Consider the following 43,756-nt stretch of genomic DNA (forward strand, 5'->3'; position numbering starts at 1 on the left):
GATGCTGTGTCAAACCAAAGAAGAACATCAGAGCCGGGATCAGAATCAGACCGCCGCCAAGCCCCACCAAGCCGCTGAACGTCCCCGCCGCCAGTCCCAGAATCAGGCACAAGAGCACTTGGTTCATTGGCACTCCTCGGATTGACCAAGACCGTCTGATAGCATGCGTGAGCGAAAGAGCTCCCTCACCCGATCCGTCCTACGGACGGATCGACCTCTCCCCGCCAGAGGCGGACAAGCCGGAGGGAGAGGTTATCTCTCCCCCTCTCCCTCCGGGAGAGGGTCGGAGTGAGGGATTCTACAAGTGAGAGACCGCATCATCATTCCCTTCAGCCGTTCTAAGCGCGATCAGTGAGTGATTTCGCACCACGAGATGGGTGGTATGGATTGGAGATGGGCTACTTGGACGCGGGCCGCCACAGCACATAGCCGAGGCCGACGAACAGCGCCAGCGCCACCCAGCCGGAAAGAGCTCCGAGCCACGCATCGCCGATTCCCCCCGGCTTGCCAACCAGATAGACGTACCCCGCCAGCGAGACGCCGATGAGGCCCTCGCCGGCAATCAGACCCGATGAGGTCAGAATGCCGCGTTCGCGGTCGGGATTGCTCTCCGTACTCTGGTGCCGACGGTCGATCATCCATCGGATCAGTCCACCGGCGAAGATGGGAGTCATCGTCGTCAATGGCAGGTAGAGCCCCACGGCCAGGGGCAGCGAACGGATCCGCAGCAGTTCCGCGGCCACTGTGAATCCGACGCCGATCAGCACGAATGTCCACGGCAGTTGCGCGGCCAGGACACTCTCGATCACCGTCTTCATGAGAGTTGCCTGCGGCGCCGGCAGCGTCTCCGTGCCGAACCCATACGCGTGATGCAGCACCGAGACCGCATAGGCGACCACCCACGCCGAAGTCGCCACGCCGATAAGTTGTCCGATTTGCTGCTTATAGGGCGTGGCACCGATCAGATAGGCAGTCTTCAGATCCTGCGACATCTCTCCGGCCGAGGAAGCGGCCACGCAGATGACCGTGCCCACCGACAGCGCCGTGATCCGTCCCACTGTATCGGTCCAGCCGAGAAGGTAGAATACCAGCGAAGTCCCGAGCAGAGTGACAATCGTCATCCCCGAGGTCGGATTTGAAGACACGCCGATCAAGCCGACAATCCGCGACGACACCGTGACGAAGAAGAAGGCAAAGACCGTGATCGCCAGCGCGACCACGATGCGACCCGGCAGCGAATTGAGTCCCCCCACGAGGCCGGGGACGAACAGAACTGCGGCCACAACGGCCAACACGATCAGGCCGACGGTGCGGAAGGAGAGGTCCCGGTCCGTCCGTAGGAGCGCGGCCGTGGCATTCTGACCAGCCCGCGAGATGCCGCGAATGCCCAGCCGGAATGACTCGACCATGGTGGGGATCGACCGGATGATCGTGAATATCCCCGCCGCCGCCACCGCCCCGGCGCCAAGATATCGGATGTAGCGCGACCAGATCTCTACGGCGCTCATGTCGACAATCAGCTTGGTCGTCTCCGGGAAGAGCGGCGTCGTCCGCCCCATCCCGATCCAGTTGATGATCGGAATCAGGATCACCCAGGAGATGGCGCCGCCGGCGACCATCACCGCGGCGATCCGCGGACCGAGAATGAAACCGACACCGAGCAGCGCCGGCGTGGCCTCCAGCCCGATCTGGGCTTTGGGCAGACCGATGATTCCGGTACGCGGCGCCTCTTTCCACAGATGCAGGAAGCCGACGCAGAACTTGTAGACCGCTCCCAGAGCCATCCCAAGGAAGAGCGGCTTGGCCTGCGATCCTGTTCCCTCCGCCGTCACCAACACGCGCGCGCAGGCCGTTCCCTCTGGGTAAGGCAGACTCCCGTGCTCGCGCACGATCAGGAATCGCCGCAGCGGGATCATCATGACCGTCCCGAGTACGCCGCCGGTCAGCGCCAGGAGCGCAATCGACAGCAGCTTGGGATCGGCCCCCCAGAGGAAGAGCGCCGGGATGGTGAAGATCACGCCCGAGGCCACACACGACGAGGCCGAGCCGATCGACTGTGAGATGTTGTGCTCGAGGATGGTGGAACGCACGCCGAAGACCCGCAGCGCGCGGAAGGTGGCGATCGTCATGACCGAGATCGGAATCGACGTGGCCACGGTGAGTCCGGCCTTCAATCCGAGGTAGGTGTTGGCCACACCCAGGAGTAGACCGAAGATGACACCGGCGACCGCTGCCCGGAGCGTGAACTCCGGCATCGAAGTCTGCGCGGGGACAAATGGCCGAAAATCGGCCGGAGACGGGGACTGGGAAGGCTTAGGCATCGCTGTGATGGAATCCCGGTTCATGCCGGACGGCGATGGACCCACGCCGCCCAACCGCAGCCGGCGATCAAGATCGCCAGGCAGGCGAGTGATAACCAAACGGAATTGGCAAAGACAGAGGAATGGAAATCGAACTTGATCCTGTGTGTTCCGGCCGTCACCGGCACGGCGCGGAAGGTGTAGTCGGCGCGATAGATCGGCAATGATCGCCCCGTCTCATCGGTGGCGGTCCATGCCGGGTAGTAGTTCTCCGACAGCCAGAGAATGCCGTCGCGTTCCGCGCTGCACTCGACCTCGAAGTTGTCGGTGTCCCAGGCGACCATGCGTGCCGGCGTGAAGAGAACCGGGGGGGCCAATGTATCGGTGGGCGGCAAACCGGGCAGTGCCTGGTCGAGAATCAGTCGGCTCCGATACGGGAAGTCGTCGCTGCGGATACGCGCCAGCGTCGCATTGGAGTCTGTGTTCACTTCATACTGATAGAAGACGGCCGCGCGCGGCAGCGCATCCTGATTACGATGCAGATAGAGGCCCTGACTCTGCGCCACGAACGTGAACCCGCTCCGGCTCACCGGCTGGGGCGCCACAATGAAGACGGCGTTGAGCAGATTGAGCGTGGCCGCGTTCGTCACCAGCGCGGGCGTCGGGTCGTGACGGCCGACGAAGTTGTCATGCGTCAACAGGTGGTTCCCGTGCATCGCGCTCGGTGACAGTTCTTCAATACCATGCAGAGCCAGGTAGTTGTCATCCAGTGTCCGGGGCAGATTGAGCACGCGGTAGCGCTCGGGCGGTGCCGGGGCATTCTGTCGGATCAGGTTCAGGATCGGACGGTCGCCATAGGAACGCTTCGGATCGATCGTCGTCACGAAACGGGCATCAAACTGCCACAATGGGAGCACCGCCAGAGCCATCAGTCCACCCAGAGCACCCGTCTGTGAAAGACCACCCCGCTTGTGAAGACGAAACAGTCCGACCAGGGCCCAGAGCAGGATCGCACCGATGAGAAATCCGATCCGCATGCTGTTGGCATTGGCCGCCGCCGCCTGGGCCTTCTCGCCGGTGAGCGGTTCGCCGAATGCGGAAGCCCAACCGGTCAGCAGCGACGGCCCGGTGACCAAGCCGATTAGGGCAATGCCGGAGTAGACCATGGCAATGACCAAGAGAACGCGATGGGGGTCCCGGCTGCGACGGACCGATACACCGCCGCTTCGGCGTGGCTCCAGCAACAGATCGAGCGACCGCGAGGCCATGACCACCCACGAGAATGCGAACAGAAAGCTGCTCATCGATGGTGCCCGGAACTTCTTCACCATCGGCACGAACTCGAAGAACAGGCGAAAGACCGGCGTCGAATCGCCGAGGGCATGAAGCAGAGCCAGAAGCGACAGCCCGGCGAAGAACCAGATGGACGGTGCCCGAGCCGCGACAAACGCCACGACGGCCAAAGCCACGGCCATCACGCCGACTGCCTCGGAATTGAGCTTGAAGAAGTTCTGGCCCCAATAGGTCGACGGCCCCGATGAGAGGTTGGCTCCGGGGAATTCCGGGTTCACTTCGGAAAGCAGTTCCTCAGAATGCATGGCCCAGGAGCTCGACCATTCATACCCCCGTCCCTCGGTGTGCTGGATGCGTTGCGAGTATTTGGCGAGGTACTGATACGGCGCCATCCACTGCACCGCCGAGGCCCCGCCGGCGAGGAGAACCGCGAGGACGAAGAACACAATCGGCAGCGCGATCTTGCGCAGTTGGAAGCGGTATTGATCCCACAGCAGGAAGAGGAAATAGAGTCCCAGCCCCCAGGAAGCGTAATACGCCATCTGCACGTGCGCCGTCAGGATCATCAGGGCATACACCAGTCCGAAACCGAAGAACCACGGCAAGCGTCGGGTGACCACGGCCCGATGGACCATGAGAAACGCCAGCGGGAGAAGCGCGGTGACATACATCTTGCCGTCGTGCCCCGGGTAGACGAGCGAGACCAGGCACGGTGTCCACATGTAGAGCAGGCCGCCTACGAACGCGCCGACATCGCTGCGACCGAGCACGCGCAGGAACAGGAACATGAAGACGCCGGCCAGAAAGACGTGCAGAATCAGTTTCAGTCCCAACGCGTAGGTGACCGGCAGGATGATCTGCAGGATTGAGGCCGGATAGAAGATGTCGCCGTGCATGGCATCGACAAACGGCAGCCCGGCGTGGATATACGGATCCCACATCGGCAGACGGAAGTGGCTGCGCCAGAACTCCGCCGAGAGCGACCGGAAGAAGACCCCCGCCGACATCGTGTCAGAGCCAAAGACCATCTTCCCCGGCGAGAAGATCGGCCCGGCGAAGAAGATCACGGTCAGAAGCGCATAGGCAAGAATGGCCCAGCGCACCGGCCGGGCGGCGATCCGTTCACGGAACGAGGGGCCGACGGAACGCGGGCGTTCTGGTTTGTGGGTCTTCGGTTTGGGGGATTGCCCCTTCCTGGTCGGTGGATGGTCCTTGGGCATGGGGAGAAGTTAGGCAATTGGCGCCCACGGGAAAACGTGAATTCGTAGTGCGGGTCAGCCCTTGGGCTGACCGTGGACCCGAAGGGTCCGTAGGAGTGGGATTGTCGCGAGTCGGGTCGCGGCGGCGCCGCGAACGTCAGCCCAAGGGCTGACCGGCACCCATGCCAGAGTCTACGACTATGGTCGCATAAGACGCTTCGGGCCTGAGGGCATAGAACAAAGATCCCCGCACCCGTCCGCCTGCGGCGGACGACCTCTCCCTCGACTCCGCTCGGGGTAGACAAAAGGAGAAGTCATCTGCCGTGTCGTGCCGGTCAGCCCTTGGGCTGACGTTCGACCGCGGCAGCGGTCGATGTCACTCTGTGTTGTCGTGTTTGAACGGACCCTTCGGGTCCGAGGTCAGCCCGAGGGCTGACCCGCACAGACCATGACATTGGGAGGAATTGTGCTACCGTTTCCCGTTGCCGCTGCGGCCGTTCCCGTTGTGCCCATTGCGGCGCTTGGGGGGACGTAGGAGTGTGCCGCGACAGATGCGTGAACCGCAGAGGCAGGCGTAGCGCTTGCGCCAGGCACGCCCATAGGGGCCCTCGCAGTCGAGATGATAGTCGTATGTCAGCTCGACGCCGGGCTGAATATTCTTGATCGCCTCAATGACGATGTGGCCGTCGTCGTTCAGTGATTCGCAGTTCGGGTCGCAGGAGTGGTTGATGAAGCGCGCCGCATTCCCCCGCCGCGCCCCGTCGATCACGGTCTTCTCATCCACGGTAAAGAGGAATGTGTGCGCGAAATCGTGGGTGTATTCGTCGTACCGTTCCTCCGCCTCATCATGGGAAATCCGTTCCCCCAGATACTCGATGACCCGTTGCCCCTTGCGGATGCGCCGCAGGGCGAAGACGCCGCGTCCCTGGATGCGGGAGTTGCGAACGGACAAAAGCGGACGGTAACGTCTGGACATGGAAACAGACACAGATGATGCGTCGCGATTGATCCCGCCCCCCTGCCGATGCCCTTAATATAACAAAATCTGTCGGAAATGCAAGCGATTCCCCGGTTGCCAACGTGGCGCAAGCGGGATCATCAACTCTCCGCCATCGCAGCGATCACCGCATCGGCGAACTCCTCGGTCGTCGCCTTGCCGCCCAAGTCGGGGGTGCGGATGCGTCCCTGTTCGAGCACGGCATACGCCGCGGCCATGATGCGGTCGGCGATGTCATCGCGTTCGAGACGACGCAGCATGAGTACGCCGGAGAACAGCAGCGCCAGCGGATTGGCGATCCCCTTCCCGGCGATGTCCGGGGCCGAGCCATGAACGGCCTCGAAGACCGCGCAGTCGAAGCCGAAGTTGCCACCGGGTACGACGCCCAGTCCGCCCACCAGACCGGCGGCGAGGTCGGAAACGATGTCACCGTAGAGATTCGACAGCAGGAGAACATCGAACCGCGACGGATCCATCACCAGCTTCATGCAGAGCGCGTCGACGATCTGATCCTCGAAGGCGATCTCCGGGTACTCGCGCGCCACTTTGCGAGCGGAGTCGAGAAAGAGGCCGTCGGAGACCTTCATGATGTTGGCCTTGTGGACCACCGTGACCTTCTTGCGGCCGCGGTGTCGGGCATACTGAAAGGCGAAGTGGGCGATTCGCTCGGAGGCCACCTGGGTGATGACCTTGATCGATTGGGTGACGCCGGGGGTCACGACATGCTCGATCCCGGAATAGAGGTCCTCGGTATTCTCACGGACAATGATGAGGTCAACGCCTTCATAGCGTGAGGCAATCCCCCGAAGACTGCGGACGGGACGGAGGTTGGCATACAGGTCCAGTTCTTTGCGCAAGGTGATGTTCGCGGAGGCGAAGCCCTTGCCGACGAATGTCGTCAGAGGGCCCTTGAGCGCGATCTTGTTCTGGCGGATCGATTCCAAGAGGGTGTCGGGAACCGGCTTGCCATGATCGGGGAATGCCTTCAGTCCTGCTTCGTGGACCTCCCAGGTAATATCGGCCCCGGCGGCGTCAATGATCCGTGTCACGGCCTGCGTGATTTCGGGTCCGATGCCATCGCCGGGAATCAATGTGACCTTGGTGGGCATTCGTGCTCCTTCTGACTTTGACAAACCGTGGCGACCGGGCTACCTTCCCGCCTCCGCCACGACCGCGTGGCGGTCCGGCGGTCCGAACATATGGAATTTCTGTCCTCGATTCTCGACCTTTTTCTTCACCTCGACCGGCACCTGGACGAGATCATCCGCGCCTACGGAACCTGGAGCTACGCCATTCTGTTCCTGGTGATTTTCGCCGAGACGGGTCTGGTTGTCACGCCGTTCCTGCCCGGAGATTCATTGTTGTTCGCCGCCGGGACCCTGGCCGCCTTGGGATCGCTTGATCCGTTACGGCTGACCATCCTGCTGTGCGTCGCGGCCAATCTCGGCGACACGGTCAACTATTGGATCGGGCACTTCGTGGGACCAAAGGTATTCCACCGCGAGAACGTTCGGTTTCTGAAGAAGGAGTACCTCGAACGAACGCACCGGTTCTACGACCGGTACGGCGGCCGGACGATCATCATCGCCCGGTTTGTCCCGATCGTACGGACCTTTGCCCCGTTCGTCGCCGGGATCGGCCGCATGGGGTACGGCCGCTTCATCAGCTACAGTGTCTTCGCCGGGATCATCTGGGTGACCTTTTTCGTTTATGCGGGATATCTGTTTGGCAACATCCCTGCCGTGCGTCGACATTTCTCTCTGGCCGTCCTGGCGATCATCTTGATCTCGGTCATTCCGATGATGATCGAGTTCATTCGGCATCGACGGCAGGGACGTTGACAAGGGCGGGGAAATCCCGCCCCTTGCAACACGGATTTCTGCAGAGGTGAGGTCTCCTCGCCCTCTTCCTGGACACGACGCGTTACCTGAGTAAGGTATTACCGCACGTACAATCGTTCGAGAATATCCTTGATGTCGTTCATGCGGAACGGTTTCATGAGGAAACCGTCGGCGCGACCTGCCGTCTCGCGATCGTCAGATTCCCCCAATGAGTAGCCGCTGATCAGGACGACCGGGAGTCGCGGGTCCTTGTCCTTGATGGCTGCCAGCAACTCGGTCCCGGACATCTTGGGCATGCGCATGTCGCTGATGACCAGTCCGATGTTCTCGTCCGACAGCTTTCGCAGGGCATCCTCTCCGTCGGAGGCGCGGACGCTCTCGACGGCGAACACTTCGAGCATGTCGGCCAAGAGGCTCGACATATTGGGATTGTCTTCGACCACGAGGATCTTACGTTGTTCGATGGCCATACGTCTCCGGTTCCGCAGGGCCAAAGCGGCATCGTTGATGTCGCTGATCCCGGGCCGAATTGCCCGCGGCATGCCGCCCTACTAAGATTGTCGTCCGCCGCGTACGGAATCTGAATGGCGATCGCCGGCACGCTGTCTGGCCTGCCGGAGTGTGGGAGCGTGCCCATACTCCACGCTCACCTGTCGCCGCCCGCCTCCCAGCGGGTTCGGGATCGGGCGGTCCGGGCGCGACGGCGCGGGGCCGTGGTCGGGGCCACTGCGGCCATCCCAACGATGGCGGCGACAAGTCGATCGATTCCGGTCCCGGTCTGGGCTGAAACGGCAGCCACGTCTGGAGCCGGCTGCTGGGGAGCGAATGGCGTGGTCACAACGCCATTGAGCAAATCGATCTTATTGAGAGCATATAGTCGAGGGACTCGTTCAGCGTCGATTTCCACCAGGGAACGCTCCACTTCCTTGAGCGCCTCGACGTGGCCGGGATCGGCATAATCGATGACGACGACGATCAGATCGGCGGCGGAGACCTCGCTGAGCGTGGCACGGAAGGCCGCGAACAACGGCGCCGGCAGCTTGCGGATGAAGCCAATCGTATCGGTCAGCAGGATTCGACGCTCCCCGCCATGGGCCAGAATCCGCGTCGTGGCATCCAGCGTACAGAAGAGACGATCCGCGGCCCAGACCCGGGACCGGGTCAGTCGGTTGAAGAGCGTGGATTTGCCAGCGTTCGTGTAACCGACCAGAACGACCTTGAAGAGACCCCGCCGACCGCGCCGCTGCACGTGGCGTTCCGCATCAATGGCTGTCAACTCACGCTTCAACTTCTGAATGCGCCGGGCCACCAGCCGCCTGTCCGTCTCCAACTGAGTTTCGCCGGGTCCCCGTGTGCCAATCCCACCCCATTGCTTGGACAGGTGTGTCCATTGCCCGGTCAATCGTGGGTAGAGATACTGATACTGGGCCAGTTCGACCTGAGTCCGGGATTCCTTGGTCTGCGCGTGGCGCGCGAAGATGGCGAGAATCAGCATGGACCGGTCGATCACGCGGCATGCCAGACGTTGCTCCAGGTTGCGAATCTGCGCCGGTGACAGCTCATCATCGAAGACGACCAGATCGGCGCGGCTGGTCTCTTGCAGTGACTCGATCTCAGTGAGTTTCCCGCTGCCGACGAGGTACGCGGGATTGGCCCGGCCCTGTTGCGCGATGCGTGCTGCGACCACTCCTCCCGCCGATGAGACAAGCTGGGCGAGTTCATCCAATGACCTCTCCTGCGCTTCGCGGGACACGCGGCGCGGCGAAAAACCGACCAGGATGGCGCGCTCAACAATCACGGATGTCGCGGCACTGGGTCATGCGCGGAAGACGCGCGCAGATGTCGCGGCCGTTGTCTGGCGGCCGGGACTGGGCGCGTCGCCGGGCGCAAGGGCAAGCTCGGCGCCTCAGCGTGTCTCGGGACCCATGGAGACGGTGCCGGTGATCGGTCGGATGTCCACGTACGTCTGTTGCCTGATCTCGGCGATCCAATCGGAGACGACGCGGTTGGTCTTGTCCTGACGCGCCATCTGCTTGATCGCGTCCCAGTCCTGTGCCATGTCGAAACGGTGCTCGGCCCGGCGATCGAGGACGCGGAGAACGTGCCAACCGTACGGCGTGCTGACGGGACCGACAATGTCGCCGGATTTCGCGTCCCGCAGTGCGGCGCGAAACTCGGGAAACATCTCTCCGACCGGGTACCATCCCAACTCGCCGCAGTTCTTCCGCGATTCCTCATCGCGCGAGTACTCCTGCGCCAGCGCGCAGAAGTCCGCGCCCCCGCGCACCGCGTTGGCCACCGAATCGGCGCGGTCTTTGACGGCGGAGGAATCCGCCAGAGTGGGCACCAGCGAGAGAATGATGTGCCGCGCGTGCACGCGATTTCCATCGCGATCAAGGCACTGAATCAGATGCCACCCCATCGGGCTGCGGACGATCCCGGAGATCTGTCCGGGAGCCAGCGCGAAGGCGGCCTCCTCGAAAGCACCAACCATATCGCCACGCCCGAACCAACCGATGTCGCCGCCCGCGGACGCGGAAGGATCGGTCGAATAACGGCGCGCGGCCTCGGCGAAATCCAGTCCTTCACGAACCTGTTGGAGAATAACCGTCAACCGGGTCCGCGCGGAATCCACCGTCGACGAGCTCACCTCCACGGGCATGAGAATGTGAGCCAGCTTGATCGCCTCCGGCTGTACCGGCAGCGAGTCCTGATAGCGGTTGTAGAACTCGCGAACCTCGCCATTCGTGACGGCGACCTCCGCCAGCTTGCGCTGGATCAACTCCTGCTTCAGCAGTTGGTTCTGTACATCCTGGCGGTACCGCACGCGCAAGTCTCGCTCCGAAAGACCTTCTTTGACGAGCTGGGCGCGATATTCATCATCGGACCCGAACCGACGACGCAACTCCTGCAATCTGTCCTCCAGGGCCGCATCGATCTCCTGGTCTTTGAGCCGCAGCGTGGTATCGCGTTCCGCCTGAATCAGAATCAACTGGTCGTTGACCATCTGTTCCAAGAGGGCTCGTCCGACCGTATCTCGAACAGCGGGGCTGTCGGCGTCCAGCTTGTTCTGCATGGCATAGAGCGCCAGTTGTGTCTCCCACTCCGAGCGCAGAATGACCCGGTCGCCGACGACGGCGATCGGTTCCTCCAACACCTCGGCGGCGAGCGGCGGGGCGATCACGACCACCGCTGATACGAGAGCAACGCCCGCGAAGCGCCTGATGCCATAGCCCCTCATGACTTGAGCCTCCCGGGAATACAAATGAGCTTCAACGTTCCCTGCCGGACGTCGGCGACCCTTGGCGCGAACATGGGAATGTCATCGGGCGCCGACACTGTCGACCTGTCCGTGGATGTCGGCCAACCCTGTCAGCAGCGCATCTTCATATACGATCACCGGGTGGGCGGTGCGCATCGAGTCGATAAACGCAGCAAGAACGGAATCACGACGTGCCGACTGGAGACGCTCGAAGAGCTTGTTGCCGACTTCCTCGAAAGTCTGTTGGCTCGATGGGCGAGTCTCGATCAATTGGATGATCGAATACTGATCCACACCCGCCAAAGGTCCGGCGACTTGACCGGGCTGCAGTTTCGAGGCGGCTCCATAGAAGTCGGGGTAGGTGTCGGGCGTGACCCAGCCCAAATCGCCGCCCTTGCTCTTCATGCCAGAGCGCTGCGTGTACTGGCGCGCCAGCGTCTCGACCGAAGTCCCCGCCTCCGCTCGTTGGAGCAGCTGCAACGCCTGGTTCCGGTCGAACACCATGACTTCCCGTATGTGGTACGCCGTCGGCGCGATGAAGGAGTCCGGGTGGGCGTCGTAGAACGCCCGAACCTCGTCGTCCGATACGCTGATGCCGCGCGCCAGCCAGGTGTTGCGCATCCGATCGGCCATCATGTTCTCGAGGTAGGACTGCACGCGCTCTTTATAGATCGGCGATTCCTCCAGGTCCAGTCGCAACGCTTCCTCCCGGAGGATACCATAGAGCGACACCAGGAAAGCGAACTGTTGAAGCTGAACGGTGTCAGCGGGATCGGGGCGCTCATACGCCGATCGTGCCGCCAGCGCCTCACAGTATCTCCCCAGTGTGACGCTCTCGTCGTTTCCGAAACGGTACATTACGCGATCCTTCTCGGCGTCCGTGAGCTGTTCGGGCAGCACAGCGGGGAACTGGCCCTGTGGAAGCCCCGCCGTGTCGGCAATCGCCTGGAGCTTGACGCGCCAGAGCGCCAGCGTCTCCGTGTCATACCGCAGATTCGCCCGCTTCTGCATGTCTTCCAAGTGGGCCAAACGGCGTTCCTGTTGCTTCCTCCGGCTGAGTATCGATTCGATAGTCGGCCGAACCGTTTCATAGTCGCGCACATCCAGCTTGCGCTTGGAGTCCAATTGCAGAACATGCCAGCCGAGTTGCGTCTTGATCGGCCCGCCGAGTTCACCGGCGTTCAGGGAAAACACGGCCCCGCGGAGCGGCTCCGTCAATTCCGTCCAACTGACCTCACGTCCGAAGTCGCCATTGCGAAAGCGGGTGCCGGCATCCAGAGAGTGTTTCTCCGCCATATCGCCAAAATCCGCGCCCGCCTTGATGGCCGTCAGCAAAGAGTCCGCTTTGACGCTGTCGGCCACCAGGATGTGTCGAAAACGGGCCCGGTCAAACCAGTGCGCGTAGGAGTCCCTGATCTCCTCCTCCGAGACCGTCACCTTGTTGAGGACTTCTGCGCGGTACAGCTCGTCCATCAGGAATTTGTCCTTCTCGGCATCGACCGCCTCGACGATGCCGATGTCGGCATCGATCCCGCGGGCATACCCGGCGATGACCAGGAGTTCGTCTTCGATCAGGCGGTTCAAGTACTGGCGCCGGGCCTTCAACTCGGCGGCCGGCGTCGGGTAGTTGACATGCAGGGCGGTGAGATAGTCGGTGATCCGCCGCAACTTGATCGGTCGCCCGCCGACTTCGGCAGCGACCGCCTCCTCGGAATCCTGACTCTTGCCGCACCCTACGGCTCCCGTACCCAGGAGACCGGCAACCAGCAGCACGGCCGACCATTGTGTCACAGAAACGCCCGTATCCCATTTCTTCATGAGAACTCCTGTCAGTTTCCCCCGTTAGAAGTCGGCATACCCATCACAAACGTCAAATCTACTCATCATGAGCACAAAGTCAAAGTCCGAGCGCGACGCCGGGAGGATTGTCCGGAACCGGCCGCCCCGTCGCCAGCGCTTCCAGAATATGCAGAAGGCCAGTCAGGTCGGCCGATTGGCCGACGGCTGTGCGCACCGTGACCGCGACCGGCGGCCCCGAAGTGAAGGACACCCGCTCCCCCAGCAGACGGCGCCACGTCTCAATGCGACGGCGATCGATGGCTGCCTCCGGAGACATATAGACTGTCCAGATTCCCTTGCGGGCCAAGGCACGGGCGACCTGCGCCTGCCGGGCCCAGATGCGCGCTCGGGCCAGATCGAGGAGCCGTCGAACCTCCACCGGCGGAGAGCCGAAGCGATCGGTCAATTCCAACGCCAAATCGTCGACTCCGTCCACGCCCGCCAACTCGGCCAACCGCTTGTACATCTCAAAGCGCTGCTGGTTGTCCGTAATGTAGTCATCGGGGATGAATCGATCCCCGTCCACTTCGATCTGTACCGGCGCGACTGTTGTCGGCGGTACGCCGCGGGCCTCGGCCACGGCCTCATTCAACAGGCGGCAATAGAGATCGAAGCCGACCTCCTCGATGAAACCGTGCTGCTGCGGACCCAACAGGTTGCCGGCGCCGCGAATCTCCAGATCGCGCATGGCCAGGTGGAACCCCGAGCCCAGCGCGGTATGTTCCTCGATGGCACGGAGACGCGCCTTGGCCGTCGAGTTCAGGGCATTCAGCGGGGGCACCAGCAGATAGGCGTACGCCTGGCGTGCCGAGCGCCCGACGCGTCCGCGCAGTTGATACAACTGCGCCAGGCCGAACCGATCGGCGCGGTGGATGATGATCGTATTGACCGAGGGGAGATCGAGTCCCGACTCGATGATCGCCGTGCAGAGCAAAACGTGAAACTCGTTGTGGTAGAATCGCACCATCACCGCTTCCAAGTCGCGTTCGGGCATCTGACCGTGCGCCACGGCGATTTTGACCGTGGGCAAAAGACGTGAGAGCCACGCCGCCATGGAGTCGATCGTCTGCACGCGGTTGTGCACGAAGTAGACTTGGCCACCGCGGTCGAGCTCGCGCAGAATCGCCTCGGAGACGACCTCGGGGCCAAAGGCCCGGATCTCCGTCTGCACCGGGAGCCGGTCGCGCGGGGAGGTGTTGATCATCGAGAGGTCGCGCGCGCCCAGAAGCGACATCGACAGCGTGCGCGGAATCGGCGTCGCCGACAGCGCCAGCGTGTCGACCGATTGCCGGAGCTTCCGCAGTTTCTCCTTGTCCGCCACGCCGAAGCGCTGTTCCTCATCGACAATGAGAAGTCCCAGATCGGTGAAGGCGATGTCCTTCTGCAGGAGACGATGCGTCCCGATGACAATGTCGAGCTTCCCGGTCGTCAGCTCGCCGACAATGCGTTTCTGCTCTTTGACGGTCCGGAAGCGCGACAGCGTCTCGATCCGTACCGGGAACTCGGACAGCCGCTCGCGGAATGTCGCCAGGTGCTGCTGCGCCAGAATCGTCGTCGGCACCAGCACGGCGACCTGCCTGTGATCGCACACGGCCCGGAAGGCGGCGCGGATCGCCACTTCGGTCTTGCCATAGCCGACGTCGCCGCAAATCAACCGGTCCATCGGCGCCGCATCGCACATGTCCTTCTTCACCGCCGCGATCGCGTTGGTCTGGTCGGGAGTTTCCTCATAGATGAACGCGCCCTCCATTTGGACCATCCACTCGTTGTCCTCGGAGAAGGCGTGCCCCGGTTGCGACTTGCGGGCCGCGTACAAGGTGATCAATTCCCCGGCCATCGACAACAGCGCCTGCTTGGTGCGCGCCTTGGTCCGTTCCCAGGCGGTTCCGCCGAGCTTCGCCAGGGTCGGTCTTCCCTCCTGACCGGAGTACTTCTGGACGCGGTCGAATTCCTCGATGGGAACAAAGAGCTTGTCGTCGTCCTGATACAGCAGCATCAGGCAGTCGCGTCGCTGCCCCTCGACCGTGATCGACTCCAGGCCACGGAAACGGCCGATCCCATGATCGATATGGACGACAAAGTCGCCCCGCTTGAGCTGCGTGTAACTGGAGAGAGCCAGTCCCTCCTGGAACCGGCGGCGACGGAACCTGGCGCGATGACGGTGGAAGATCTCATGCTCGGTGAGAAGGGCGAATTGGGCATCGGGTAGGACAAAGCCGCTGTGCAGGGCGGGACAAACGAACTCGGCATTGGTGTGCAGCTCCGCCAGGAGATCGGCCAGACGCTGCCTTTGCCCCTCGTTGTCGCAGGCGATGACTACTTCAATGTCTCGCGCCGCGAATGCGGTCAACTCCTCGGTCAGTCGTTTGACACTCGCCGCCATCGGCGGCGGCGCGGTACTGTTGAAGGAGATGGGCGGCTCCGTGCCGACTCCGCCGACGTACAGATCGTGAACCTGGATCTGGGTGCGATATCGCGCTTTCGCTGTCTGCATTGTGTCAACACCATAGATGACCTCGGGCAACGGCGGATCGGCCAGATGGTGCGACAGTCGTTCATGGAAGCGCGCCGCTTCCTCTTGCAAGCGGTCATTGGCGGCCCGCAGACGTTCCGGATCATCCAGCCAAAGAACCGCGTCTGCGGGCAGGTAGTCGAAGACGCGGGCGCGCCCTTGACCGATGATCCCGGCCAGCCACTCCAGCCCGGGACGTTCGGGATCGGATTCCAGTCGTTCCCGCCAGGCATCTTCCAGACCGGACGATGACCAGCCCGACTCATAGACAGGTCCAGTTGCACGTGCCTCACGGCTCGGCAGGATCACGCACTGCTCGCGACGGGCGGTCGTGCGTTGGGTCGCAACAGAGAACGTGCGGATCGATTCGACGGCGTCGCCGAGAAATTCGACGCGGAGCGGTTCCGACTCGGTGAAAGTGAAAGAATCAACGATGCCACCACGGCAAGAAAAAGTCCCGACTTCCTCGACTAGTGGCGCGCGCCGGTAGCCGAGATCGACAAGCTGGGCCAAGAGATCTTCGAGGACATACTCCCGGTTCACCTCCAGTGTCACGAGACGCGACTTCAACTCATCGGGCGGGATGGTCGGCTCCAGCGCGGCACGCAGATGGGTGACGACGATTGGGGGGTCGGGTCCGAGACAACGCCAGAGAGTTTCCAGCCGACGTCCTGTCGCCTCCGGCCCAGGGGAACGGAATTCATAGGGGAGGATTTCCCAGGCATGAAAGCGGGTCACCGCCGATTCGCCGAGCAAGTGGATGAGATCATCGTGCCAGTGGGATGCGCCTTCCGGCTCGGCGGTGATGATCAGAGTCGGGCGAGGCGACTGCCGATTCAGCTTCGCCACCACACAGGCCGCCAGCGACCCGGCCATCCCGCCGAGATCGAGCGCGCCCGGCGTGGGCGATTCCCATTGCTCGCGCACACGCGCAAACGCCGGCAGACGCCCCACCGCCGCGAAGAGATCGTCAAAGGGGTTGCGCTTGCCGGATCGGCGCGGTGTGTCTCTGGTTTCGCGTTGCGCCATAATGTGTCATTCGAGGACAAGGGGCTTCAGCCCCTTGCACCAAACGCCGAAATCCCACGCCCCCGATTCGGGGGGTGGGTCGACGTTCCCATTATACAATCGGCGGGAAACGGGAACAACCCCCCACATCTTCCCCACACGGCGAGAATGTGATTGACCCAACCCGCGCATCCGCGTAATGAGCTGCCATGAAAACTGAAGATTCCGGCAAGAAGCTCGTCTGCCTGTTCGGTTCGGGAATCTCTCGAAAGGCGGGGATGCCAGGCACTCACGAGATGTCCCAAGAGCTTCTCTCTCTCAGAGAATTCCATCGGACCGGCGTCAGCGTCTATAGAGCCGGATTGCTGCCGAAACTCGGCTACTTCGAGTCCCCGAAGGAGAAGGCGAATCGATTAGCGATAACAGCGATCGTCGCGGCCGTGCTGGAGCTCGTCAGGAAGGAACTGAGCGAGCGATGGGCAACACCACCTGCGCCCACATATGAAGACGCCTACTTCCTTCTCGATCGTCTCGCCACGGCTGAGCTTGGAGGCCTCGACGACCCGCTGACGGTCCTGGGGCGACGGTGGCTTTCCAGGAAAGTCCGCACCGAAGTGCGAAGCGCGGGAGTCGATTTTTCGCAGCTGCTCCACGAGGCAACGAACTGTCTATCCGACCTTGCTTGGGAGATGCTCGACAAACCAGTCGGATGCACAGGATACCTGGAAGAGTTGGTGAGAGCCCTGTGCAATCAAGTCGACCGAACGGAGCTGTGCATAGTCACGACGAACCATGATCTTGTACTGGAACGAGTTTTCGAGTTGCTGCAGATTCCCTACTGCGACGGTTTCTGTCAACCCGATGGCAGCGATGTGCCGCTCTGGCGCTCGGGAGTCTTCGATACACAAGCTGATTCCGTGAAGCTACTGAAGATTCATGGGTCCGTGGACTGGTTCAGTTTGATGCCCGGGGAAGACTGGAACTTCAAGAGAGAGACCGCCCGATGCCTTTGCGGGGGGCTGCATCGCCTACCTGACGGGAAATACTGGCGCATGCGGGACTTCCGGCCGCTCATCCTGCTTGGCACCTACAACAAACCTGACAGGTACACGGCGGGCATGTTCGCGGAATTGTTCTGCCGGTGGAGGGCCGCGCTGATGAATTCAAGGAGGCTCCTGATATCCGGGTTTGGGTTCGGGGACCATGCGATAACTCGCTTGATCATGAACTGGGCATACACGGATCGGGACCGGCGGATGCTCGTAGTTTCCCCTTCGGAGCCAGTCGCTTTCCCGGACTCGTGGAATGGTGAACTGGTCGAGAATGGAATTCTGAGGATGGTTAAGGAGAAGATCGAGGACGTCGACTGGGTTGAGATAGCGTCCGAACTCGATTTGTGATCCGCATGCCGCCTGGGCCGCCCGCGACGAAATCCTTCGCGGACAGGGGGCTTTCAGCCCCCTGATGGTGGGCGGAGCCCACCCTACGAAAACGCAGCGGCCTTTCCCTCACCTGCTCGGGCCTGAAGGCCCGAGCGACCTCTCCCCCTCGACTTCCTTTGACTCCGCTCAGGACAAGTCGCTCGGGGCAGGCCGAAGGGAGAGGTCAGAAGAATCAGAAGCGGATCATCCGCAGCATCTCGGCGACGAGACGGGCGGCGAGGAAGTCGGGGGCGTGCAGACCGGGAATCGGTGAAAGCTCGACGACGTCGAAGCCGACGACCGTTTTCTGCGCGAAGACCAACCGCAGGAAATCGAGTGTTTCCTGCCAGAGGAGGCCGCCCGGTTCGGGGGTGCCGACGGCGGGCATGATCGAAGGATCGAGGCCATCAAGATCGATAGTGATATAGACGTGCTTGGAAAGAGGCTTGAGCGCGGCCTGATACCAGTCTGTCTTGCCGACACAATCTCTTGACCAGAAGATGGGCAGGTGATCGCGCTCGATGGTCGCATGGCAGTCGGCGGAAACATTGCGGATGCCGACCGAAACCGCCGGACAGAGTTCGCGCACACGGCGCATGGCGCAGGCATGCGACCACTTTGAACCCTGATAGGTGTCGCGCATGTCGGCATGGGCATCGATCTGCAGCACGGTCAAATCGGGGTACTTCGCTGTGTGTGCACGCACCGCCCCGGTGGTGATCGAGTGCTCACCGCCGAGCATCACGCAGTATTTCCCGACGGCGAGGTGTCCGGCGATCACGCGCTCGACGGTGTCGACCATCGCACCGGGGCCCTCGGCCTCGGCTTCGATTTCATCGACCGTGGCGATGCCGATCTCGGCGATGTCGCGCTTCGTCACCGGATCGTATGTCTCCACCTCACGGGAGGCGGCAATGATCGCGGCAGGGCCGTATTTCGTCCCCGCGCGGTACGAGGTTGTGCCATCGTAGGCGACCGGGATGACGACCACGCGCGCGGTGTCATACGCCGCATCTTCCGGGGGCAGACCGAGGAAGTTGTATCCGCGGGGCGACGCTTGATGATCAACGCTCATCATCGCTCTCATCCATGTTGTCATCCCGAATCCGCCGTGGCGGATGAGGGATCTGCTGTTGTTCCTGTGTAGACCGAGGAAAGCAGATTCCTCGCTGCGCTCGGAATGACATAGGTGAGCGTCTTGACACAGGGTGATCCTACGGTTCAGCGGCGACCGGCTTCGGCGCGGCGGCGCGGACATCCTCAAGTGTGAAGCCATCGACGCGTAACTCGCGTTCATTGACAAAGGCCGGCTTGCGACGGCGCGCGGCCAGATCGGCACACGATTGGGCCAGCGCGGTGGCGATCAGGGGCAGAGCAATCGTCGCATCAACATGCACCGAGGCCATCTTCGCCTTGGCGTGAATCTTGCCCCACGACTGCGCCTCCTGGAAGGTGCACCCGGAGAGGCCGCCCCAGTGCGGCGCATCGGCGGTGAACTGGATCGCGTATTTGTGCCCGCGCTCGAAATGCTCATAGATGATCGACGACTGCTGGATGAAGTTCTTCGGCGTGCCGCCGCCGACATAGACCACGCCGGTCTCGCGCGAGCGGTCAAAGATCAGCGCCGTCTCTTCAACGTCGCGCACCAGATCGAAGACAAAGAGGTTCTTGCCGGTCTCGCGCCCGGAGGCCAGCGCGATTCCAAACGATGAATCGGCGATGGCGGGACAGAAGATCGGGATGCCGGCGCGATAGGCGGCGCTGACAATTCCCTCGTCCTTCTCCTGCGCCGCTACGATCCCTCCGAGAGTGTGAAGAAACTCGCGTGTCGTGTACTTCTCGCGCGGATCGAAATGCTCCCTGGACCAATGCAGGACCGTCTGATCGAGCCAGCGGAACTCCATTTCATCGGCGTAGGTGTCATAGACCCGATCCATCCGTTCTTCGCGCAGCCTGACATCGTCCTCGGCCGGAGAACCGATGTAATGCACGCGCCCGAGCGATTCATAGATGTCATGGAACAGATTGGCGCCGGTGGAGACGAGGACATCGATGAAGCGGTTGCGGATCAGATAGGTGACGATGCGCCGCATGCCGCCCGCCGACATCGCTCCGGACAGACCGAGCCAGATCGTGCAGTCGTCCTCGAGCATCTGCCGCCAGACAGCCAGCGCCACGCCGAGACTGCGTCCCTGGAAGGAGATCAGCTCCATCTTCTCCAGCACGGCAGCGACATTGTCGCCGGGGTCCACGGCGAACGGTACGGTCGGTTGGTAGGGCATGTGGCGCATGATCTCACCGTCCTCCTGGCTGCTGCCTCTCTATACGGCAGAAAAACGCCCCGGATAGCCGGGGCGTCAAGTCCTCTTCCATGCGAATCGGCTACTCCGTGACCAGCACCGCGGCGGCGACGACCGTGGTCCACAGTCCCTTCTTGTCGCCGGTCGCCGACTGGGTGACGTTGCGCGTCTTGTAGATCTTGCCGGAGATCTTCCACTGCTCCTTGTTCTCATCCCAGCTCTTGTCGAGATCGAAATCGAATCCCAAGGATGTCGCCAGCATGGTCACGGCCAGGTCCTCGGAGTAGTCCCCGGCGCGCTTCTCGGTCATTCCGAAATCGTGGTGTTCGGTCAAGTATCCGATCTGGGAGCGGTCCTGCGGCACGGCCAGCCCGACGGTCGCCGAGATCAGCCGCGACGGCTCATTGCTGTCATTGCGGCTCATAACGACAAAGAGGATCTGTCCGGGCGAGAGCTTCTTCAGTCCCTGGGAGCGGGAAATCAGTTTGCAGTGCGGCGGGAAGATCGAGGAAACCTGGACCAGGTTGTAGTGGGCGATCCCGGCGTCGCGCAACGCCAGCTCGAAGCTCGACAACCGCTCCGAATGACGTCCGACACCGTTGGTGAGGAACATCTCCTTGGCAATGATCATCGCACCCGACTCCGCTGTGTGGACGTGTGGTGAGACATGGTCAAGAACCCCACCGATCCCGAGGTGGGCGGTCAATATACGGCGGCTTCACCGGAAATCAACATGTGCACGAAAAAAGTCCGCGGCCGTAATCAGGGGACGGTCGCGTCAATCCACCGGGGGCGAAGCAGATCCCGAATCTGACCGTCCTCCAGATCCAGTGCCGAACGGCCACCACCGGCGACGTGGATGCCCACCGGCGCGGCGTTCCCGTCGGGCAGCCTCTTCCGCCGCCAAGGCGACGGCATCGAGTTCTTCGATCTTCTGCAGGAGCCGCTCGACGTTCTCCCTCTTCTCCATCATCTCCCGGAAGGTGTCGTAGTCCTTGAAGTTGAACAGGGTCTGCACGAACGGCTCGAAGAAGACCATCGCCTGCGCGCCGATGTAGTTGAGCGGTTTGACCGATTCCAAGAACAGGATCGCCGGGACCGTCATCTTCCATTCGACGACTTTGGACGCCAGCCTGGCCAGAATCGCCGCTTCCTGCTCGGTGAGGGGCGTCATGGCGGCAACATCCGACGTCCGCAGAAGATGAGTGTCAAGCCACTGACGCAGACTCATGGAAGTACCACCGGCGATGTCGGGTCGCTTCGCTCGGGCGCCTTCTCGCCGCCGGGCACAGTGATGTGCGCGGCGACCAGCGCCATCACGTCCTCCCGTCGCCCATCGAAGCGCAGGTACAATCCGCGGAAGTTCTCCAGACGGGAGGGCCGGGGAAACGGCGACAGCAGGACACCATTGCGGTCTCGATAGAAGCTGCGGAATTGCGTCCAAGGAATACTCCGGCTCACACGCAGAAATCGTGACTGAATGCCCCGCTCGAAGATCACAAAGTCGGTCGGCAGGAAGTACGATCCGAGCGAGCCGCCCAGAATGACCAGACCGAGAAGCCCAAAGAACAGACCATAGAGCATGGCCAGAAGCGCTGGAATTCCGCACACGACCACAATCACCCAGACCAGGCGAATCCCACCGGATCGCACCGGGTGAGACCGCCAACGCAACAACTCCGCTCCCAAGTCGACGACATGACCCCGGTTTGCCTGGGAATCGCCGGCGGCCTGAACATCAGGTATCGGAGTGCCCTTGGCCATGTCACGCATCGGTGGTGAGAGGATCGACGCGATAGCGCTCCGATTTCACCTTGCCGATCTCGTCCATGAGCTCGTCGGGTTTGATGAGCTTCTTCTTGATCAGCAATCGCACGAGGGCCTCCTGCGCCAGGTTGTTCGACAGGGCCAGCTCTTCATAGGACACCAATCGCTCTTTGCCGTCTACGACCAATCTGAGGGCAAAGCGTTTGTCCTCTCTCTCTTCGGGCACGGGCTCCTCCGCAAGTGCAGGCCGGACGGCCGCTCAATCCAGTTTCGGAGTTGTCGAGTTAGTGGGAGCGACACGCTCGAGTCCTCCGGCCGTGTAGCGATAGACTTGGGCGCACGAGGCGATCCGATGGACATTGAAGGCGCAGACACCGGCGACCCCGTGCAACCCGTGGGCGATCAGCCGATCAATCAGTGCGTCGGCATCATCATCGCCGGCTGCTGCAATCCAAGCGACCGCATCGTAGACGCGGGCGGCGAACCAATCCGGGGAGTCCGGAGAGAACCGTCGGTATGTTCGGGCGAAATCCGCCCACTGGGAGCCGGAGGCATCGATGGCCTGGTCCGAGACAAATAGAACTGAATCGGGAGGCGCCCCGGCGGAGGCGAGCATCTCTCGGTCCTCCCAGTTTCGATCACCCAGCAGGAAGCAACGAAAACCTGCCGCCCGCACCAAAGGAACAAGTCGGCTGAGATCCTCCGGATCAGCGCCCCAGATGACCAGACCATCGACCGGTAGAGACTGATCTTTGCTCGCGGTTGAGGAGGACGGGAACTCCCCCCCCGCAGCCGCAGTCGTCGCGAGAACGGACCGCGCCAAGCGCGACACCGAAGAGTGGATATCGCCGGCGCCGATTGAGAAGTACTCGGTCGCGCAGATCGTCGCGCCGTGATCGCGGCCCGCCTCGACACAGGCCGCGACCGCCTCCCGTCCTTCCTTGGAGTCCGCGGCCAAGAGGGCCAAGCGGCGCAATCCCAGGCCGTCCACCGCCGCCCCGACAAGCCGTGTCGCCTTCTCGTCCACGGCGACAGAGAACTGAATGATCCATGGGGATAGCTCAGACAACTCGGCCTGTCCGGTGCGCACGACCGGCAGTATCTGCAGCATCGGGTGGGTACGGAGTACTCCGACGCTCGCGGCGATGTCCTCGGGAACCAGGGGCCCAATGACCGCCGTGCACCCCGCTCGGATCAACGAATCAGCGCCCCCGGCTGTGCAGAGAGGGTCATCGCCGGTGTCGATGATCACCAAGCGCGGCGGACTGGCCGCCATCTCGATGGCCGCCCAGGCGGCCGCGCGAGCGCGTTGCCCATAGTCGGCGTATCCGCCCGTCAGAGGCACCAGCAAGCCAATCAGCGTGGGACCCGACGTCGCCTCTGCAAGCGCACGGATTCGTGCCTCGGCAGTCTTCTTCAGGTCCGTGGAGGCGTCACCCAGCGTTACGCGTTTGTACTCTCGCAGCGCCTCGATCCGGCGGTGAGACTGCGCCCATCGTTCAGCGATTTCATATCGCGCCTGCGACGACCATCGGTCATCCCCCAACGCGTCGGCCAGCGCCGCGAGGGAAGAAAGCGGCAGTCCCTGCTGTATCAGCGGTACCAGATTATCCAGAGCGATGCGGCGGTGGGCTTCAGGCCCACCCGCCAGTGCGCGAGCATAGGCGCGGGCGGCGCGAAGAGGGTCGCCTGAGAGGAACCAGCAGTGGCCGATAAACACCTGTGCCGCCGAAGCATACTCAGAGGCCGGAAACGCCTCCATGTAAGCGATGAAGGATCTCGCACAGGCAGAGTAATCGCCGCGCACAAACAAGCAGCGTCCTTGCATGAATCGGAACACCTGATGGTCCGAAACCGGAGCATCGGGACGTCGGTCCATCTGTACGAAGAGCGACTCCGCAACCACGTAGTCGCTGTCCGCAAAGGCGGCCACCGCCCGGTCGAACTGCGCCCGCAGCCCGGCATCGCGTGATTGCAGGGCTCTCCCTGTCGGCCACTCGACGCACGTCCCCGTGGCAGTGAGGGCCAGAAGGAGGAACAGGGTCGTTGTCAGGTACCGCCGCACCGACCAACAGATGAGTGCCACTCGCATGCTGAACAGAATTGGGAGGGCGAAGCTCCTGTTCATCCTGAGCGAAGCGTGAGGGCTGAGCCGCTGTTCACCTGGATCAGCAAGACGGCTCGGCCCGTTCGCTCCACTCAGGATGAACAGGAGCTTCGCCCTCCCGAGAAACACGGCTCGTTCATCACATTCGATGGTCTAAAGGGAGTACTTCCCAAAATCCTCGGGGTTGATGTTGCGCAGCCTCTCCTTGAGGGCCTCGGGATCGTACTTCTCAACGGTACCGGAATCGGCGGGGCGCGTCTGAAAGAGATCGCGTCGCACCAGGATTGGCGCTCCTGCCTTGAGCGCGAGGGCGATGGAGTCGGACGGCCGGGCATCGACCTCAATTTTGGCACCGTCTCTGGCCAACACGATCTTGGCAAAGAAGGTTTGATCCTTCAGGTCAACGACTTGGACACTCTCCACTCTCGCTCCCAGTTGGGCAATCATGCCGTTGAGCAAATCGTGTGTGAGCGGCCGTTTCGAGGTCACGCCGGAAAGCTCCATGGCGATGGCCCAAGCCTCGAAGTGACCGATCCAGATCGGCAGTATCAGGTCCTCATCCTCCGGGGAGAGCACGACGACCGGCGAATTGGAGGCAACATCGAGGGCCAAGCCGTTGATCTTGGCTTTGACCATCACCACTGCATCGGATTCCATGGATCAGGTGCCCGTCTTCTTGACCACCCAGACTTTCAACTTGGCCGTCACGTCGCGATCGATCTTCACATCCACTGTGTACACACCCAGCGCCTTGAGCGGTTCCTCAAGAAGAATATCCCGACGATCGACCTCAAAGCCCTTCTCCTCCAGAAGTTCAGCGATGTTGGCGGCGGTCACGGAACCGAAGACCTTGTCCTCTTCGCCCACCAGCACCTCGGCGGTGCACGAGGTTTTCTCGATCGCCAGCCGGATCCGCTCCGCCTCACGGAGACGCTTGCGGTCCCGTTGCTCCTTCTGCTTGCCCACCTGGTCGATCGAGCGCAACATCCCCGGCGTGGCGGGGATCGCCAGGTTACGGGGAATCAGGTAGTTGCGCGCAAAACCGTCCTTGACGGTCACGACCTCGCCGCAACGGCCGACGTTGTCGATATCATCACGCAATATGATCTTCATTCGCTCTTTCTCCCCTTTGGCGAGGGTGCCTCCCCGGGTCGGCGTGCAGTCCCGGCACGGTCACCTGTGATGATCACTTGTATGTCTCCGCCACGTAGGGGAGCAATGCCAGATGGCGGGCCCGTTTGATCGCCCGCGTCAGCCGACGCTGAAACAACGCCGATATCCCGGTCGTCCGCCGGGGCAGTATCTTCCCGCGCTCGGTGATGAACTTCCGCAGCAAGCGCTCGTTCCGGTAATCGATCTCGTACAGTTTCAGATCGGCAAAACGCCGTCCGCGCCGGTAGCGCGGCCCGCCGCGCTCTCCCCGTTCACCGCGCTCACCCCGGTCACCCCGTTCACCCCGGGATCCACCGTGCTCGTCTCGTCTCTCTCGCGCCATGTCCGAATTCCCTCTTGAAATGCCTGTTTCGCAGCCCCACGCACGCCGGCCATATAGTCAGCCGGAGCTACTGCTCCGCTTCTACGTCCTCGGCGCCGGCCTCAGCGAAATCGCTGACCTCCGCCGGTGCGCCTGTGCCGTGGAACGAGTCCGAGTCCGTCCGCGGCTCGCTGCCCTCGACCAGTCCGGCTTCCTCACGTGCCGCGCGCTTCTTGTCCATCTCCTCCAGATAGCGAGGATTGTCGGCGATGACCGTCAGATAGCGCAGACAAGTCTCGTCGAGAAGGAACTGGCGCTCCAACTCACGGGGGACCCCGGGAGCAGACTCATGGATGACATGCACGTAGTATCCCTGGGTCCGCTTCTCGATGGTGTAGGCCAGGCGACGGAGCCCCCAGCGCTCCAGCTGCCGGATCGAGCCATTGCGAGTAATGATCTCGGAGTAGCGACTGATGGCCTTTTCCCAGCCCTCTTCCAAGAGCTGTGGGTCCATGATGAACGTTGTTTCGTAGACTTGCACGTCCCCTCCCTCGGTCATTGGGCGCCCGACGATCCCTCGGCGGATGTCTCAGGCGCGGGGGGTTTGCGGTTGTACGCGTCGGCAGCGGCCACGAGGCCGCGAGCCAACACCATGGCCACAGCCTCGGCGGCGCGTGCCGCCATTTCCCGGGCCGCAATCAACTCCCCCGGACCAAATGGGTCAAGCACAAACTCTGCGGCATCCACTCCGGCCGGGAGTGGCCCGATCCCGCACCGAACCCGGGCAAACTGTTCTGTCCCCAGACAGGCGATGATCGACGCCAGTCCGTTATGCCCTCCTGAAGAGCCGTGGCCGCGTAAGCGAAGCTGGCCCAAGGGCAGGGCCAGGTCATCGGCAACCACCAGAAGCGACTCCGGGCTCAGATCGTACTTCCGTGACAGGTGATCGAATGCCTCCCCCGAGGCGTTCATGAACGTCGTCGGCTTGACCAGCAACGCCTTCTGCCCGGCGACACGCCCGGAGGCTTCGAGGTACGGACCCTGCCCCGGCTTGAATGCCAGGCGTGTCTCCCCGGCCACGAGATCCGCCACCCACCAACCCAAGTTATGCCGTGTCATGGCGTAGCGAGCACCGGGATTGCCCAGAAAGACGATGATCGGGATGGCCATACTATCGATGCTCCCCGCCGAAGAAGTCTCCCGGCATGACGACTGTCAATCTCGCAGAGCCGGCGAGCCGATAACATTGGAAAGGCGAAAACGGTTGCGCGCAACGCCGTTCTTGGGGCATAAATGACCATCCTGAAGCGGGGATGGGTGCGCTACGCTCCCCATCAGCCTTGCCCACCCCTGACGCCTCCACAGGACACGCCATCAATGAACATCTCGCGACTCCTGGATGCCTCCCTGATTGAACTGGCGATGTCCACGCGCATCGTCGAGGACCCGGACAATCCGGTGAAGTCGGCCCGCCGTCGCCGCCTGGATCAGGAGACGATCCTCGATGAGTTGGTTTCCATTCTCGAGCGCTCGGGCAAGGTGGGGAATCGCAGCAAGCTACTCGTCGAATTCATCAACCGTGAACGGAAAGCTCCGACCGCCATCGGGTATGGGATCGCCATCCCACACGTTCGCACATACCAAGTGAGAGAACTCGTCATCGGTGTGGGGCGGTCGGCTGAGGGGTACGACTTCGGCGCCCCCGACGATGAACCGGTTCGCCTGTTCTTCGTCATGGCCGCACCCTCGTACGATGACAACCTCTATTTGCGCGTGTTCAAGTCGCTGGCCGAGGTGTTGCAGTTCGACTATTTCCGCCAACGGCTGATGGAGACAAACTCTGTGTTCGAGATCATCCGCACTTTTGAAGAAATGGAATGAGTCGGAGAGGGCGGCGTCGGGCATAGGGACCTGTTGAAGACCCCATCGAAGCGGGATCTCTCTCGCAAGGGGATTGCTTCGTCGCTCAGCCCGCTCACAGAGCCGGCTTCCTGCAACGACACAAAGATCTGTCCAAGACTTACTCTGTCGTTGCGAGGAGCTCGTTCGCCGGAGGCGGACGACCGACGAAGAAATTGCCCGACTTGGGTCGACTCGTTCAGCAGGCCCATAAGCCCGATCTGTCGACGTCTCACGCGGAACCTCGGGCTGATCTTCGTGGTAGAATGCCCCAAATGAGGCAAACGTACGATATAACACATGCGTTGAAGCAAATGATTCGCGAACTGTTGAGGATCTGGTTTCCGATGAACAGGACAGGCTCACAACGAGATCTCATCGCTTTGTGAGACAACATGATGGTCACGAATTCCGCCATCCAGAGCGAGCTTCGCCGGATACTCCTGATCTCGGCTCTTCTCATCGGCCTGTCGATCGCTCATTTCGTCAGTCCCGCGGAGGCGATCTGGCTCCACGACTTCTGGTTCAAGGTGACATACATACCCATTGTACTGTCCGGCTTATGGTTTGGGGTGCGTGGCGGACTGACGGTCGGAGTCATCACGGGGTTGACCTACACGGTCCATATCAGGCTGCAGTTGGCGGGGCACCATCAGCATGCGCAGACCGGATTCTGGCTGGAGCTGGTGCTCTATCTCCTCATCGGCATCGTGGTTGGGTGGCTGGCAGACGAACAACGCCGGATCCAAGAGAGATTGCATCAGACGAACCTGCAACTCCAAGATTCGCTGGCGTCACTGAAGGAAAAAGCCGAGGCGCTCTTGGTGGCCGAAGAGTCGCTACGGCGCGCCGACCGACTCCGCGCGGTTGGAGAGCTTGCGGCCGGCATCGCCCACGAAGTCAGGAATCCCTTGAGCGGGATACTGGGCGCAGCCAAGATCCTAGCGGACCCTGCCACGAATGACCAGAATCGTGCGGAGTTTGCCGATCTCCTCGCACAGGAGACACAGCGTCTGGACCGTGTGATTGGCCGACTGCTCGATCTGGCCCGGCCGGGACCGGGAAGCGCGGGCACGTCACTGTTGGCCAACGAAATCGCTTTCGTGGGTCAGTTGACGGAAGGGACGAGACGGAAGTCGCACGCCGATTACGACCTGTCCCAAGTGCCCCATGACATTGTGGTCGCGGTTCCGGTGGATGTGGCAAGACAGATCATACTGAACCTCACATTGAATGCGCTGGCCGCCCTGTCCGAGCGCGGCGGTCAGATCATATGGTCGGCTGAGATAGAGGGGGACCGCACCACGGTTCGAGTTCGCGACACCGGGGGTGGGGTGGACTCCCAGATCCGTGACCATCTGTTTGAGCCGTTTGTGACGACCCGTCAGACGGGAGGCACCGGCTTGGGGCTGGCGATTGTGGCGCGGCTGGTACGGGAATCGGGGGGAGAGATCGATCTGGAATCGACCGGTCCGTCAGGGACCACATTTGCCCTGACGTTGCCGATCGCCTCTGACCGCGCCTGGCAGGGCCAGGGGGAGGGATCGTGAGCGCCATGCCCCGCATCCTGTTCGCCGAGGATGATGCCAGTTTGCGGCGCATCGCCGAGCACGAGTTGACGCGCGCCGGGTACACGGTCGCGCTCGCAACCGACGGCCAGGATGCCTGGAGGCAGTTCACATCGGACGGGGCCGATTGCGTGGTCACCGACTTGGCCATGCCGAAGCTCGACGGGGCGACTCTACTGGAGAAGATCAAGCGCGCATCGCCCGAGACGGAGGTGATCATCATCACAGCGTACGGCACCGTGGATCGCGCCGTTCAGGCGATGAAGAGCGGTGCCTTCGATTTCATCGCCAAACCCTTTGAGTTCGATGTCCTCCTGTTGACAGTTGAGCGCGCCCTTGAGCGACAACGGCTGCGGGGGGAGAATCTGCGACTGCGGAGTGAATTGAACGAGCGGTTCCGCCCGGACAACATGCTCGGCGTGTCGGCAGCGATGCAGCGCGTCTTTGACCTGATCCAGCGCCTGGCACCAACAGATACCAATGTGCTGATTGTCGGCGAGAGTGGAACGGGCAAGGAGTTGATCGCGCGGGCGATCCATCACCATGGGCCTCGTCGTGATGCCCCTTTCGTAGCGGTCAATTGCGGCGCGCTCCCACGCGATCTGATTGAGAGCGAGCTGTTTGGCGTGGAGCGCGGCGCCTTCACGGGGGCGGACCGGGATCGGCCGGGACGTTTCGAACGCGCCGGTGAGGGGACGCTCTTTCTGGATGAAATCACCGAGCTACCGACCGAACTGCAGGTGAAGCTGTTGCGTGCCCTCCAAGAACGGGAAGTCGAGCGTCTCGGCAGCACCACCCCCGTGCCGGTTCGCGCTCGATTCCTGTGCGCCAGCAATGCCGACATTGCCGACCGCGTCGCCCGAGGGTCATTCCGACAGGATCTGTACTTCCGCATCAATGTCGTCACCATCGTGGTCCCGCCTCTGCGAGAACGATCGGACGACATCGAACCGCTGCTGCGCGGCGTACTGAAACGCCTCAACGCGGGGGACCTGGAAATCCCCCCAGAAGTACTGGCGGTCCTCCGGAACTACTCCTGGCCGGGCAATGTGCGGGAACTGGAGAACGCCGTTGAGCGGGCGGTCGTGCTGCGCCGGCACTCGAATCGCCTCACCCCGGAAGACCTCCCGGCGGAGATTCTGGAAGGCGCCAGTGCCCGCAGTGGAACCGATTCGGGGGCCGGCCCATCGCTCCCCGAGGCAGGGATCGACTTCTTCACTTGGGAGAAGTCCCTCCTGCGGGAGGCCCTGAAGAAAGCGGGCGGCAACCGTTCCCGTGCCGCGCGCCTCCTGGGCCTATCGCGGCAGACTTTGTTATACCGCCTGCGAAAGTTCGGTCTGACCCCGCCCCGAACCGGCGGGCATCCCACAAACACTGAGGATTAGACAGTGCCTGCGGTGGCAAGCTGCCCATTGACTCGGAAGCGATGGGGCTGCTTCTTGCGGAGGCCAATGGGTTGGAGAGGGAACCTTGTCGGGAGGATCGGAAGATGAGAGCAGCAATCGTGGCATTGTTGGCGGCGGCGGCATTCTCGGGATGCCAGCAGAAGACCGAGCAAAGACCGGCGACTACGACGCCTCCGTCGCAGGCGCAGCCGCCAGCCCAAGCAGCAGACAAACGCACGCCCCGTCCCTCAATGAAGCAATCCGATGCCCGGATCTGGATCGACTCGCTGACGGTCGCCAAGGGAGCGTCCGGTGCCTTTAAGATCAACTACTACGGCGTGGAGCCATTGCGCGCCATCGTCCTCCCTCTGACTTTCCCGGTCGGCATGCATGTCGATTCGGTCTCGTTTGCGGGCGGGATCCTCGAATACCTGTCCAGCCGTCCTACGCGCATCGAAAACGACCAGCGCTTCCTCTTGATGACCGGCATTCCGATGACCGAGCCGGACATCCCCGCCAAGGAGGGCATACTGGCCAGGGTACACTTCACCTTGGGCCAGGACGCCGTGTCCGGCAAGATCGATGAAACGTTTGTGCCGCCGGGGAACTACCTGACATATGTGGATACCGCCGGTGCGCTGGTCGAGCCGATCTTTGAGCCGGGTACGCTGACGGTTCAGTAGGCGATGGCCCCTCGAAAGGAGCAGCCATGACCGGCGGGCCCCAAGCGGCGGTCGATGCCTTGGAACGTCTGCGCGCAGGGCTCAACCGCTATGCGCTCAAGCGGGGGCGCTTCGTCCTCGCTTCCGGCGCGATATCGGACTACTACGTCAACGTCAAGGAGATCTGTCTCCGAGGGGAGTACCTTCGTCTCGTCGGGGAACTCCTTTGGGCGAAGATCAAACGGACCGGTGCCGATGCCGTGGGTGGGTTGACACTGGGAGCCGACCCGATCGTGGCGGCGGTCACGATCGCCGCGGCCGATGACGGGGTCGATTGCTCGGCCCTGATCATCCGCAAGGAACTCAAGGACCATGGCACGGGGCAGCGCATCGAGGGACCCTTTCAACCGGGGATGCGGGTCGCCGTGGTGGAAGACGTCACGACGACCGGCGCATCGGCCAAGTCCGCTGCGGACGCGATCATAGCCGCTGGGGGCATTGTGGTCGGCGTCTTTTCGGTCCTCAATCGGGCCGCCGGCGCGGATGGGCTCTTTGCCGCGCAGGGCTGGCCGTTTGATGCGCTGTTCGGGACAAAGGACCTCGACTTGTAACGTGTGACTCCTGCTACGAACTGACTGCCGGTCCTTGTCAACGTGTGCCAGTGACCTCGGGGAATGTTGGAAAAGCCCGGCCGATGTGAATTCCGCTTGGCGGGCTCAGTGGCATATGTCATTTAGCGCGAGATGATGGCCAGGAACGTCAGCAGCCACAGCAGTGTGTTCACCAGCATCGGTCCGTCACGCAATAGGGCCGAGGTCGGGTTGCCGCCCTTCTGCTCGCCGTGGATGAGATAGAGATAGCGGAAGACACCGAAAAGCACGAACGGTAGGGTCCAGATCAACTGGCCGGTGCCGAATTTCGCCTGGGTGTCGGCGGACAGCGTATAGAGCGCATAGGCGACAACGGTCGACGCGGTCGTGACGGCGATCAGTTGATCCAGCAGGTGCGGCGAGTATCCCGCCAAGGCGGCGCGGTGGCTGAGCGCATCATCACCGAGCGCAACCAGTTCCCAGCGCCGTTTGCCGAATCCCAGGAACAGCGCCAGAAGGAGCGTGCACACGATCAGCCACGGGGAGATCGCCACACCGATCGCCTCGGCACCGGCGACCGCGCGCACGACAAAGCCAAGGGCGACGATCATCACGTCAATGATCGGCACCCGCTTGAGCGCCACCGAGTAGGCCGTATTCAGGAGGAGGTAGATGACGACGGCGACAAGGAACGGTATCCCCAGACGCCAGGCGCCGATGAGTCCGACAACGGCCAAGCAGCAGGCCACAATGAGCGCCATCGAAACAGGGAGCGTACCCGCGGCGATCGGCCGCAGTCGCTTCTGGGGATGCAGACGGTCGTTGTCGCGGTCGCGGACATCATTGAAGAGGTAGACCGCGCTGGCCAGAGCGCAGAAGACGGCAAAGGCCGCCAATGACCGCAGCACATCATCGCCCCGGTCAAAATGCCGTGAGAAGATCAAACCGGCAAAGACGATCAGGTTCTTGACCCATTGCGTGGGCCGGAACGATTTCCAGAGCGCGGTGATCATTATCTGTCAGCTGGGCGTTTAGGAACGCATGCAGTGATCGTTTGCGTCATCTGCCATCCCGAGTGAACCCCGCCCGCCACGGCGGATGGGATGAAACGAGGGATCTGCTGTTCCTTCTAAAAGAGAAAAGCAGATTCTCGCCCGCCTTTGGCGGGCAAGCCCCGCCAAAGAGCGGCGGGAGCCGGAATGACAATGGCTGCCCGTTTTCCTCAACGTGTATGGACCTTCCATCAGGAGTGAATGCTCCCCTCACCCGATCCGCCTGACGGCGCCGTGCCTGCCGGCAGGCAGGGATCGACCTCTCCCGGAGGGAGAGGTTATCGACCGACCGCCCCGGCCGGCGGCAAGTTGCAACGCGTCGGCTTGTCGTGCCGCAGGCCGAGGACATAGTCGGCCTGAATCAACTTGTGCATCTCGCGCGTTCCCTCATAGATCGAAGCCCCCTTGGCATTGCGATAGAACCGCTCCACCGGATACTCATCGGAAAAACCATAGGCCCCGTGCACCTGGACTGCATCGGCCGCGGCGGCTTCGGCCTGCTCGCAGGCGATCCATTTGGCCAATGACGTCTCGCGCGTATTGGGCACGCCGGTGTTCTTCATCCAAGCGGCGCGTAGCCAGAGCAGGCGCGATGATTCATACCCTGCCACCATGCGGGCGATCATCTCCTTGACCAATTGATGCTCGCGCAGCGGACTGCCGAACGTCAGGCGGGTTTGCGAATAGGTCACGCACGAATCCAGACAGGCACGGATCAATCCGGTCGCTCCAGCGGCCACGGTGAATCGCCCCTGATCGAGACAGAACATCGCGATGGTGAAACCTTCGCCGATCTGACCGACCACATTCTCCTTGGGCACAAGAACGTCCGACAGCGAGATCGAGCCGGTGTTCCCCGCTCGCACCCCCAGTTTGCCGTGGATCGTAGCCGTCGCGACACCGGTCATCGCGCGCTCGACCACGAACGCCGTGATCCCGGAATGGTCGCGTCGCTTCATCTTGTCGCGGTCGGTCCAGGCGAAGACAAGGAAGGTGTCGGCGACGTCAGCCAGGGAGATCCACATCTTCTCGCCGTTGAGACGATAGCCGCTGCCGTCGCGATCGGCGGTGGTCTGAAGACCGACGACGTCGGAACCGGCATTCGGCTCGGTCAGGCCGAAAGCGCCGATTCGTTTGCCCGACGCCAGATCCGGGAGCCAGCGGGACTTCTGTTCATCAGTACACCAGGTCAGAAGCGGCAGCGAGACCAAGCCGACATGGACCGAGAGAATCACTCGCAGCGACGTGTCGACATACTCCGCCTCTTCGCACGCCAACCCGAGGGATACATAGTCCATCCCCGAGCCACCATATTTCGTCGGCAGACAGAGCCCCAGAATCTCCGCGGCGGCCATCTTGCCCAACAGGTCGGGATCAAACTCTTGGGCGCGGTCGCGCTCGCGAATTGTCGACGCCACCTCGCGCGCGCAGAAGGCACGGACCATCTCCTGGACGGTGCGGTGTTCGTCGGTGAAGGAGAAGTCGATCATAGTAGGACGCGGTCGAGAACGATGTTTAGGAAAGTGCCAGATACTCCTTCAGGAATTCGTCACGATGACGAACGATGATGCCCGCCAAGTCAGGGTTCTTCGCAAGGTCAATGAGAGTCGTATCTGTGGTGACCAAGGCCACAGCCCCCGCCAGCAAATAAGTATCAAAAAGATGGCGGTCATCGGAGGGGATCAGCGATCGCCACTCTGGAGAATCAAAGACGGTCTTCGGTTCGCCGATTCTGACACAGTGGTCGAGGTCGAGGAGAATCGAGAGGTGAAGCAGCTTGCTGGCAGTCCGGGTGATTCGGTCCGTACGCGACATCAAACCATAGGCCTTCCGCTCCCACGGACTGCCTACCATGACCGCGATGCAGTCAGCGCTGCTCCTGAGCCGCTCGAGAAACAGGATGCTCTCGTCCCTTGCTCCGGTCCCACTGTCACCCTGCAGATCATGCAGGAGCCATTCGTTGAGCACGAAGCAAGACAATGACGGGGATCCCCTACCGTGTCACGATGTGACTTTCTGAAGGGACTTCAGGTCTTCCAACTCCGCTTCGATGAAGCTCGTGAGGCCGCCTTCGATCTGTCCGTTCTGATTGACTGTCTGGCGTTCAAACGACGTGACCTTCTTGTCTTTCCTGGCGAAGTAGCAAGCCAAGTCATCAGCTTGGAGTTCTCCCTTCTCTACGAGTACAAGAAGCGCCGTGAGGAGGAACTCACTGTGTGTAGAGATCACGAATCTCTTGTCCTCTTCACGCGAAATGTCGACGACTGCCCTCGCGAAATTCCGGATCGCAGTCGGATGCAGGTGGATTTCTGGCTCTTCCAAACAAACCCAACGGACATCTTCACCGAGGCACTTCGCCAACACATACACGATCTGATTGGCTCCGAACCCATCGTTTACCAATTCAGACGATACGCCGGTCGTTTTGTCCGTGGAATCAAGAGTGAAGACTGCGGTACCTGGTGTTACATTGACTCGGAATTCTCTCTCGAGAATCCTCTCGAAGTAGTGGCTCACCCTCGACACTAGGATCTTGTTCGTCGACAAGAGGGTCGCAACCTCGTCTTCTGTGACAGCTCCAGGTGACATCGGGACAGAAGAGTACTGGAACTTCGAGAAGCCGCGTTTGAGAGGTACAAAACTGATAGAACTCAATGTATGTACAGGATCATCAAACAAAACTGCGATGTCCTCAGCTGTCTTCCGGATCTCTACCTCTGTTGAAGGTGCCTGCACCTGCGCCCTGACGCCATTCCACGTGACAGTGTACGACGACTCGCCGATGCCCACGGATTGCTGGGCCTGTTGGTTGCCGGGATATGGGAACGGGACATCGAGGGTCAGGTCAACTTCAGGAAAGACACCTGTGACACCAGCGGAAAGCGATAATACACCGCTGTCCTTTCTTATCCCGGCCTTGAGGACAAGTGAAGATCGCCCATCGTGAGCGCCAATCGAACAAGGGAACTCGTCCTTCAGTGCAAGTTCTATCTGGTTCCTGGCCCGGTGATCGAATACAACGCTGTCGAAGCCACCCAAGTTCACAAAGCCGTAGCCGAAGAAACTACTCGAGTTCTGGGTCGGGTTCAGAAACACGTTCTTCAAGGTTAGCAAAGCATAGAGCAGACTCGATTTCCCAGCCCCGTTCGGCCCATACAGAACCGTGATGCGTCCAAGATCGATCTCCTGGTCTTGGACTGAACGGAAGTTCTTGATCCCGAGTTTCATCTTCGCCCTCCGGATGCGCCCTGCAGGCGAGGCATCCCCTATCAAGAAAGATCAAAGCCCGTAAGCGGTCAAGACCCGAGGAGCTGGTTGGCGTTTTCGAATCAAAAACCTCCACACGCCGCCACCGCTTCGATTTCCACCCGCGCGTCCTTCGGAAGCCGCCCCACTTGGATGGTCGAGCGCGCCGGTGTGACGCCGGGAAAGTGACGGGCGTAGACCTCATTCATGGCGGCGAAGTCGTTCATGTCGATCAGAAAGACGGTCGTCTTCAATACGCGATCCATTCCCGAGCCCGCAGCTTCCAAGAGGGCACGCATGTTGGCCAGGGCACGTTCCGTCTGCTCGGCCACGCCGCCGGGGACCATCTGTCCCGTTCGGGGATCGAGCGGAATCTGACCGCTGAGGAAGACGAGCGCCCCGCCGCCGAAGTGAATCGCCGGGCTGTAGGGGCCGACCGCACCGGGCGCCTCGGCAGTTGTCACCATACGAATGTCGTCCATGCCTGTCTCTCTCCTATCGAGCATGAGTCATTATCTATAAGGCAACCGACGGGGTGGGACAAGGGAAAAGCGACGTGGTGCGGTCTGCTCGATTACCAAGAATGGGGTTGAAACAGTGGTCGAAGCAGCCGATGTCATCCCGAGTCCGCCCATGGCGGACGGGGGATCTGCTGTTTCTCCGATGAGAGGAAAGCGGATTCCTCGCCCCGCCAAAGAGCGGCGGGACTCGGAATGACATAGGTCGCCCTCGTCAGCAACCCGCCAAACGGCAGGTCGAAGCAGCCGTTGTCATCCCGAGTCCGCCGCGGCGGACGAGGGATCTGCTGTTTGTTCCTACCGACATTGGCAGGAATAGCAGATCCCTCGTTCCGCTCCGCCCTCGGGGTGGCGCGTCACTCGGGATGACATCGCATTGGCACGATCCGGCATAAATCGTGAGGAAAAGAAGAAAGGCCCCCGCGGAGGCGCAGCGGGGGCTGATCAGGGGAACCGGCGGAGGGGGGACGGTTCCCGTGTCTATTTGCCGTAGTTCTTCATCAGTTCGAGGATGTTCTGCAGCGACGTGGTGACATTGGTCAGCGCCTGCGAGTACCGTTTGATCAACTCCGTGTACTGCCAGCGCAGGGCGAACGCCTTGGGCGGGAAGTCGAAGATGTCCATCAAGGTCTTCGTGCGGATCTCATCGATGTACTTCACAACATCGTATGGATACTCCCCGACGTCGACCGAGGTCAGCTCGCCGCGGGCGATCCGGTCGCGCACGAGCTCGACTTTCTCCAACATCACCGTGCCCAGACACCAGGGTGTCATGACCACGCCAAGGTTGTGACGCTCAGCATAGAAGACGCGTACATTCTTGAGAACCAAATCGACAATGATCCGTCGCGCCCGGCAATATGACAATGTCTCGGCGTGCTCCGGCCCGCATCCGGCCAGCAACTCCTGCGTGTGAGCCAGATCTTGCTGGCATCGCGCCGCCAGGAGTTCAAGGAACTGGTAATAGTCCTCGAAGTAGACCTTGAGGTTCTCGGAGAGTGTCATGATGTAATGTCCACGCTCGTCCTTCTTGACCTTGGGCTCGCGCTGGTTTTCCAGGCGTGACGGCGAAAAACCGCGCTCGGCATCTCCGAACGGGCTGGCGTGCAGCGGCACCGGCAGACTCTTGTTCGCGCTCATGCCCGCCAGAAGTGCAAGCCCCGTGCCGCTCCCAATCCGGTTCGGCCACATGGACTGCCGCTGCCTGCAGTACCGCTCCCCGTCGTCCCCGGGAGCCAATTGTCGATGTCACAGAGAGTTGCGGTGCGGCGTCGGGTGGCGACGCGGGGTCAGAATCCATGAGATCTCCTACGCGCTATTCCACTCACTGCGCCGTAAGACTCAAAGTGCGCAACAGCGTTCACTCATGGCGGCCAAAGGCATGGGAAGTTCGCCCCGTCACGATTCGCTCGCACCAGATTTCTGCTGACCGGATGTGACCGGGGCAGTACGTTGCCGACATGGGCCCGGAGGAACCAATCGGAGTGGGTGGCAGGGTCTTGGCGGTCGACTATGGACGTCGCCGCATAGGCCTGGCGATCTCTGATCCCAGCGGGACAATCGCAACGGGCCTGGGGACAATCGCGATAAAGGATGTTGCTGAGGCGGTCGCGCGCATTGCCGCCAAGCGAGCGGAGTGGCAATACACCCGGATTGTCGTGGGGATGCCACTGGAGACTTCCGGCCGGCCGGGACCGATGGCCCAAGAGGTGGCGGCCTTCGTCAAAAAGCTCGAGCGCGCCTGCGTCGACATACCCGTGGTGACCATCGACGAGCGGTTCACGTCGGCCGAGGCGCACCGTTTGTTTCATCAGTCCGGCCGCAAACTCAAAGGACACAAAGCCGAGATCGACCGCCTCGCGGCAGAAATCCTGTTACGGCAATACCTCGACACTCACGGCACACATGGCACCGAGGCCGATGAATAGACGTCTGCCGCTGTCCGGGACCGAAATAATCAGCGAGGGACTGCGCGAGATTGTGTCGACTGTCCTGGCGCTGCTACTTGTCGTCCCCGCAGTCCTGATTCGGACGGCCGACCGACTCGTGTCGACTTTCATCCGTCGCCGCGGGGGACTGGATTGACATGACTGTGAAAGCGCTGGGGGCGGTCATGGGACTTGCCGCTCTGGCGGCGGCGGTCGCGGTTGTCGCGTATGCCTGGTTCGTACCGATCGATCTGACATCCACCGTGCCGGTCACGATTGCCAAGGGCGAAGGGACCGCGCAGATCGCCACCAAGCTCGATCAACTGGGACTCCTGCGCGCGCGTCGCCTGTTCATCTGGCGGGCGCGCTGGCGTGGCATCGACCGCCACCTGCGCCCCGGCCGCTATGAGTTCTTCGGCCCCACGCGGATGTCCGACATTCTCGACGCCCTCAGTCAAGGACGTGCGGTCCAGGTCGCGGTCACGATTCCCGAGGGATGGACGATGGCCCGCATGGCCGCGCACTTGGGAAAGCAGTTGGGATTCGACAGCGCGGCGTTCTTGGCTGCGGCCGAGGACTCCGCGATCGCAGGGCAATCAGGCTCCCCCGTTAACCGGATTGAGGGGTACCTTTGGCCGGAGACCTATGAGTTCTATTGGGGCGTCGAGCCGCGCGAGGTCATCGCGCGAATGCTGGTGACCGGGACGGTGATCTATGTCGATTCGCTGGGGACCCGTGCCGCCTCCCTTGGGATGTCCCACCACCAAGTGCTGACTCTGGCCTCGATGATCGAAGCCGAAGCCGCCGAAGGAGATGAACGGGCGCGCATCTCCGCAGTCTTCCATAACCGCCTGAAGCGCGGTATGCTCCTGCAATGCGATCCGACCGTGGTCTATGCCATCGGCGGGCTGCGGAACGGCCGGCCGCTGCAGGACAGCGACCTGACCGTGGACTCGCCCTACAACACGTATCTGTACCCCGGACTGCCACCGGGCCCGATCTGCAGTCCCGGACTGGCCGCGATCATCGCGGCGTTGTATCCCGATTCCACCGATGATCTGTATTTTGTCGCCGACGGCCGGGGCGGACACATCTTCTCGTCCACGTTGGAAGAGCACAACCGGGCAAAGGTGAGAGTGAAGAATCGACGCGACCGGTAGGGAGCCGCCTGCATCTTGAGAGAATCATCAGTTCCAGAGAATTCGACACTTCTTAGTCAACTGTCGCGGCTGACCACCGAGGCGCAGGATCGGAAATATCGTCGTCTCGACCGTGAACCGTTGCGACGCGTCCTGCAGAGGATCAATGATGCCGATCGCACGGTGCCCGAGGCGATCCGACGCTCCCTGACACAGATCGAACAAGCGACACGGCTGGTGATCGAGACATGGCGGGAAGGGGGACGTCTGTTCTACGCCGGTGCCGGCACATCCGGTCGGCTGGGAGTTCTCGATGCGGCGGAACTGCCGCCGACATTCGGACTCGATCATCGTCGCGCGGTCGGCTTGATCGCCGGGGGGCACGGGACACTGATCCGTTCTCGCGAGGGAGTCGAGGATTCGGCGGCCGACGGCGCCCGTGCCGTGGGACGACACCGCCTCGGAGCCAAGGACTGCCTGATTGCCATCGCCGCCTCACGACGGACGCCGTACACGCTCGGTGCGCTGGCATCGGCCCGGAGACGCGGCGCGCGGACGATCTTCCTGGTCGCCAATCCCCGTCCGGTCGTCGTCGACGCGGAGGCCGCCGACGTTGTAATCGCGGTCGTGGTCGGTCCCGAGGTTGTCGCCGGATCGACACGCATGAAGGCCGGCACGGCGCAGAAGCTGGTGCTGAACATGATCACGACTGCGGCGATGGTGCAACTGGGCAAGACCTATCAGAACTGGATGGTCGATCTGAAGGCAACCTCCGCCAAACTGCGCGAGCGGAGCATCCGCATCCTCATGCTGACAACCGACCTCGACTATGAAGCGGCGCGACGCCTCTTGACCCGTGCCGCCGGCTCGGTGAAGCATGCCATTGTGATGAGAAGGATGGGAATCCCGATGCGTGAGGCGGATCGGCGACTGCGCGCGGCCGGGGGACACGTGTACCGCGCTCTCGGTGAGCGATGAGTCCGATGGTCGGCGGCGCTTCTTGACTTTGCCATTGGTGTACCGCCATGTTGGATCAGACCAGGGCTTTTCGGTAGCGACGGCGCGCCGAACCAGGCCCCACGACAACCCGGAGGACATGATGCCACATTGCCCAAGCTGCCATGCCGAATACCCCGACGGCCGCGTCGAATGCGTTGACTGCGGAGTCGCGTTGGTTGAGGATTGGGAAGAAGAGGAGCGCAACGATGAGGAGGGCGATGGCGAGTCGCGCTATGTCCTCCTGCGCAACTACCCGACCCGCGTTCATGCCGAGATGGTTCAGGAGGCGCTGACACAGGAAGGGATTCCCGCGATCATCAAGTCCGACGAGTTGTATGGGATCGCCACAGGTATCGGCAGTGCCGGGCAACCCAGGATCAGCATTTGGGTCCCGGAGGACCAGAAGGACGAAGCCAAAGAGATCGCCGACGGGACACTGGACCCGTTGTAGGAGCCGCTGACCGGATGGGATTCCATCGGGCACATCAGACCCCTCGCTCCGCTCGGGGTGACACGAGGATTCCTCCCCTTGGAGGCAAGCGCGTCGTTCCGAGCGAAGCGAGGAACCTGCTTTCCCATCAACGAGCGTAGGTCAGCCCATTCCCTTGAAGGTCGCAAGCCATGCTCCGCTCCCACCCCGCTTGTCTTCTGGTGACGAGGGCACTGCCGGTCATCGTTGCCTGTGGGATCATTCTCCCCAGTACCCATGTATCGATCTGCGCCGCGACACTGGCCGAGCGGCTGGAGAAGGCGAAAGTCATTCGCGAGTTCAAGACCGGGGGGGCGCATGTATGGCAACTTGCGGTGGCCAAGGACATTGTGGCGTTCGTGCTGTGGCGGAATGACAGTTCGGCCGTGGAGGCATTCGATCCGACCGGTGCGCTCCGGTTCCGGTTTGCGTTGCCAGACAGCACTGAGGGTCCTCGCCTGTGCGGCGTTGACCTGAGTGAAGACGGAGCGACTGTAATTGTCACGGAATGCGGTGACGAGTACTTTGAGCACCGCGTCTTCGATGTCGCTGGCAAACTGTGTTTTGCGTTGGGCACGGCGGCGTATCTGGTCCCCTCCCCGCAGGGGCAGTACTTTAGCAAGCAGTATAACGAGATTACTGCCGCGCTACTGTCGATCTATGATCGCCAGGGGAAGGAAGTCCGGAAGTTGGAGGGTATGCTGTCGGGCTGGAATTGTGTCTTCGCCGACGACGAGCATCTGTTTATTGCCGACCCGGACTCGGCCTGGATCGTGGACGTTCAGACGGGGGCGACTCAAGCCAGCGCTCTCGGACTGGGGGGGTATCGTCGGGTCCCGACAATCAGAATGTCGCGATCGGACTCGGTCGCTGCGGTCTGCAACTACAACACGATTGTCATGTTGTCGACCACCGACCTCACCGAGCTGTGGCGGGATTCGTCTGATATGGACCTGTACACGCTGGCGATCGATGAGGGGGCCGATGTGTTGGCGATGCAATTCGCGGACTGGAGGGCGGGCTACGGCTTCTTCCGGCTCGTCTCCTTGCGGAATGGGCAGCGCTTGTGCGAGTCGGAGAGGATCCCATCGCTGTCGAGTTCTGCCCGCCATACCGCTGACATCACGTGGTTCTATGGCGGTGTGCTGTCACAGTGGGGCCCACCGAATTCCAGCTTCAGTGTCTTCACTGGCGACGAACAGCACTGGACGCTGTTCCTGCAATGGGATGGTGAGGCGCAGTCGTTGAGCAAACCGGCGAAAATCCCGGGGATTTATCGTGTGATGGAGGAGCAGGCGGGCACTCAACGCTATGTGCGTGTGGATTCTGCTATGGGTCGCGCGCAACTCGTAGAGATTCCCGGGAGGTAGTGTCCTTTCGCCTCCGAGTGCTGTCATGCCCTCCCAACGCGAATGCCCCTCCTGTGCCTCGATGGTCCCGGCCGATCATGACCGCTGCTTCATCTGCGGCTATGAATTTGCGGGGAAGCCGGCGCGACGTTCTTGGCGAGCGTGGCTCGCGGTCGTGCTGCTCGTGATCTTCCTGTACCCGTTGTTCCGCCTGCTGCTCTCGCTCTTCCACTGAGGGAACCAGAAGGCGACGAGGCCCGCGTAAAGACCCGGAGGATGCGTGCCCGCGATCTCTGATCGCGGACAGGGGGCTTTGAGCCCCCTGCGGCGGGCACAGCCCTCTACTGTTTCGCTGACGATGCAAGAAGGCGGGCAGAGCCCGCCCTACAAGAGCAGCCGAGGATGGAAACGTAGGGCGGGCTTTGCCCGCCGTCGTGCTATTCAATCAGGAAACTCGCCCGCACCGTAACCGTGATGTCCTTCTGCCGGGTCGAGGTGTTGTACATCCCGTAATCGGAGACCTCGGTGGAGAATGGCTCGGTAATCTGGAAGACACCGACCGAGGAATTCAGCAGCTTGCGAATTGAGACTCCGGAAGCCGCGGCAATCTCATCGGCGCGCGCCCGCGCGTCTCTCATCGCCTCGGCGAGCAACTGCTTCTTGATCTTCGGCAGATCGGAGAGGAAGTACTCGAGACGGGAGTTGTCCAGGATGATCCCCTCGCCAAGGATCGACTTGGGATCGACCGCCAGTCTCTCGATATCCGCAACCCGACTCGAGACGATCAGAATCGACTGCTGGATGTTGTAGCCGCTCTTCTGCCCTCCCGGACCGTATTGCGGGAACGTGTTGATCGACTGTATCGTGATCTGGTCGTCGGTCACGCCCTGCGATTTCAGATGATCGATGGTGCCGCGCACGTCATCGTGGATGCGACGGTATCCGTCGGAGATCGCCTGCTCGGTGGCAGTGCGAGCGATGGTCAGACGCCATTTCACAATGTCGGCCTCGACACGCTTGGTGGCCGCGCCAACAACCCGGATGCTATCCTGGGTCACCCGCGATTGGTAGATCTTCCACCCCAGCAGGAAGCCGCCCATCGCAATGCCCAAGGCCAGGATCACGCTTGTCTTGATGTTCATCTCACACCTCTCGCACGAAGAGGAAGCCGGTGCGCCCCTTCTCCAATGACTGGCATTGTACCGCCTCTCCCCCACCACCGCAAGGAGCAAGTGCCGCCGCTGCAACTGCCGACCAACCACGTGGGTCCCCCAAACGCCTCGCCGATCATCCGTGGACAATCGACCGATGCCGCACGTCTTGGACGCAGGCCGCTGAATGCCACTCTTGAATGCTGCTGATAACGGGATCGCCGTACCGTTGGAGAATCGACTTGACTCGGCCGAAACGACTCCTAGATTGTGGTGTTCGGAGGGAGTCCGAATCCCCGGTAGCTCAGTCGGTAGAGCAGGCGGCTGTTAACCGCCTTGTCGCTGGTTCGAGTCCGGCCCGGGGAGCTTTCAATTGGTCGCCCCTAAGGTCTTATCCCCCAACAAGAAACAGCCGCGTCAACCTGACCGTTCTGCGCGTTGCGAACCGACGGAACGTTGCGGGGTTACGGCGGCGGCAAGT

42 protein-coding genes and 1 tRNA gene are annotated in these 43,756 nt (G+C 61.8%); 15 read left to right on the top strand and 28 right to left on the bottom strand.

The genetic code is table 11. The annotated features are described in order from the left end of the window. Positions 1 to 398: 398 nt before the first annotated feature. From AB1792_03705 to AB1792_03720, 4 genes are all read right to left on the bottom strand, one after another. Positions 399 to 2,255 carry an oligopeptide transporter, OPT family gene (locus tag AB1792_03705; GenBank protein ID MEW5701315.1) on the bottom strand — a complete coding sequence of 619 codons (1,857 nt, stop codon included), beginning with the start codon at positions 2,253 to 2,255 and terminating at the stop codon, positions 399 to 401. Between the two features lie 86 nt (positions 2,256 to 2,341). Next, positions 2,342 to 4,813, bottom strand: coding sequence for a hypothetical protein (locus AB1792_03710; GenBank protein MEW5701316.1), 2,472 nt, complete (start codon positions 4,811 to 4,813; stop codon positions 2,342 to 2,344). Between the two features lie 448 nt (positions 4,814 to 5,261). Continuing rightward, positions 5,262 to 5,768, bottom strand: a complete 507-nt coding sequence (locus AB1792_03715; protein ID MEW5701317.1) for an SET domain-containing protein-lysine N-methyltransferase — start codon at positions 5,766 to 5,768, stop codon at positions 5,262 to 5,264. 122 nt (positions 5,769 to 5,890) lie between these two features. Beyond that, positions 5,891 to 6,898: an isocitrate/isopropylmalate dehydrogenase family protein gene (locus tag AB1792_03720; protein MEW5701318.1), complete on the bottom strand. Its 1,008-nt coding sequence runs from the start codon at positions 6,896 to 6,898 to the stop codon at positions 5,891 to 5,893. Positions 6,899 to 6,988: 90 nt separating this feature from the next. Here AB1792_03720 and AB1792_03725 point away from each other — a divergent pair, with 90 nt between their 5' ends. Further along, a complete protein-coding gene (locus AB1792_03725; protein MEW5701319.1) occupies positions 6,989 to 7,630 on the top strand; it encodes a DedA family protein in 642 nt (213 codons plus the stop codon). A gap of 98 nt (positions 7,631 to 7,728) precedes the next feature. On the opposite strand, the gene AB1792_03730 is transcribed toward AB1792_03725, so the two are convergent. The 5 genes from AB1792_03730 to mfd form a co-directional block, all read right to left on the bottom strand. Beyond that, on the bottom strand, positions 7,729 to 8,100 hold the full coding sequence (locus AB1792_03730; GenBank protein ID MEW5701320.1) for a response regulator: 372 nt from the start codon (positions 8,098 to 8,100) through the stop codon (positions 7,729 to 7,731). Positions 8,101 to 8,276: 176 nt separating this feature from the next. Further along, the gene (gene hflX / locus AB1792_03735; protein MEW5701321.1) at positions 8,277 to 9,428 is read right to left on the bottom strand and encodes a GTPase HflX; all 1,152 of its coding nucleotides are present in this window, start codon (positions 9,426 to 9,428) and stop codon (positions 8,277 to 8,279) included. A gap of 108 nt (positions 9,429 to 9,536) precedes the next feature. Then, on the bottom strand, positions 9,537 to 10,871 hold the full coding sequence (locus AB1792_03740; protein ID MEW5701322.1) for a peptidylprolyl isomerase: 1,335 nt from the start codon (positions 10,869 to 10,871) through the stop codon (positions 9,537 to 9,539). Positions 10,872 to 10,952: 81 nt separating this feature from the next. Next, complete coding sequence (locus tag AB1792_03745; protein ID MEW5701323.1) at positions 10,953 to 12,710, bottom strand: peptidyl-prolyl cis-trans isomerase; 1,758 nt, start codon at positions 12,708 to 12,710, stop codon at positions 10,953 to 10,955. Positions 12,711 to 12,789: 79 nt separating this feature from the next. Further along, positions 12,790 to 16,272, bottom strand: coding sequence for a transcription-repair coupling factor (gene mfd, locus AB1792_03750; protein MEW5701324.1), 3,483 nt, complete (start codon positions 16,270 to 16,272; stop codon positions 12,790 to 12,792). Between the two features lie 188 nt (positions 16,273 to 16,460). Here mfd and AB1792_03755 point away from each other — a divergent pair, with 188 nt between their 5' ends. After that, positions 16,461 to 17,651, top strand: a complete 1,191-nt coding sequence (locus tag AB1792_03755; GenBank protein ID MEW5701325.1) for an SIR2 family protein — start codon at positions 16,461 to 16,463, stop codon at positions 17,649 to 17,651. A gap of 214 nt (positions 17,652 to 17,865) precedes the next feature. Here the strand turns inward: AB1792_03755 and speB are convergent, their stop codons facing one another. From speB to pth, 12 genes are all read right to left on the bottom strand, one after another. Next, entirely contained in the window at positions 17,866 to 18,750 is an 885-nt protein-coding gene (gene speB, locus AB1792_03760; GenBank protein ID MEW5701326.1) for an agmatinase, read from the bottom strand. Between the two features lie 136 nt (positions 18,751 to 18,886). Beyond that, the gene (locus tag AB1792_03765; protein ID MEW5701327.1) at positions 18,887 to 19,963 is read right to left on the bottom strand and encodes a deoxyhypusine synthase family protein; all 1,077 of its coding nucleotides are present in this window, start codon (positions 19,961 to 19,963) and stop codon (positions 18,887 to 18,889) included. 91 nt (positions 19,964 to 20,054) lie between these two features. Beyond that, positions 20,055 to 20,603 (bottom strand): arginine decarboxylase, pyruvoyl-dependent, encoded by a 549-nt coding sequence (locus AB1792_03770; protein MEW5701328.1) that lies wholly within the window; start codon positions 20,601 to 20,603, stop codon positions 20,055 to 20,057. Positions 20,604 to 20,750: 147 nt separating this feature from the next. Further along, positions 20,751 to 21,146, bottom strand: a complete 396-nt coding sequence (locus tag AB1792_03775) for a hypothetical protein (protein ID MEW5701329.1) — start codon at positions 21,144 to 21,146, stop codon at positions 20,751 to 20,753. Between the two features lie 53 nt (positions 21,147 to 21,199). Then, entirely contained in the window at positions 21,200 to 21,736 is a 537-nt protein-coding gene (locus tag AB1792_03780) for a hypothetical protein (GenBank protein MEW5701330.1), read from the bottom strand. A 1-nt stretch (position 21,737) separates the two neighbouring features. Beyond that, a complete protein-coding gene (locus AB1792_03785) occupies positions 21,738 to 21,965 on the bottom strand; it encodes a hypothetical protein (protein MEW5701331.1) in 228 nt (75 codons plus the stop codon). 33 nt (positions 21,966 to 21,998) lie between these two features. Further along, complete coding sequence (locus AB1792_03790; GenBank protein ID MEW5701332.1) at positions 21,999 to 23,825, bottom strand: ABC transporter substrate-binding protein; 1,827 nt, start codon at positions 23,823 to 23,825, stop codon at positions 21,999 to 22,001. A 174-nt stretch (positions 23,826 to 23,999) separates the two neighbouring features. Next, entirely contained in the window at positions 24,000 to 24,503 is a 504-nt protein-coding gene (locus AB1792_03795; protein MEW5701333.1) for a bifunctional nuclease family protein, read from the bottom strand. Between the two features lie 3 nt (positions 24,504 to 24,506). Then, positions 24,507 to 24,959: a 50S ribosomal protein L9 gene (gene rplI, locus AB1792_03800; protein MEW5701334.1), complete on the bottom strand. Its 453-nt coding sequence runs from the start codon at positions 24,957 to 24,959 to the stop codon at positions 24,507 to 24,509. Positions 24,960 to 25,032: 73 nt separating this feature from the next. Then, a complete protein-coding gene (gene rpsR, locus AB1792_03805) occupies positions 25,033 to 25,341 on the bottom strand; it encodes a 30S ribosomal protein S18 (GenBank protein ID MEW5701335.1) in 309 nt (102 codons plus the stop codon). Between the two features lie 67 nt (positions 25,342 to 25,408). Beyond that, entirely contained in the window at positions 25,409 to 25,861 is a 453-nt protein-coding gene (gene rpsF, locus AB1792_03810; protein MEW5701336.1) for a 30S ribosomal protein S6, read from the bottom strand. 14 nt (positions 25,862 to 25,875) lie between these two features. Next, positions 25,876 to 26,490: an aminoacyl-tRNA hydrolase gene (pth, locus tag AB1792_03815; GenBank protein ID MEW5701337.1), complete on the bottom strand. Its 615-nt coding sequence runs from the start codon at positions 26,488 to 26,490 to the stop codon at positions 25,876 to 25,878. A 207-nt stretch (positions 26,491 to 26,697) separates the two neighbouring features. Between pth and AB1792_03820 the strand changes: the two genes are divergently transcribed. The 5 genes from AB1792_03820 (at position 26,698) to pyrE (ending at position 31,445) form a co-directional block, all read left to right on the top strand. After that, a complete protein-coding gene (locus AB1792_03820; GenBank protein ID MEW5701338.1) occupies positions 26,698 to 27,201 on the top strand; it encodes a PTS sugar transporter subunit IIA in 504 nt (167 codons plus the stop codon). A gap of 413 nt (positions 27,202 to 27,614) precedes the next feature. Further along, positions 27,615 to 28,769: an ATP-binding protein gene (locus AB1792_03825; GenBank protein ID MEW5701339.1), complete on the top strand. Its 1,155-nt coding sequence runs from the start codon at positions 27,615 to 27,617 to the stop codon at positions 28,767 to 28,769. Between the two features lie 5 nt (positions 28,770 to 28,774). Further along, positions 28,775 to 30,172 (top strand): sigma-54 dependent transcriptional regulator, encoded by a 1,398-nt coding sequence (locus tag AB1792_03830; GenBank protein MEW5701340.1) that lies wholly within the window; start codon positions 28,775 to 28,777, stop codon positions 30,170 to 30,172. A 104-nt stretch (positions 30,173 to 30,276) separates the two neighbouring features. Beyond that, positions 30,277 to 30,855, top strand: a complete 579-nt coding sequence (locus tag AB1792_03835) for a hypothetical protein (GenBank protein ID MEW5701341.1) — start codon at positions 30,277 to 30,279, stop codon at positions 30,853 to 30,855. A 26-nt stretch (positions 30,856 to 30,881) separates the two neighbouring features. Then, positions 30,882 to 31,445, top strand: a complete 564-nt coding sequence (gene pyrE / locus AB1792_03840; GenBank protein ID MEW5701342.1) for an orotate phosphoribosyltransferase — start codon at positions 30,882 to 30,884, stop codon at positions 31,443 to 31,445. 122 nt (positions 31,446 to 31,567) lie between these two features. On the opposite strand, the gene AB1792_03845 is transcribed toward pyrE, so the two are convergent. The 6 genes from AB1792_03845 to AB1792_03870 all read right to left on the bottom strand — a co-directional run bounded on the left by AB1792_03845 (position 31,568) and on the right by AB1792_03870 (position 37,380). Next, entirely contained in the window at positions 31,568 to 32,437 is an 870-nt protein-coding gene (locus tag AB1792_03845; protein ID MEW5701343.1) for a decaprenyl-phosphate phosphoribosyltransferase, read from the bottom strand. 317 nt (positions 32,438 to 32,754) lie between these two features. After that, positions 32,755 to 33,966 carry an acyl-CoA dehydrogenase family protein gene (locus AB1792_03850; GenBank protein ID MEW5701344.1) on the bottom strand — a complete coding sequence of 404 codons (1,212 nt, stop codon included), beginning with the start codon at positions 33,964 to 33,966 and terminating at the stop codon, positions 32,755 to 32,757. A gap of 25 nt (positions 33,967 to 33,991) precedes the next feature. Continuing rightward, positions 33,992 to 34,456 (bottom strand): hypothetical protein, encoded by a 465-nt coding sequence (locus AB1792_03855; protein ID MEW5701345.1) that lies wholly within the window; start codon positions 34,454 to 34,456, stop codon positions 33,992 to 33,994. Between the two features lie 21 nt (positions 34,457 to 34,477). Beyond that, entirely contained in the window at positions 34,478 to 35,704 is a 1,227-nt protein-coding gene (locus AB1792_03860) for an AAA family ATPase (GenBank protein ID MEW5701346.1), read from the bottom strand. Positions 35,705 to 35,805: 101 nt separating this feature from the next. Further along, positions 35,806 to 36,204 carry a RidA family protein gene (locus tag AB1792_03865; protein MEW5701347.1) on the bottom strand — a complete coding sequence of 133 codons (399 nt, stop codon included), beginning with the start codon at positions 36,202 to 36,204 and terminating at the stop codon, positions 35,806 to 35,808. 516 nt (positions 36,205 to 36,720) lie between these two features. Next, on the bottom strand, positions 36,721 to 37,380 hold the full coding sequence (locus AB1792_03870; protein ID MEW5701348.1) for a hypothetical protein: 660 nt from the start codon (positions 37,378 to 37,380) through the stop codon (positions 36,721 to 36,723). A gap of 344 nt (positions 37,381 to 37,724) precedes the next feature. Between AB1792_03870 and ruvX the strand changes: the two genes are divergently transcribed. The 7 genes from ruvX (at position 37,725) to AB1792_03905 (ending at position 42,359) form a co-directional block, all read left to right on the top strand. Further along, positions 37,725 to 38,168, top strand: a complete 444-nt coding sequence (gene ruvX, locus AB1792_03875; GenBank protein ID MEW5701349.1) for a Holliday junction resolvase RuvX — start codon at positions 37,725 to 37,727, stop codon at positions 38,166 to 38,168. Further along, positions 38,161 to 38,325 carry a hypothetical protein gene (locus tag AB1792_03880; protein ID MEW5701350.1) on the top strand — a complete coding sequence of 55 codons (165 nt, stop codon included), beginning with the start codon at positions 38,161 to 38,163 and terminating at the stop codon, positions 38,323 to 38,325. The genes ruvX and AB1792_03880 overlap by 8 nt, the downstream gene beginning before the upstream one ends. A gap of 1 nt (position 38,326) precedes the next feature. Then, the gene (gene mltG / locus AB1792_03885; GenBank protein MEW5701351.1) at positions 38,327 to 39,328 is read left to right on the top strand and encodes an endolytic transglycosylase MltG; all 1,002 of its coding nucleotides are present in this window, start codon (positions 38,327 to 38,329) and stop codon (positions 39,326 to 39,328) included. 15 nt (positions 39,329 to 39,343) lie between these two features. Then, positions 39,344 to 40,285 (top strand): N-acetylmuramic acid 6-phosphate etherase, encoded by a 942-nt coding sequence (gene murQ / locus AB1792_03890; protein MEW5701352.1) that lies wholly within the window; start codon positions 39,344 to 39,346, stop codon positions 40,283 to 40,285. A 118-nt stretch (positions 40,286 to 40,403) separates the two neighbouring features. Further along, positions 40,404 to 40,757, top strand: a complete 354-nt coding sequence (locus AB1792_03895) for a DUF2007 domain-containing protein (GenBank protein ID MEW5701353.1) — start codon at positions 40,404 to 40,406, stop codon at positions 40,755 to 40,757. Between the two features lie 170 nt (positions 40,758 to 40,927). Next, positions 40,928 to 42,145 (top strand): hypothetical protein, encoded by a 1,218-nt coding sequence (locus tag AB1792_03900; protein ID MEW5701354.1) that lies wholly within the window; start codon positions 40,928 to 40,930, stop codon positions 42,143 to 42,145. A gap of 25 nt (positions 42,146 to 42,170) precedes the next feature. After that, positions 42,171 to 42,359, top strand: a complete 189-nt coding sequence (locus AB1792_03905) for a zinc ribbon domain-containing protein (GenBank protein MEW5701355.1) — start codon at positions 42,171 to 42,173, stop codon at positions 42,357 to 42,359. Positions 42,360 to 42,561: 202 nt separating this feature from the next. Here the strand turns inward: AB1792_03905 and AB1792_03910 are convergent, their stop codons facing one another. After that, complete coding sequence (locus AB1792_03910; GenBank protein ID MEW5701356.1) at positions 42,562 to 43,266, bottom strand: SIMPL domain-containing protein; 705 nt, start codon at positions 43,264 to 43,266, stop codon at positions 42,562 to 42,564. A 302-nt stretch (positions 43,267 to 43,568) separates the two neighbouring features. Here AB1792_03910 and AB1792_03915 point away from each other — a divergent pair. Further along, a tRNA-Asn gene (locus AB1792_03915) sits at positions 43,569 to 43,641 on the top strand. Positions 43,642 to 43,756: the final 115 nt, after the last annotated feature.

This window comes from Candidatus Zixiibacteriota bacterium, from assembly GCA_040752595.1.
Lineage (GTDB): Bacteria > Zixibacteria > MSB-5A5 > WJJR01 > WJJR01 > JACQFV01.

What these genes read in the sequence shown, in the direction of transcription:
- AB1792_03705 (MEW5701315.1), bottom strand. Translation starts at nt 2,255, where the DNA reads ATGCCGGAGTTCACGCTCCGGGCAGCGGTCGCCGGTGTCATCTTCGGT.
- AB1792_03710 (MEW5701316.1), bottom strand. Translation starts at nt 4,813, where the DNA reads ATGCCCAAGGACCATCCACCGACCAGGAAGGGGCAATCCCCCAAACCG.
- AB1792_03715 (MEW5701317.1), bottom strand. Translation starts at nt 5,768, where the DNA reads ATGTCCAGACGTTACCGTCCGCTTTTGTCCGTTCGCAACTCCCGCATC.
- AB1792_03720 (MEW5701318.1), bottom strand. Translation starts at nt 6,898, where the DNA reads ATGCCCACCAAGGTCACATTGATTCCCGGCGATGGCATCGGACCCGAA.
- AB1792_03725 (MEW5701319.1), top strand. Translation starts at nt 6,989, where the DNA reads ATGGAATTTCTGTCCTCGATTCTCGACCTTTTTCTTCACCTCGACCGG.
- AB1792_03730 (MEW5701320.1), bottom strand. Translation starts at nt 8,100, where the DNA reads ATGGCCATCGAACAACGTAAGATCCTCGTGGTCGAAGACAATCCCAAT.
- AB1792_03740 (MEW5701322.1), bottom strand. Translation starts at nt 10,871, where the DNA reads ATGAGGGGCTATGGCATCAGGCGCTTCGCGGGCGTTGCTCTCGTATCA.
- AB1792_03745 (MEW5701323.1), bottom strand. Translation starts at nt 12,710, where the DNA reads ATGAAGAAATGGGATACGGGCGTTTCTGTGACACAATGGTCGGCCGTG.
- mfd (MEW5701324.1), bottom strand. Translation starts at nt 16,272, where the DNA reads ATGGCGCAACGCGAAACCAGAGACACACCGCGCCGATCCGGCAAGCGC.
- AB1792_03755 (MEW5701325.1), top strand. Translation starts at nt 16,461, where the DNA reads ATGAAAACTGAAGATTCCGGCAAGAAGCTCGTCTGCCTGTTCGGTTCG.
- speB (MEW5701326.1), bottom strand. Translation starts at nt 18,750, where the DNA reads ATGATGAGCGTTGATCATCAAGCGTCGCCCCGCGGATACAACTTCCTC.
- AB1792_03765 (MEW5701327.1), bottom strand. Translation starts at nt 19,963, where the DNA reads ATGCGCCACATGCCCTACCAACCGACCGTACCGTTCGCCGTGGACCCC.
- AB1792_03770 (MEW5701328.1), bottom strand. Translation starts at nt 20,603, where the DNA reads ATGATCATTGCCAAGGAGATGTTCCTCACCAACGGTGTCGGACGTCAT.
- AB1792_03775 (MEW5701329.1), bottom strand. Translation starts at nt 21,146, where the DNA reads ATGACGCCCCTCACCGAGCAGGAAGCGGCGATTCTGGCCAGGCTGGCG.
- AB1792_03780 (MEW5701330.1), bottom strand. Translation starts at nt 21,736, where the DNA reads ATGGCCAAGGGCACTCCGATACCTGATGTTCAGGCCGCCGGCGATTCC.
- AB1792_03795 (MEW5701333.1), bottom strand. Translation starts at nt 24,503, where the DNA reads ATGGAATCCGATGCAGTGGTGATGGTCAAAGCCAAGATCAACGGCTTG.
- rplI (MEW5701334.1), bottom strand. Translation starts at nt 24,959, where the DNA reads ATGAAGATCATATTGCGTGATGATATCGACAACGTCGGCCGTTGCGGC.
- rpsR (MEW5701335.1), bottom strand. Translation starts at nt 25,341, where the DNA reads ATGGCGCGAGAGAGACGAGACGAGCACGGTGGATCCCGGGGTGAACGG.
- pth (MEW5701337.1), bottom strand. Translation starts at nt 26,490, where the DNA reads ATGGCCATCCCGATCATCGTCTTTCTGGGCAATCCCGGTGCTCGCTAC.
- AB1792_03820 (MEW5701338.1), top strand. Translation starts at nt 26,698, where the DNA reads ATGAACATCTCGCGACTCCTGGATGCCTCCCTGATTGAACTGGCGATG.
- AB1792_03825 (MEW5701339.1), top strand. Translation starts at nt 27,615, where the DNA reads ATGATGGTCACGAATTCCGCCATCCAGAGCGAGCTTCGCCGGATACTC.
- AB1792_03830 (MEW5701340.1), top strand. Translation starts at nt 28,775, where the DNA reads ATGCCCCGCATCCTGTTCGCCGAGGATGATGCCAGTTTGCGGCGCATC.
- AB1792_03835 (MEW5701341.1), top strand. Translation starts at nt 30,277, where the DNA reads ATGAGAGCAGCAATCGTGGCATTGTTGGCGGCGGCGGCATTCTCGGGA.
- pyrE (MEW5701342.1), top strand. Translation starts at nt 30,882, where the DNA reads ATGACCGGCGGGCCCCAAGCGGCGGTCGATGCCTTGGAACGTCTGCGC.
- AB1792_03845 (MEW5701343.1), bottom strand. Translation starts at nt 32,437, where the DNA reads ATGATCACCGCGCTCTGGAAATCGTTCCGGCCCACGCAATGGGTCAAG.
- AB1792_03850 (MEW5701344.1), bottom strand. Translation starts at nt 33,966, where the DNA reads ATGATCGACTTCTCCTTCACCGACGAACACCGCACCGTCCAGGAGATG.
- AB1792_03860 (MEW5701346.1), bottom strand. Translation starts at nt 35,704, where the DNA reads ATGAAACTCGGGATCAAGAACTTCCGTTCAGTCCAAGACCAGGAGATC.
- AB1792_03865 (MEW5701347.1), bottom strand. Translation starts at nt 36,204, where the DNA reads ATGGACGACATTCGTATGGTGACAACTGCCGAGGCGCCCGGTGCGGTC.
- AB1792_03870 (MEW5701348.1), bottom strand. Translation starts at nt 37,380, where the DNA reads ATGAGCGCGAACAAGAGTCTGCCGGTGCCGCTGCACGCCAGCCCGTTC.
- AB1792_03880 (MEW5701350.1), top strand. Translation starts at nt 38,161, where the DNA reads ATGAATAGACGTCTGCCGCTGTCCGGGACCGAAATAATCAGCGAGGGA.
- mltG (MEW5701351.1), top strand. Translation starts at nt 38,327, where the DNA reads ATGACTGTGAAAGCGCTGGGGGCGGTCATGGGACTTGCCGCTCTGGCG.
- AB1792_03895 (MEW5701353.1), top strand. Translation starts at nt 40,404, where the DNA reads ATGATGCCACATTGCCCAAGCTGCCATGCCGAATACCCCGACGGCCGC.
- AB1792_03900 (MEW5701354.1), top strand. Translation starts at nt 40,928, where the DNA reads ATGCTCCGCTCCCACCCCGCTTGTCTTCTGGTGACGAGGGCACTGCCG.
- AB1792_03905 (MEW5701355.1), top strand. Translation starts at nt 42,171, where the DNA reads ATGCCCTCCCAACGCGAATGCCCCTCCTGTGCCTCGATGGTCCCGGCC.
- AB1792_03910 (MEW5701356.1), bottom strand. Translation starts at nt 43,266, where the DNA reads ATGAACATCAAGACAAGCGTGATCCTGGCCTTGGGCATTGCGATGGGC.